This is a genomic window from Pseudomonas sp. S30, assembly GCF_016518545.1.
Classification (GTDB): domain Bacteria; phylum Pseudomonadota; class Gammaproteobacteria; order Pseudomonadales; family Pseudomonadaceae; genus Aquipseudomonas.
On sequence record NZ_JACVTO010000002.1, the window covers coordinates 114818 to 170555 of the forward strand.

Here is a 55738-nt window from a genome sequence, read left to right on the forward strand (position 1 = left end):
TCTCCTGGGTGATCGCAGCCTGACGCGCCTTGTTGTAGATCAGCTGGAGTTCGCTGATCAGGTCACCGGCGTTGTCTGTGGCGTTCTTCATGGCGATCATCCGGGCCGCTTGCTCAGCAGCGTTGTTCTCGACCACCGCCTGGTACACCTGCGACTCCACGTAACGCACCATCAAGCCGTCGAGCAGCTCTTTTGCGTCGGGTTCGTACAGGTAGTCCCAGTGGTGCTTGAGTTCCTGATCCGGGGTTGCCACCAACGGTACCAATTGCTCGACCGTCGGTTTCTGGGTCATGGTGTTGATGAACTTGTTCGAAACCACCGAAAGGCGATCGATGCGGCCGTCGAGGTAGGCGTCCAGCATCACCTTGACGGAGCCGATCAGATCGTTGATCGATGGCTCTTCGCCCAGGTGGCTGATCGCGGCTACGACGTTGCCGCCAAAGATGCGGAAGAAGGTCGCACCCTTGCTGCCGATCACGCACAGGTCGATTTCCACGCCCTGTTCGCGGTTTTCGTTCATGTCCTTGACCAGGGCCTTGAACAGGTTGGTGTTCAAGCCACCGCACAGACCACGGTCACTGCTCACCACGATATAACCGGCGCGCTTCACAGGGCGCTCGATCATGAACGGGTGGCGGTACTCGGGGTTGGCGTTGGCCAGATGACCGATCACCTGGCGGATACGCTCCGCGTAAGGACGGCTAGCAGCCATGCGCAGTTGTGCCTTGCGCATCTTGCTGACCGCCACTTTCTCCATGGCGCTGGTAATTTTTTGCGTGCTTTTGATGCTCGCAATCTTACTGCGAATCTCTTTTGCGCCTGCCATGTATCACCTATCAGGTTAGCAAGCGGGGGCATCGAGCCCCCGCTGCGGCTTACCAGGTCTGGGTGGCCTTGAACTTCTCGATGCCGGCTTTCATGCCCGCGTCGATTTCGTCGTTGAAGTCACCTTTCACGTTGATCTTGGCCAACAGCTCGGCGTGATCGCGGTGGAAGTAGGCGATCAGCGCTTGCTCGAAGCTGCCCACCTTGGAGACTTCTACGTCGGTCAGGAAACCACGCTCAGCGGCGTACAGCGACAGGGCCATGTCGGCGATCGACATCGGCGCGTACTGCTTCTGCTTCATCAGCTCGGTAACGCGCTGACCATGCTCCAGCTGCTTGCGGGTCGCCTCGTCCAGATCCGAAGCGAACTGGGCGAATGCCGCCAGTTCACGGTACTGAGCCAGTGCGGTACGGATACCACCGGACAGTTTCTTGATGATCTTGGTCTGAGCGGCACCACCGACACGGGATACCGAAACACCGGCGTTCACCGCTGGGCGGATGCCCGAGTTGAACATGGCCGATTCCAGGAAGATCTGACCGTCGGTGATGGAAATCACGTTGGTCGGAACGAACGCGGAAACGTCGCCCGCCTGGGTTTCGATGATCGGCAGAGCGGTCAGCGAGCCGGTCTTGCCGGTGACTGCACCATTGGTGAACTTCTCGACGTACTCTTCCGAAACGCGCGAAGCACGCTCCAGCAGACGGGAGTGGAGATAGAACACGTCGCCTGGATACGCTTCACGTCCTGGTGGACGGCGCAGCAGCAGGGAGATCTGACGGTAGGCAACGGCCTGCTTGGACAGGTCATCGTAGACGATCAGCGCGTCTTCACCGCGGTCGCGGAAGAATTCGCCCATGGTGCAGCCGGCGTAAGGCGCCAGGAACTGCAGTGCGGCCGATTCCGAGGCACTGGCGGCAACCACGATGGTGTTGGCCAGGGCACCGGCTTCCTCGAGCTTGCGCACGACGTTGGCGATGGTCGACTGCTTCTGGCCGACGGCCACGTAGACGCAGAAGATGCCGCTGTTTTTCTGGTTGATGATCGCGTCGACCGCCATGGCGGTCTTGCCGATCTGACGGTCACCGATGATCAGCTCGCGCTGGCCACGGCCAACCGGGATCATGGCATCGACCGACTTGTAGCCAGTCTGCACGGGCTGGTCGACCGACTTACGCCAGATCACGCCTGGAGCAACTTTCTCGACCGCGTCGGTCTCGGTGTTGTTCAGCGGACCCTTGCCATCGATCGGGTTGCCCAGGGCGTCGACGACGCGGCCCAGCAGTTCCTTACCGACAGGAACTTCCAGGATGCGGCCGGTGCACTTGGCGGACATGCCTTCGGCGAGCGAGGTGTAAGCGCCCAGTACCACCGCACCCACGGAGTCTTGCTCCAGGTTCAGTGCCATACCGTAGACGCCGCCCGGGAACTCGATCATTTCGCCGTACATGACGTCGGCCAGACCGTGAATACGCACGATACCGTCGGAAACGCTGACGACGGTACCTTCGTTGCGGGCTTGGGAGCCGACATCGAGCTTCTCGATGCGACCCTTGATGATTTCACTAATTTCGGAAGGATTGAGTTGCTGCATTGCTCTGCTGCCCCTTCAAACTCAAGATTTCAATGCTTCGGCCAGTTTCGCGATCTTGCCGCGAACAGAGCCATCGATTACCAGGTCGCCGGCGCGGATGACGACGCCGCCGATCAGGCTGGCATCCTCCGACGCGTGCAGGCGCACTTCCCGGCTGAGCCGTGCACTGAGAACCTTGGCGAGTTTGTCTTGCTGTTCTTGGTTCAACGCAAAAGCACTGGTGACTTCCACGTCCACGGATTTTTCCTGCTCGGCCTTGTACAGATCGAACAGCTCGGCAATCTCCGGCAGAAGCAGGAGACGGTCGTTTTCCGCGGCGACATGAATGAAATTCTGTGCCTGTGCATCGAACTTGTCACCGCACACTTCGATGAATGCGGCGGCCTTGTCTGCGCTAGTCAGTTGCGGGGCCTTGAGCAGGCGCTGCATGGTGCCGTCCTGCGACACCGCAGCAGCCAGGCCGAGCATGGCTGACCAATTGGCCAGTTGCTGCTGGGCCTGGGCGTGCTCGAAAGCTGCCTTAGCGTAAGGTCGGGCCAACGTGGTCAGTTCTGCCATGATCGCCCTCGCTTAAATTTCAGCGGCCAGTTTGTTAACCAGCTCCGCATGCGCGTTTTGATCGATTGTGGCGCCAAGGATCTTTTCAGCACCGCCAACGGCCAGGGCACCCACTTGGGCACGCAGGGCGTCTTTGACGCTGTTCAGTTCCTGTTCGATCTCGGCCTGAGCCTGAGCTTTCACACGGTCAGCTTCGACGCGGGCCTGATCACGGGCTTCCTCGACAAGCTGAGCAGCGCGCTTCTTGCTTTGCTCAATGATTTCGGCTGCCTGTGCTTTCGCTTCACGCAGTTGCTGACCCGCTTTCTCTTGGGCCAGCTCCAGGTCGCGAGCTGCGCGGTTGGCAGCGTCCAAGCCGTCTGCAATCTTCTTCTGGCGATCGTGCAGAGCAGTGATGACCGGAGGCCATACGTACTTCATGCAGAACAGCACAAAAATCAGAAAAGCAACGGATTGGCCAATCAGGGTTGCATTAATGTTCACGCCAACACCTCGCTCGGTCTTTGTCCATCACACCAATCAACTCGTGGGTACGAGTGATCAGCCGGCGATCTGACCAACGAAGGGGTTCGCGAAGGTGAAGAACAGAGCGATACCAACACCGATCATGGTGACGGCGTCGAGCAGACCGGCAACGATGAACATCTTGACCTGCAGCATCGGAACCATTTCAGGCTGACGCGCAGCGCCTTCCAGGAATTTGCCGCCCAGCAGGCCGAAACCAATGGCGGTACCCAGAGCACCCAGGCCGATCAGCAGAGCAACAGCGATAGCGGTCAGACCAACTACAGTTTCCATCTTTCCTCCCGACTTTTACGTCGTATTGGTTAGGTTTTTTAGATTGAAGCGGTAAAACAAATCGTTGAAACAACGGCCCTTGCGGACTTTTTCAGCCCTGCCCCGCAACCGGCGGGCAAGGCTATCAGACACGCCAGGCGGTCTTAATGGTTATCTTCGTGAGCCATCGACAGGTAGACGATGGTGAGCATCATGAAGATGAACGCTTGCAGGGTGATGATCAGGATGTGGAACACGGCCCACGCCCACTGCAGCACGATACCCAGGCCGCTGAGCCAGAGGATGCCGGCGCCGAACATCACGGCGATCAGGATGAACACCAGCTCGCCGGCGTACATGTTGCCGAACAGACGCAGTGCCAGTGAGATCGGTTTGGCGATCAGGGTGACGAATTCGAGCAGGAAGTTCACCGGGATCAGCAGGATCTGCAGGAAGATGTTCTTGCTGCCGAACGGGTGCAGGGTCAGCTCGCCGATGAAACCGCCGAAGCCCTTGATCTTGATGCTGTAGAAGATGATCAGCGCGAACACGCAGAAGGCCATGGCCAGGGTCGCGTTCGGGTCGGTGGTCGAGACGGCGCGGAACGGAATGTGCGGATCACCCGAGATCCAGACGGCCAATCGCGGAATCCAGTCGACCGGTACCAGGTCGATGGCGTTCATCAGGAACACCCAGACGAAGATGGTCAGCGCCAGCGGCGCGATCACCGCGCTGCGGCCGTGGAAGGAGTCCTTCACGCTGCCGTGGACGAAGTCCACCAGCACTTCGACGAAGTTCTGCAGCGCGCCCGGCTGACCGGAGGTCGCCTTCTTGGCCGCCATGCGGAAAATGAACAGGAAGATCAGACCCAGGGCCACGGACCAACCCAGCGTGTCCAGGTGGAACGCCCAGAAGCCCATCGCCTTGGCTTCTGCAGCCGAATGGGCGAAGCCCCAGCTGCCGTCTGGTAGTTGACCGTAGGTCAGGTTCTGCAAGTGGTGCTGGATATAGCCCGAAGCGGTTTCTGCTGCCATGGTTGCCTCAAACGCCCTAAGGTCTCGAAAGTCTTGTATTCATCAGCAGTGGCGCAAACCAGCTGACCATCAAGGTCAGCAGGAAGACGCCGAATACTGCTAACGGCGCCAGTGGCTTCACTCCTGCAAAGGTCAGTGCGAACAGCACTGCCGTCAAAATCAATTTGCCTGCCTCGCCTGCGTAGAACGACTTGACGATGGCCGGCGCCGCTCGGGCTCCGCTGAAGCGAAAAGCCTTCCAGGCGAAATACACGTTGGGCAGCCAGCCGATCAGGCCTCCACACAAGCCTGAATAACCGCTGACCTTGCCCTGCCATTGCCACAACACCAGGGTTGCCAGCAATACCACCCCAAATTGAGCCAGCAATACCGGGAAAACTGCCCAGCGATGGAAAGGCAGGCGGTTTGGCGTGCGGATTTCCATCGTTACTGCTCCTCGAAAGTCGACCGCCGCGTCAGCTGCGACTTGGCATAATTTGTGCCGACAAAATGCGCGCAGAGTATAGGGGTGGATGCCCCCCTATTCAACTATCGGGTAGTGATTTCCGACTGCGCGCTACAACGGGAATTGTTTCAGCGGATGTGGGCAAGTACGCCCTGAAGCTCGTCGAGCGAGTTGTAGCGGATGACCAACTGGCCCTTGCCCTTGTTGCCATGGCGGATCTGCACCGCAGAGCCCAGACGCTCGGCCAGGCGCTGCTCCAGGCGGGCGATGTCCGGATCAGATTTATCTGATTGTACCGGCTCAGGTTTACCGCTCAGCCACTGACGAACGAGTGCCTCGGTTTGGCGCACGGTGAGGCCTCGTGCGACAACATGTCGCGCCCCTTCTTCCTGACGATCGTCCGGCAGACCGAGCAGTGCACGGGCATGGCCCATTTCCAGATCGCCATGGGCGAGCATGGTCTTGATCGCTTCGGGCAGGGTGATCAGGCGCAGCAGGTTGGCCACGGTGACCCGCGATTTGCCCACGGCATCGGCCACCTGTTGCTGGGTCAGCTCGAATTCCTGTTGCAGCCGCTGAAGTGCCAGGGCTTCCTCCAACGGATTGAGGTCCTCGCGCTGGATGTTCTCGATCAGCGCCATGGCGATGGCCGCTTCGTCGGGCACTTCGCGCACCATGGCCGGGATGCTGTCCAGGCCGGCCTGCTGGGTCGCGCGCCAGCGCCGCTCACCGGCGATGATCTCGTAGCGCCCTTCACCGATAGGTCGCACCACGATCGGCTGCATGACGCCATGGCTGCGGATCGAGTGCGCCAGTTCCTCCAGCGCCTCGGGGTCCATGTCACGGCGCGGCTGGTACTTGCCGCGCTGGATCAGCTCGACCGGCAGGCGCTGCAGCTCGTTCTGGTCGATCTTGACCGCCTGCTCTTCGAGCGCGCTGACGGATGGACCACTGAGCAGTGCATCCAACCCACGTCCGAGACCGCGTTTCTTGATGGCCATGCGGATTCCTTAAGTTGTCTGTGCAGTGCGGGTTTGACGGCGCTGACGGCGCACCAGCTCGCCGGCCAGGGCCAGATAGGCGAGCGCGCCACGCGACTGCTTGTCGTAGGCCAGGGCGGGCATGCCGAAGCTCGGCGCCTCGGCCAGGCGGATGTTGCGCGGAATGACGGTATCGTACAACTGGTCGCCGAAGTGCTCCTTGAGCTGCGCCGAGACATCGTTGTTCAGGCTCAGTCGCGGGTCGTACATGGTGCGCAGCAGGCCCTCGATCTTCAGCTGAGGATTCAGGCGCGCGGCGATCCGTTTGATGTTATCCACAAGGTCGCTCAGACCTTCCAGTGCGTAGTACTCGCACTGCATGGGGATGATCACCCCGTCGGAGGCCACCAGTGCGTTGAGCGTCAGCATCGACAGCGACGGTGGGCAGTCGATGAGGATGAAATCGTAGTTGTCGCGAATCGGCGCCAGCGCGTTGCGCAGGCGACTTTCCTTCATCTGCATTTCCAGCAGCACCACTTCGGCCGCCGTCAGGTCACGGTTGGCCGGCAGCAGCTGGTAAGCCCCATGCTCGGAGTACTGCATGGCCTGGGCCAGATCGCATTCACCGATCAGCAGGTCGTACACCGAATGCTCGAGCTCGTGCTTGTCCACACCGCTGCCCATGGTGGCGTTGCCCTGTGGATCGAGGTCGATCAGCAGCACACGGCGCTTGGTCGCGGCCAATGAGGCGGCGAGATTGATGCAGGTGGTGGTCTTGCCGACACCACCCTTCTGGTTCGCGATCGCGAATACCTTAGCCATTGTTGCGTGTGTTCCCAGTCAAGCCTTGCGGCGCAGTATCAGCAGATGGCGCTGGCCCTGGCAACCTGGAACGGTCAGGGCCTGCTCGCTTTCCACTGTGAAGTCTGCCGGCAATGCTACCAGTTCATCCGCAGGATGCAGCCCTTTCATTGCAAGCCATTGAGTCTGGGTGTCGCCAAGGTGGCGAGTCCAGTTGGTGAAATTCTCCATACTGCTGAAGGCTCGGGAGATGATTCCGCAGAACGGGCGCTCAGGCTGCACCTCCTCCACGCGGCTGTGGATAACGTTCAGGTTATCCAGCTTGAGCTCCATCTTCACCTGGGTCAGGAAGCGGGTTTTCTTGCCGTTGCTGTCCAGCACGGTCACCTGCTTGTGCGGGTTCAGGATCGCCAGCGGAATGCCGGGCATGCCGCCGCCACTGCCGACATCCAGCCAGCGGGACCGGTCGCTGTGGATAAACGGCATGACGCTGAGGCTGTCGAGCAGATGCCTGGAAACCATCTCATCCGGGTCACGGACGGCGGTCAGGTTGTAGGCCTTGTTCCACTTGATCAGCAAAGCCAGGTAGGCCAGCAGTTGCTCCTGATGCCGGGCAGACAGCTTCACGCCTAGCTGGCGTGCGCCTGTGGACAACTCTTCGGCGTGTTGCGGGGTGACCAGTGAACTCAAGCGCTTTGCTCCAATTCGCGGCCGGCGCCGCGCTTTTTCAGGTGAATCAACAGCAGGGAAATCGCAGCCGGTGTGACACCAGGGATGCGTGAGGCCTGGCCCAAGGTTTCAGGTCGGGTCTGTCCAAGCTTGCCCTGGATCTCCTTGGAAAGCCCGGAAATTCCGGTGTAGTCGATATCCACAGGCAAGCGCGTGTCTTCGCTGGCGCGCAGGCGAGCGATCTCGTCCTGCTGACGGTCGATGTAACCGGCGTACTTGGTCTTGATCTCCACTTGCTCGGCCACCTGTGGATCGATGTCCTGGCCACCGGTGGCTTCGATCAGGCCGGCGTAGTCGATCTCCGGGCGTGCCAGCAGATTGAGCAGGCTGTACTCGTGCGCAAGCGGTGTGCCGAACTTGTCCACAACCGCTTGACCCTGGGGCGTACCGGGACGCACCCAGGTGCTCTTCAGACGTTGCTCCTCACGCTCGATGCCTTCGCGCTTGGCGCTGAACGCAGCCCAGCGCGCATCGTCGATCAGACCCAGCTCCCGCCCCTTTTCGGTGAGGCGAAGGTCGGCGTTGTCTTCGCGCAGGATCAGGCGGTACTCGGCGCGCGAGGTGAACATGCGGTACGGCTCCTGGGTACCCAGGGTGATCAGGTCGTCGACCAGCACGCCGATGTAGGCTTCATCACGTCGCGGGCACCAGCTGTCGCGACCCTGGGCACGCAAGGCGGCATTGGTGCCGGCCAGCAGGCCTTGGGCGCCGGCCTCCTCGTAACCGGTGGTGCCGTTGATCTGGCCCGCGAAGAACAGTCCGCCGATCACCTTGGTTTCCAGGCTGTACTTCAGGTCGCGCGGATCGAAGTAGTCGTACTCGATGGCGTAGCCCGGACGCACGATGTGCGCGTTCTCCATGCCGCGGATCGAGCGGACCAGCTCGAGCTGGACGTCGAACGGCAGCGAAGTGGAAATACCGTTGGGGTAAAGCTCGTGGGTATTCAGGCCTTCCGGCTCGATGAACACCTGGTGGCTTTCCTTGTCGGCGAACCGATGAATCTTGTCTTCGATGGACGGACAGTACCGCGGACCGACGCCTTCGATCACTCCGGAGTACATGGGCGAGCGATCCAGGTTCGAGGCGATGATGTCATGGGTGCGCGCATTGGTGTGGGTGATCCAGCAGCTCACCTGACGCGGGTGCATCTGAGCATTGCCCATGAACGACATGACAGGAATCGGCGTATCGCCGGGCTGCTCGGTCATGACCGAGAAGTCCACGGAACGCCCGTCGATGCGCGGCGGAGTTCCCGTTTTCAAGCGACCCACGCGCAAAGGCAGTTCTCGCATGCGATGGGCCAGGGCGATGGAGGGTGGATCACCGGCACGCCCACCGGAATGATTCTGCAGACCGATGTGGATAAGTCCGCCAAGGAAGGTGCCGGTGGTGAGTACCACCGCATCGGCGAAGAAACGCAGGCCCATTTGCGTGACCACGCCTTTGACCTGGTCCTGCTCTACGATCAGGTCGTCGCAGGACTGCTGGAATATCCACAGGTTGGGCTGGTTTTCCAGGATCTCGCGCACCACTGCCTTGTAGATGGCGCGATCCGCTTGCGCTCGGGTCGCACGAACGGCCGGGCCCTTGCGGTTGTTCAGGATGCGGAACTGGATACCGCTCTGGTCGGTGGCCAGCGCCATGGCGCCGCCCAGGGCGTCGATTTCCTTGACCAGATGGCTCTTGCCGATACCGCCGATGGCAGGGTTGCAGCTCATGTGGCCAAGGGTTTCCACGTTGTGGGTCAGCAGCAGGGTTTTCGCACCCATGCGTGCCGACGCGAGCGCAGCCTCGGTACCGGCATGGCCGCCGCCGATGACGATCACTTCAAAACGGGAAGGGAAATCCACCACGCACCTCGTGCCTGTTTTTGCGAATAGAGAAGGTAAGCAGACAAGTATAGGGGTTCAAGCCTGCCTAATGAAACCGGTTGAGCAAATTTTGACCAGTCTGTGGATGAGTGGCAGATAACAGAAATAGAAGAGGAAGAAATTAAAGAAGCTTTGTTTTTATGTTTATTCTTATGCAGGCCTCAGCCTGTGCATAAGATGATGTATCCCTTTGATGGCAAGGCTTTAGCCAATCTTGAACCCTGTAGAGAATGGCCCATGAGGGTTCTGGATAACGCCATTGGACCTGTGGATGAAATGTCTATTTATCCACATCGGCTATTTTGCACGTCAAAATCATGCTGTTATCAACGGGGCTCATGAAGGGTTTTCCACAGGGCTCCGATCTTCCACAGCCGGGTTTTGGGGAGCGCCATGGACAGCAACCGATTTTCCGCAGGCGAAAAAAAACCGCTCTGAAGTGAGCGGCTGGATAACCTGCGGACTCGTTACTTGCCGATGCAGAAGCTCGAGAAGATTCGCCCCAGCAGATCATCGGAGCTGAACGCACCGGTGATTTCACCCAAGGCCTGCTGTGCCTGTCGCAGATCCTCGGCCAGCAGCTCTCCGGCCCCTGCCAGGGTGAGCTGTGCATGGCCGTGAGCCAGATGCTCACTGGCATGCCGCAGGGCATCCAGGTGCCTGCGACGCGCGCTGAAGCTGCTCTCTGCGGTCTGTTCGTAACCCATGCAGGCCTTGAGGTGGTCGCGCAGCAACTCAAGGCCGTGCGCATCGCCCTTGGCGCTGAGTGTCAGGGTGACATGCCCGTCTTCGCTGGCCACCAGTGCTACCGGCTCACCACTGAGGTCCGCCTTGTTGCGGATGAGCGTGACTTTCGATGGGTCGGGGCGGTGATCGAGAAATTCCGGCCACAAGGCGAAAGGATCGCTGGCCTCGGGCGACGTGGAATCCACCACGAGCAGCACACGGTCGGCCTCGGCAATGGCCTTGAGTGCCCGCTCAACGCCAATCTTTTCCACATGGTCGTCGGTGTCGCGCAACCCTGCGGTATCCACCACGTGCAGCGGCATGCCGTCGATGTGGATATGTTCGCGCAGAATGTCCCGGGTGGTACCGGCGATATCGGTGACGATCGCGGCCTCACGACCCGCCAGCTGGTTGAGCAGGCTCGATTTGCCGGCGTTGGGGCGACCGGCGATCACCACGGTCATGCCGTCGCGCAGCAAGGCACCCTGCCCGGCCTCTCGCTGCACTGTGGATAACGTGCCCTGTACCGCTTCGAGCATCTTCAGCACATGGCCATCGGCGAGAAAGTCGATTTCTTCCTCGGGAAAATCGATGGCGGCCTCGACGTAGATGCGCAAGGCGATCAGCGCCTCGGTAAGGCTGTGCACACGCTCGGAAAAGGCCCCCTGCAATGATCGCAGCGCATTGCGCGCCGCCTGTGCGGAACTGGCCTCGATCAGATCGGCGATGGCTTCGGCCTGGGCCAGATCGAGCTTGTCGTTGAGAAACGCACGTTCGCTGAATTCTCCAGGACGCGCCAGACGACAGCCCAGCTCGATACAGCGCTGCAGCAACATGTCCATCACCACGGGCCCGCCATGACCTTGCAGCTCGAGCACATCTTCGCCGGTGAAGGAATTCGGACCCGGGAAGAACAGCGCGATGCCTTCGTCCAGCACCAGGCCGTCCTGATCGCGGAACGGGCCGTAATGGGCATGCCGGGCAGTCAGGCTACGGCCAGTGATGGCAGCCCCAGCCTGTCTGGCGATCGGTCCGGACAGGCGGACGATGCCGACGCCGCCACGACCTTGGGCGGTAGCGATGGCCGCGATGGTTTCACGCACTGGGTTCATGCTCGGCACCTCTGCAACGAATTCGTCGGATAGCAAAACGCCCCACGAGGGGGCGTTTTATTCACAGGCAAATGGCTTTGCCCGTCAAGCGGCAGCCTTGTTGGCGGCTGCCTGGATGCTGCGGGTGATGTACCACTGCTGTGCGATCGACAGGCAGTTGTTCACAACCCAGTACAGCACCAGGCCCGCAGGGAACCAGAGGAAGAAGAAGGTGAAGATGATCGGCATCATTTTCATCACCTTCGCCTGCATCGGATCTGGCGGAGTCGGGTTCAGACGCTGCTGGATGAACATGGTCGCGCCCATGATGATCGGCAGGATGAAGAACGGATCCTTGATCGACAGGTCGGTGATCCACAGCATCCAGGGGGCCTGGCGCATCTCGACGCTTTCCAGCAGCACCCAGTACAGGGCCAGGAACACCGGCATCTGCACCAGGATCGGCAAGCAGCCGCCCAGTGGATTGATCTTCTCTTTCTTGTACAGCTCCATCATCGCCTGGGACATCTTCTGGCGATCGTCGCCGAAGCGTTCCTTCAACTGGGCCAGCTTGGGCGAAACGGCGCGCATACGTGCCATGGAACGGTAGCTGGCGGCCGACAGCGGGAAGAACAGGCCCTTGATGAGCATGGTCAGCACGATGATCGACCAGCCCCAGTTGCCCAGCAGGCTGTGGATATGTTGCAGCAGCCAGAAGATCGGCTGGGCGATGAACCACAGGAAGCCGTAGTCGACGGTCAGTTCCAGGCCTGGGGACAACTCCTTGAGCTTGGACTGGATCTTCGGACCAGCATAAAGCATCGCGCTGGTCTCGGCCTTGCCGCCGGCCGGTACGTTCAGCGCCGGGCCGGTGTAGCCGATGATGTAATTGCCCTGGCTGTCCTTGCGGGTCTGGACGACGTTGTTGTCCGATTTGGCCGGAATCCACGCCGTCACGAAGTAGTGCTGCAGCCAGGCGACCCAACCGCCAGACACCGTTTCCTTCAAGCTGCCCTTGTCGATGTCCTTCATCGACACCTTCTTGTAGGGCTCCGAACTTGTCCACAGGGCAGCGCCCAAGTAGGTCGCAGTACCCGTGGCGGTGCTGGAAGACGGATCGGAACTGGCATCGCGCTTGAGCTGGGCGAACATGTTGCCAGTCCAGGGCGTGGCGCTCTGGTTGTCGATCAGGTAGCTGACGTTCAGGTCGTACTCACCGCGCTTGAAGCTGAAGCGCTTGATGTAGTTGACGCCGTTGTCGCTGAACTTCAGGTCGACCACCAGCTGATCCTGGCCATCGGTCAACTGATAGCTCTTCTGCTCGGCTGCATACAGGGGCCGGCCGCTGGAGCGTGCGTCCGGACCATTGGTGCCGGTCAGGCCGCTTTGTGCCAGGTAGGTGCGCTCGCCGCCGTTGTCGAACAGCTGGAAGGCGATGTCCGGATGATCCTGACGACGGGGGTATTTAGGCAGAGTCAGCTGGACGATATCGCCGCCGACCGGGTCGATAGCCAGGTCCAGGACATCGGTCTTGACCCGGATCAGGTCCTTGCTGACCGCGACTGGCGCAGGTTCAGCGGGGCTGGCGTCGGCATTGGCGCTCGGCACATCGGCGCTGGCGCCGGTGCTGCTGTTGGAGGCAACGGTGTCCGGCAGCGCCGGTGCAGCGTTGTTCGCAGCAGTGTGCTGAGTCGGCAAGGCTGCCTGACCGTAGTCCTGGTTCCACTTGAGGACCAGCACGTAGGACACGATTGCCAGGGCGACGATCAGGATCTTGCGTTTAATATCCATGATTACTCGGCTATCGAAGAAGTTCGGGGGGAAGACGCAGGCGGGACGGGATCGAAACCGCCGTCGTTCCATGGATGACAGCGACCCAGGCGACGAACGGCAAGCCACCCACCACGCAGAAGGCCATGGGTTTCAATGGCTTCATAGGCGTAACAGGAGCAACTGGGATAGAAACGGCAGTGACTGGCCATCAGAGGACTAATGGCGTAACGGTAGAACTGGATCGGAACGAGGGCCAGTTTACGCATCGTGTCTGTCTATCCGTTCGGCATCGGCAGGTACCGCTGGAGAGGGCCGACCGCGAGCCAGGCGCTTCCAGAGCTTGCCGAAATGTTGGTGCAATTCCGGGTTTTCCACATCGCCCAGGCCCTTGCGCGCGACGATCACGATATCCAGCCCGGCCAGACTGCTCTGGTTCAGACGGAACGAGTCGCGCATCAAGCGTTTGAGGCGATTGCGCTGAACGGCGAGTTTGACGCTCTTCTTGCCGATCACCAAGCCGAGGCGTGGGTGATCCAGGCCGTTCTCGCGGGCAAGGATAAGCAGGTTTTTCCCTGGGACCTTGCCGGTCGGAGAGTCGAAGACTGCTTTGAAGTGCCGGGGTGTAAGCAGTCGCTTTTCCCGACTGAAGTCCTGACTCACCACCTGTGCCGGAAAATCAGATTGCCAGACGCTTACGGCCTTTGGCACGACGACGCGACAGGACGGCGCGGCCGTTCTTGGTGGCCATACGGGCACGGAAACCGTGGGTGCGCGCGCGCTTGATGGTGCTTGGTTGGAAAGTACGTTTCATGGCGTGTTACCTGGGTTGTCGACGACGGGCCGGGATGGCCCCCTTTTTAAGAGACCGGCGATTCTAGAGAAAGCAAGGCAATAGGTCAATTTCCAACCAGCATTCCTTATAGCGCGTTCGTCGTGCCGGCTACTCATCAGGTCGATGCCTGTCAGCCATTGGGACGAGTCGAGCGAGATGGGCAGGCATTATGAAAAATAGGAAAGGCATATATAAAGCTTTTCTGAAGAACTTATAGATCTTATGTGGACAGCTTTCTGTGGATAACCATCTGTAGCCCTCTATCCATGGGCTGTACAGAAAACTGAAAGTCTGTCTGAAAGACGTGCTGCGGCTGTGCTGAAGCCGCGCACAGGCTGTGGATATAATGGTTGTTTACCCACAGCTGAAATATCCACAGGCTTAGAGGAGGGGTTGTGCATAGCCCTCATGCGAGGTTATCCACAGGGCTCAATTGATTGAATTGAAGGCGTTTCAGCCGTGAATTGTCCGTAACGACCTGCGCCAAACCGCTTCTACATGTGGATAACTGCGGCCCTGACCGGTACAATGGCGGTTTGTTTTTGCCTCATCCGGCTTTCAACTCAGGGGATATCCGTGTCAGTGGAACTTTGGCAGCAGTGCGTGGAGCTTCTGCGCGATGAGCTGCCTGCCCAGCAATTCAACACCTGGATCCGTCCGCTACAGGTCGAAGCCGAAGGCGACGAGTTGCGCGTCTATGCGCCTAACCGATTCGTTCTCGACTGGGTCAATGAAAAGTACCTGGGGCGGCTGCTCGAATTGTTGGGCGAGCAAGGCAGTGGTCTGGCGCCTGCGCTTTCTCTGTTGATCGGCAGCCGTCGCAGCTCGGCACCCCGTGCGGCTCCCAACGCGCCGGTCAGTGCAGCGGTGGCCGCGTCCCTGGCCAAGCATCAGTCCCAACCTGTGCCGCCAGCGCCGGTTCCCTCGGTGCCCGCTGTCACCGAGCCAGAACCGACTCCTGAAATCGAGTTGCCCGCTGCTCAAAGCGCCTATGCCGAACCGGCCGAAGCAGTGGCCACGCCAGCGCCTCCGGCTCGTACCGAACAACGCACCGTTCAGGTGGAAGGTGCACTCAAGCACACCAGCTACCTCAACCGTACCTTCACGTTCGAGACGTTCGTCGAGGGCAAGTCGAACCAGTTGGCGCGCGCCGCCGCCTGGCAGGTCGCCGACAACCCCAAGCATGGCTACAACCCGCTCTTCCTTTATGGGGGCGTGGGCCTGGGTAAAACGCACTTGATGCATGCTGTGGGTAACCACCTGCTCAAGAAGAACCCGAACGCCAAGGTGGTGTACCTGCACTCCGAGCGTTTCGTCGCCGACATGGTCAAGGCGCTGCAGTTGAATGCAATCAACGAGTTCAAGCGCTTCTACCGTTCGGTGGATGCTCTGCTGATCGACGACATCCAGTTCTTCGCGCGCAAGGAACGCTCCCAAGAAGAGTTTTTCCACACCTTCAACGCACTTCTGGAAGGAGGTCAACAGGTCATTCTCACCAGCGACCGCTATCCGAAGGAGATCGAAGGCCTAGAAGAGCGTCTGAAGTCACGTTTCGGTTGGGGCCTCACGGTGGCGGTCGAGCCGCCCGAGCTGGAGACGCGGGTCGCGATCCTGATGAAGAAGGCCGATCAGGCCAAGGTCGAACTGCCCCATGACGCCGCGTTCTTCATCGCCCAGCGCATCCGCTCCAACGTTCGAGAACTCGAAGGCGCGCTCAAGCGTGTGATCGCCCACTCCCACTTCATGGGGCGCGACATCACCATCGAGCTGATCCGTGAATCGCTGAAGGACCTGCTCGCTTTGCAGGACAAGCTGGTCAGTGTGGATAACATTCAGCGCACCGTAGCCGAATACTACAAGATCAAGATCTCCGATCTGCTGTCCAAGCGCCGCTCGCGCTCGGTAGCCCGTCCACGCCAGGTCGCGATGGCGCTCTCCAAAGAGCTGACCAACCATAGCCTGCCGGAAATCGGCGATATGTTCGGCGGACGTGACCACACCACCGTGCTGCACGCTTGCCGCAAGATCAACGAACTCAAGGAATCCGATGCGGACATCCGCGAGGACTACAAGAACCTGCTGCGCACGCTGACCACCTGATGGGTGCCGGCGCAGCTTATTGAAGGCAAGGGATCAGACCATGCATTTCACCATTCAACGCGAAGCCCTGTTGAAACCCCTGCAACTGGTCGCAGGCGTCGTCGAGCGCCGCCAGACCTTGCCGGTACTCTCCAATGTCCTGCTGGTGGTTCAAGGCCAGCAGTTGTCGTTGACCGGCACCGACCTGGAAGTCGAACTGGTTGGCCGCGTGCAACTGGAAGAACCCGCTGAACCCGGCGAGATCACCGTACCTGCGCGCAAGCTGATGGACATCTGCAAAAGCCTGCCCGGCGATGTGCTGATCGATATCAAGCTGGATGAACAGAAGTTGCTGGTCAAGGCCGGTCGCAGCCGTTTCACGTTGTCGACCCTGCCCGCCAATGACTTCCCCACGGTCGAAGAAGGTCCAGGCTCACTCACCTGCAACCTGGAGCAAAGCAAACTGCGTCGCTTGATCGAGCGTACCAGCTTCGCCATGGCCCAGCAGGACGTACGCTACTACCTGAACGGCATGCTGCTGGAAGTCTCCACCGACACTCTGCGAGCCGTGGCCACCGATGGCCACCGTCTGGCGTTGTGCGCCATGCAGGCGTCCATCGGTCAGGCAGATCGGCACCAGGTGATCGTGCCGCGCAAAGGTATCCTTGAACTCGCACGTCTGCTCACCGATCCAGAGGGTATGGTCAGCATCGTACTGGGCCAGCATCACATTCGCGCCACGACTGGCGAGTTCACCTTCACCTCGAAACTGGTGGATGGCAAGTTCCCCGACTACGAGCGTGTATTGCCCAAAGGCGGCGACAAGCTGGTCATCGGCGATCGCCAGGCCTTGCGTGAGGCGTTCAGCCGTACCGCCATTCTTTCGAACGAAAAGTACCGGGGCATTCGCCTGCAACTGGCTTCTGGCCAACTCAAGATTCAGGCGAACAACCCTGAGCAGGAAGAGGCTGAAGAGGAAATCAGCGTCGACTACGAAGGTGGGTCCCTGGAGATTGGCTTCAACGTCAGCTATCTGCTCGACGTGCTGGGCGTGATGACCACCGAGCAGGTCCGCCTGATTTTGGCCGATTCCAATAGCAGTGCCTTGCTTCAGGAAGCCGGCAATGACGACTCGTCTTATGTTGTCATGCCGATGCGTCTGTAACCGTAGCAGGTAAAATGTCCCTTCGACGCCTATCGGTCACTGCGGTGCGCAACCTGCACCCAGTGACCCTCTTACCCTCCCCCCGCATCAACATCCTCTACGGCGACAACGGCAGCGGCAAGACCAGCGTGCTCGAGGCCGTTCACCTGCTGGGCTTGGCTCGCTCGTTTCGTAGCGTGCGCCTGGGCCCGGTCATTCAATATGAACAGCCCACCTGCACGGTGTTTGGACAGGTCGAAGTGACTAATGGGGGCACGAGCAACCTCGGCGTGTCCAGGGAGCGGCAAGGCGAGTTCACCATTCGTATAGACGGGCAAAATGCTCGAAGTGCTGCCCAGCTCGCTGAGATGTTGCCGCTCCAGCTGATCAACCCCGACAGCTTCCGATTACTGGAAGGGGCGCCGAAAGTCCGCAGACAGTTTCTAGATTGGGGCGTGTTCCACGTGGAACCTCGCTTCATGGCCACCTGGCAACGCCTGCAGAAGGCCCTGCGACAGCGGAACTCGTGGCTGCGGCGTGGTACACTTGATGCTGCTTCGCAAGCCGCATGGGATCGGGAATTATGTCTCGCCAGCGCAGATATAGATGAATACAGACGTGACTACATCAAGGCGCTGAAACCAGTCTTCGAACGCACGTTGAGCGAGCTCGTCGAGTTGGAAGGGTTGACCCTCAGCTATTACCGAGGCTGGGACAAGGACCGGGATCTCGGCGATGTGCTCGCCAATTCGCTGCACCGTGACCAGCAAATGGGCCATACCCAGGCCGGACCGCAACGTGCCGATCTGCGTCTCAGGCTCGGCGCCAACAACGCCGCTGACATCCTTTCCCGAGGACAACAGAAACTCGTTGTCTGTGCCCTGCGCATTGCCCAGGGACATCTGGTGAGTCAGGCGCGCCGTGGTCAGTGTATTTATCTGGTGGATGACTTGCCGTCCGAGCTGGATGAGCAGCATCGTCGCGCGCTATGTCGCTTGCTTGAAGAATTACGCTGCCAGGTTTTCATCACCTGCGTAGATCAAGAATTACTGAGGGAAGGCTGGCAAACGGATACGCCGGTTGCTTTGTTCCACGTGGAACAGGGCCGTATCACCCAGACCCACGACCATCGGGAGTGAAGGCATGAGCGAAAATCAAACGTACGATTCCTCCAGCATCAAGGTGCTGAAAGGGCTGGATGCCGTGCGCAAGCGTCCTGGCATGTACATTGGCGACACCGATGATGGTAGCGGCCTGCACCACATGGTCTTCGAGGTGGTGGACAACTCGATCGACGAAGCGCTCGCCGGTCACTGCGATGACATCACTGTCATCATCCACCCAGACGAATCCATCAGTGTGCGCGACAACGGTCGAGGCATCCCTGTCGATGTGCACAAGGAAGAAGGCGTGTCGGCCGCGGAGGTCATCATGACCGTCCTGCACGCAGGTGGTAAATTCGACGACAACTCCTATAAGGTTTCGGGCGGCCTGCACGGTGTCGGCGTCTCGGTCGTCAATGCGCTCTCGGAGCAGCTGGTGCTGACCGTTCGCCGCAGCGGCAAGATCTGGGAGCAGACCTACGTCCATGGCGTCCCCCAGGCCCCGATGGCGGTGGTGGGTGAAAGCGAGACCACGGGTACTCACATTCACTTCAAGCCCTCGGCTGAGACGTTCAAGAATATCCACTTCAGCTGGGATATCCTGGCCAAACGTATTCGCGAGCTGTCATTCCTCAACTCCGGTGTCGGTATCCTTTTGAAGGATGAGCGCTCGGGCAAGGAAGAGTTTTTCAAGTACGAAGGCGGGCTCCGTGCATTCGTCGAATACTTGAACACCAACAAGACGCCGGTGAACGCTCAAGTGTTTCACTTCAACATCCAACGTGATGATGGCGTGGGTGTGGAAGTGGCTTTGCAGTGGAACGACAGCTTCAACGAGAATCTGTTGTGCTTCACCAACAACATTCCTCAGCGTGACGGCGGCACCCACCTGGTGGGCTTCCGCTCGTCCCTGACTCGGAGCCTGAACGCCTACATCGAGCAGGAAGGTCTGGCGAAGAAGAACAAGGTATCGACTACGGGTGACGATGCCCGTGAAGGCCTTACCGCGATCATTTCGGTCAAGGTACCGGATCCCAAGTTCAGCTCTCAGACCAAGGACAAGCTGGTTTCTTCGGAGGTGAAGACCGCCGTAGAGCAGGAGATGAACAAGTACTTCGCCGACTTCCTGTTGGAAAATCCCAACGAGGCCAAGGCAGTCGTCGGCAAGATGATCGATGCTGCACGCGCCCGTGAGGCGGCTCGCAAAGCGCGTGAGATGACGCGTCGCAAAGGTGCGCTGGACATTGCCGGCCTGCCGGGCAAGCTGGCTGACTGCCAGGAAAAAGACCCTGCCCTTTCCGAACTCTACCTGGTGGAGGGTGACTCTGCCGGCGGTTCTGCAAAGCAAGGCCGCAACCGTCGCACCCAGGCGATCCTGCCGCTGAAGGGCAAGATTCTCAACGTCGAGAAAGCCCGTTTCGACAAGATGATCTCGTCCCAGGAAGTGGGTACGTTGATCACCGCTCTGGGCTGCGGTATCGGGCGCGACGAGTACAACATCGACAAGCTGCGTTATCACAACATCATCATCATGACCGATGCTGACGTCGACGGTTCGCACATCCGTACCCTGCTATTGACCTTCTTCTTCCGTCAGTTGCCAGAGCTGGTGGAGCGCGGCTACATCTACATCGCGCAGCCTCCACTGTACAAGGTCAAGCGCGGCAAGCAGGAGCAGTACATCAAGGATGACGAGGCCATGGAGGAATACATGACCCAGTCGGCCCTGGAAGATGCCAGTCTTCACCTGGACGAGTCGGCGCCTCCAGTATCGGGCGTTCAGCTCGAAGCCTTGGTGAATGACTTCCGCACCGTGATGAAGACGCTCAACCGCCTGTCGCGTCTGTACCCTGAAGAGCTCACCGAGCACTTCATCTACCTGCCGGAAATCACCCAGGCGCACCTGGGCGAGCATGCCACCATGCAGGCCTGGCTGCCCAAATTCCAGGAGCGCCTGAACCACAACCAGCGCTCGGGCCTCAGCTACAGTGCCAGCCTGCGCGAGGACAAGGAGCGCAATATCTGGCTGCCGGAAGTGGAAGTCACTTCCCATGGGCAGGCGAGCTACGTCACCTTCAACCGTGACTTCTTCGGCAGCAACGACTATCGCTCGGTGGTAGGACTGGGCGCCAAACTGGCGACTCTGCTCGGTGAGGGGGCTTATGTACAACGCGGCGAACGTCGCAAGGCCGTCACCGAGTTTAAGGAAGCCCTGGCCTGGTTGATGAACGAGAGCACCAAGCGTCATACCATCCAGCGCTATAAAGGGTTGGGCGAGATGAACCCGGATCAATTGTGGGAAACCACCATGGATCCGACCGTGCGCCGTATGCTCAAGGTCACCATCGAGGATGCCATCGCTGCTGACCAGCTGTTCAACACGCTGATGGGGGATGCGGTGGAACCACGCCGCGACTTCATCGAGAGCAATGCGTTGTCGGTGTCCAACCTGGACTTCTGATCGCTGTTTGCAGCTTCGAGGAATAGCTGCACGCTTCATGGCTAGACGAATGATCCGTTCTATCGCCTCAGAGTCGACGCTGACAAAAGAGCCCGCTTTCGCGGGCTCTTTTGTTTGCGAACTCGCTGGCGCTTGCAGGGCTCTCTCACCTTCCAGCACACCTGCACGGCGCTTGCCGGTGGCTGTCTCGAACTGAATCAATCGCAGGCTGGCACTTGCTTTTTGGTTACCAAGTTTAGCGAGATATCTCGGCTGCCCGTGCGCAAGCCTGGCGCTGGCGGCGCTCCAGGCGGGTGTAGACGACGCCGGTGAGCAGCAAGCCGAACAGCATCACCACAGCCAGCAGGTACAGGCCTGACGACAGCTGCCCGGTGTGCTCCTTGAGCGCGCCGATGCCGAATGGGCCCAGATAGCCACCGAGGTTACCGATCGAGTTGATCAGGGCGATGCCCGCTGCAGCGCTGGCTCCGGAGAGAAACCGCCCTGGCAGGGTCCAGAAAATCGCGGTGCAGGAGAACAGCGCGAACGCCACCAGACACAAGGCTGCCAGTTGCATCGCTGGGACTGTGAGCCAGGCGCTGAGAAACAGACCGATAGCGCCGAGGGCATACAGCAGGCCGAGATGGCCGTAGCGGTCATTGAGACGGTCGGAGCTGCGCGGCACGATCAGCAGGCCGATGATGCCGAACAGGTAAGGCACCGCCGAGACGAAGCCGGTGACCAGGTCACTGCCACCGAACTGGTGGATCAGCGTGGGTAGCCACAAGCCCAGACCATAGATGCTCAGCGTCACAGGCAGGTAGAACAGCGCCAGCAACAGTACCCGGGCGTCCTTGAGAGCATGCAGGGGGTTGCCATGACGGGTCTGGCCGAACGCCCGCAGGTCATTGGCCAGTTGTTCCTGCAACCAGGTGCGTTGTTCGTCGCTGAGCCAGCGTACCTTGGCCGGGCCATCGGGCAAAAACCGCAGGGTTGGCCAGGCCAGCAGCACTGCCGGGGTGCCGATGCAGATGAACAGCCACTGCCAGCCATGCAGGCCGTAGCTGCCATCGAGTCCCAGCAGCGCACCCGACAGTGGTCCGGTGACCAGCATCGCCAACGGCTGCGAAAGGATGAAGAAGCCTAGGATCTTCCCGCGATGGCGCACCGGGTACCACCGGGTGATGTAGTACAAGACGCCCGGGAAGAACCCGGCCTCGGCCGCCCCCAGCAGGAAGCGCATGACATAGAAACCGTTGGGGCCGGTCACGAACGCCATACCGATGGTGATCGCGCCCCAGGTCAGCAGGATGCGGGCGAACCAGCGACGTGCGCCGAAGCGGTCCAGCAACAGGTTGCTCGGCACTTCGAAGAGAAAGTAGCCGATGAAGAACAGCCCGGCACCGAGGCCATAGGCGACGTCACCCAGGCCGATATCGGCGCCCATGTGTAGCTTGGCGAAACCTACGGCCGATCGATCGACATAGGCCACCAGGTACAGCAGGACCAGGAATGGCATGAGTTTAAGCGTGACCAGGCGGACGAGCCGCTGCTCCTGAATCATGGCGATGTCTCCAATTGTTCTTGTAATGAGCACAGCACCTGGTCGGGGCTTTCTGGCAGTCCTCTGACCTGGTCGGACGATCTTATAGTATTACTATTTAAAACGACAAGCCTTCACATGAGCTGTCAAAGGCGTTAAATTCACCTTCATAACGATAAATAGTAATACTAATTAGGTGGCTCCATGTCTGATACCAAACGCCCGTTGCGCTCCGCCCAATGGTTCGGCACTGCCGACAAGAACGGCTTCATGTACCGCAGCTGGATGAAGAACCAAGGCATTCCCGATCACGAATTCCAGGGCAAGCCGATCATCGGCATCTGCAACACCTGGTCTGAGCTCACCCCGTGCAATGCCCACTTCCGCAAGATCGCCGAACACGTGAAGAAGGGTGTGCTGGAGGCCGGTGGCTTTCCGGTGGAGTTTCCGGTGTTCTCCAGCGGTGAATCCAACCTGCGACCAACAGCCATGCTCACCCGCAATCTGGCGAGCATGGATGTGGAAGAAGCCATTCGCGGTAACCCGGTAGACGCCGTGGTCCTGCTGACCGGCTGCGACAAGACCACCCCGGCCCTGCTGATGGGAGCCGCCAGCTGCGATGTGCCGGCCATCGTGGTCACGGGTGGGCCGATGCTCAACGGCAAGCACAAGGGCAAGGACATCGGTGCCGGAACCATCGTCTGGCAGATGCATGAAGCCTATAAGGCTGGCCAGATCGACCTGAACGAATTTCTCTCTGCCGAAGCCGGCATGTCACGTTCGGCAGGTACCTGCAACACCATGGGCACCGCGTCGACCATGGCATGCATGGCCGAGGCGCTGGGTACCTCGCTGCCGCACAATGCTGCCATCCCCGCCGTGGACGCACGCCGCTACGTGCTCGCTCATCTCTCCGGCATGCGCATCGTCGATATGCTCCGCGAGGACCTGCGTCTGTCGAAGATCCTCACCCGCGAAGCCTTCGAAAACGCTATCCGGGTAAACGCCGCCATCGGGGGTTCGACCAATGCGGTGATTCACCTCAAGGCGATCGCCGGGCGCATCGGTATCGACCTGCAGCTCGAAGACTGGACCCGCGTCGGCCGCGGCACGCCGACCCTTGTCGACCTGCAACCCTCGGGGCGCTTCCTGATGGAAGAGTTCTACTACGCCGGCGGCCTTCCCGCGGTGATCCGCCGGCTGGGCGAACATGGCCTGCTGCCCAACCCGAGCGCCCTGACTGCCAATGGCAAGAGCCTGTGGGAGAACTGCCAGGCCGCGCCGCTTTACGACGAAGAGGTCATCCGCTCGCTCGACAGACCGCTGGTGGCCGAGGGTGGCATCTGCATTCTGCGCGGTAACCTCGCGCCCAAAGGTGCGGTGCTCAAGCCCTCGGCGGCGACTCCGGCGTTGATGCAGCACCGTGGCCGGGCCGTGGTGTTCGAGAACTTCGAGGACTACAAGGCGCGCATCAACGACCCAGAACTGGATGTGGATGCCAACTCGATCCTGGTGATGAAGTACTGCGGGCCAAAGGGCTATCCCGGCATGGCCGAGGTGGGCAACATGGGCCTGCCGACCAAGCTGTTGGCTCAGGGCGTCACCGATATGGTGCGTATTTCCGATGCCCGCATGAGCGGCACCGCCTACGGCACCGTGGTTCTGCACGTGGCCCCGGAAGCCGCCGCCGGAGGCCCGTTGGCGGCAGTGCGCGAAGGCGACTGGATCGAATTGGACTGCGAGAAAGGTCGACTGAACCTGGAGGTGTCCGACGAGGAACTGGCAGGCCGCCTGGCCGACCTGCAAGCGCCGCCGCAGCTGATCAGTGGCGGCTATGCGAAATTGTACCTGGATCACGTGATGCAGGCCGACGAAGGCTGTGACTTCGACTTTCTGGTGGGCTGTCGCGGTTCGGCGGTGCCCAAGCATTCGCATTGAGTCACGCAACATCACCTGCTTTCCTGGGGCCGCTGTGCGGCCCTTTCGCGACACAAGGCGATTCCCACACGCTATGATGCGTAGCTCCAGCCGAAGGATCGCCCTCGCCACACATGAACTACCGCCAGCCCACCACGCGCAAGAGCATGCACGCCACCCTGGTCCAGGACCTTGGCCTGCAGATCGTCTCCGGGCAACTCGCGCCTGGGCAGAAACTGCCCTCCGAGGCCAGCCTGTGCGAAACCTATGCGATCAGCCGGCCGGTGTTTCGTGAAGCCATGCGCGCCCTCACTGCGAAAGGCTTGGTGGAGGCCCGTCCACGGGTCGGTACCCAGGTGCGACCGCGCCATGATTGGCACATGCTCGACCCCGACGTACTGCACTGGCTGATGCAGGCCACGCCACAACAGGAGTTCTTCAACACCCTGTCCAGCGTTCGCCTGATCATCGAACCCGCCGCCGCCGCACTGGCGGCCACCAACGCCACGGCCGAGGACGTCGACTCGATCGGCGAGGCCTACCGGCGAATGGAGAATGCGCGCAATCACGAAGAGCGTCTGCAGCCAGACCTGGACTTCCATTCCCGCATTGCCGATGCGACCCACAACGACCTGCTGGCGCACCTTTGCAACATGCTGTCCATGGCGCTGCGGGAGTCGGTTCGGTTTTCCAACCAGCGCGCGAACTTCGATGAGCTCGCTCTACCTCGGCACAAGGCGATCTACACCGCGATCCAGAACCGCGATGCCCTCGGGGCCAGGCACGCATCACTCGTCCAGCTCGAAGATGCTCGTGTGGCCTTGAGCAAAATGCTTGGGAAAGATCCGGCTATTCGAGGTGAGCTCAATTGAGTACGCCGGTTTTTGCGCCTTGATCAGAGCTTGAGCGATCGGATAGTCGTTGAGTGTTCGCAAACTCAACGTTAGACAAGACCCACGATCACCCTCCTCTTTCTCCCGCTCGGCGCACTGGACGAAACCGGCCGTGAATCGTAGTGTACGGTCACCTGACCGCTCTTCGACTGGGAGACCTGTATGAGTACGACATCGAGCCGGCTGGTGGTCTTGGCCGCAGTGAGCGTCTTGAGTGCCTGTGCGGCAAACCATTCAGCGCCATTCGCTCCCAGCCCCATGACCGCGATGGAAATGGATCGGCAACTGGTCGCTCAAGGCTCCTTGCCTGCTGCTGTGTTGGAAATCGATGCCGAGCTGGAAAAGACGCCTCCAGGCAGCGCGAAAGCGCTTGAGCTACAGAAGCAGAAGTTTGCGTTGACTCAGGCGCAGGTGAAGATGCTCGATGAGCAAATGGACCAGAACAGTGCGGCGACCCAGGAACGCGGACGGGTCATTCGTGAACTCATGGAAAAGGAGCAGGCCGAACGCGCCAGGGCGGCCGCGGCAGCCTACCAGCAGCCACAGGAAGAGCAGCGCATGTGCTCGGTGAATAACGGGTCCGTCACTTATCTAAGGCCCTGCTGACTGCCCAGAATGGCGACCACTACCACGGTGGCGTATGCCTGTGCACCGGCACCGAGCGGGAGGTGGTGGCGCTCCGGCATTTTCCTGGAGATGTAGGTTTCTGCCTCACTCGCCGGTGTTGTAGTAGTTGTCTACACGTACGGTGGTGGCGACACCCTTGAAGGCGGGCATCGGCTCGATGGTCGATATCTCTGCAATGTAATGTCCGTTGCGCCTGGCGTGAAAACCGCAGACCGAAAGGTTCGATTCTTCATCGATCGCCGCGTAGAGATGGAGACGACATACCGTGGGATCCGCGCGAGGGCTGGGCTTGCCAGAGTTGCGAGCGATGATCGTATCGGTGTCTTCGGTTTCGATTGGCACCTGCACTCCCCCTTCGTCGTATACGACACGCACACGCAAAAGCCGAACGTGCAGCCGCACGTCGTCGACTGCCGGGAAGTCCCCTGCGTGGGGTACGTCCACGCCGATCATCAGATACCGCCTGGCATCCACCACGCGATCAGTGACCTCGAACGGTATGGCGATACTGCTGCCTGCGGCATCGAGCGCGAACGGGGCTGATACGGGGAGCTGTGGCGCTGCGGACGTATCGCCAGGGGTGGCTTGCCCGCTGCTCGATGCGAGCATGAGGCAAATTGCGAGCAACAAGCTGTTGCCGTGGTTACCCCACGCCCGCCGGAGCGAATCAACAGGGTCTAGTTGGGGCCCCATACCCTGCTCCTGGGTGAGTCGGGCTGGCGTTGCGAGCCAGCGTCTGGAGTGATGCTTTGGCCAACCATCACCGACCCGCAAGCAAGGTACAGGTCCAGAGCAGCCCTGCGCGACGAAGAGCGCGCATGGATAGGCTCACGTGACATGGACTGCACACCCGACCCAAAAGGCGGTACCGCAGCAATGCTCGCGCCAACCAGTGCCGGTTGAACAAGACAGCGCAGCGGGCAGTGGAGCTTGGAAAGCGTTTGCCCAGATAACACGAACATACTCGACGTTCTGTCGGGGCGCATTGACTCACTGAGACGTCTTGCGCGCATCCAGTGTGATGGAGAAGGTAGCATTAGCTTCGTCCTCATACTGATCACGATTCGGCTCGCCCACATCGACACGATCCATGTGCCTCGTAGCGTAGGAGCGATTGGAGTAGTAACGCGTTACCGGATGGTTCTGGAATATATCGTCGTGAAACAGGGGCGCACTGAAATTCACGTTTTCGATCCACAGATTCGCGCTCACTGCCACGATTGACCACTGGCACACGCCCCTGTCGAAATAATCCTGGTCCTGAATCCGGTCAGTGAAGAACTCGAATGTATAACGGTTATTCCCAGAGCGCAGCAGGGTGAGCGGTACACGCTTTTCCGGCGGGACGGTTGCGCCCGTCAACGGCGTCAGGGCGATGCAGTCTTCGTTCTTCACCCGGTAATCTGCTATCGCTTCGATCCGGTCGAACGGCCCGGGCGAGCCGTCCACCTTTACGCTGACCTCATATTTCATTCGTGGATGAGGGTTGATCGTGACGTCCGGTCGAGTCGCGGGTTCGCCATGAGCGAACGTATGAGTCGCCAGGAGAGCGATGGGTAACATGCACGGTATGTGTTTCATGGCAGGCTCGTATTCTGATCAGGTCAGCGGCGAATGGGTTGTCGGGATGGGCACACCGCTGAGCGCCCGACAGTATCAAGGCAGCGTCACTGCGGGTAAGCGCTCCGGATCGAAATCGCTGAAAGAGATCTCGCCCAGGTCCTTGGCAGTGAGCTCGATCTGCTTCTGGTCCGTTGACTCCATGTCACCCACTTTGCGTACCACTCTGGAGAGCACCCATTTCAGCTTGTCGGGGACATAACTGAAGCTGAATTCATCCGTCCATCGCTCACGGCTGCCACCGGCTAAAACGATGGTGATACGCCCTTTTTCAATTCGCGAATAGGCATAGGGATCACCCGCAGCCCCTGCGCAGGTAGAGCAAGGCACCAGGTTCGAGTTGATAGCTGCTTTTCGCAAATCACCTGCGCTGTCACGCACGAGAAGCAAGACGCTGCGCTTCAGGTGTTCGCTGGCCTCGGATCTCTCGTCCAGCGGCGGATCGAGAATCAGAAGAACATCGGAGTGGCCGGCGCCCGTCAGGTCTCCCTTGACCGACTCGAGCACCCTGAAACCACCCGTCGCAAATCTACCGAGATCATCAGGATCTTTGTTTTCAGTGACGACTCCAGAGACAGGACGCGCATATGGATTGGTGCCTTGAGCCCCGGCGGTAGTCATGACACCCGCACAGGCGGCCAGCAAAACGGCGAGTCGCAGGCACCCTCTCATGAATGATGTTCCTCCGCGGCTCGAGCTACCGCTTGATGTCAAAGGCGCTAAAAGGCGAATGAAGTCCAAGACTCAAAGTTATTGACGGTTTCGACAGGGGCAAAAGAAAATCGTCGAACGCCTTGCCCGCCACCTGCCAGAGTATCGATATCATGAGTTCGGTCCGTTACGGCGTGGTCAGTTATCTTCTTTACACCCTGGCCTGTTCGCACGCTCAAGCCAGCGCTCATCTGTGGCCGGTGGAGTTGCTGCCAACCCACTACGAAAGCTTCACCCAATGCCTGGCAGTACTTCAGCAACAGGACCAGGATGACCACCAGGGCCTTGCAACGCTCGAAGTGCTGGACAGTGGCGCAACCGTAAAAAAGACACTACAAGGTCCCGGTCTAACGCATTCAGGCAAGGACACTGCCAGCTATCAGGCCACGGTCGGGTGGAAGACCCGACTACGAGTCGATGATCACATGCAAGCCAATTACACATCGGAAACCCGGGACATGCGCTGTGACGGCCCCACTCTCCACAGCAGCCCTTCAGGTGAAGCATTTCCCGCCATGCCCGAGTCCGAATGAACCGCGCTATCCGTCATGGTGCAATCAGCGCATCGCCCGGAAACTTCGGATCGGTCAGGCAACTGCGTAGCCACTTCTGGGACGCTTCCTCCGGCATCTCCGGATCCGATGCAGACAACGCGACAGCGCCGAGTCGGTCGTAGAGGTGCACCGTGTCCGCCGGAAAGTGGCTTGCGCTGTCATGCCAGCCTGATGCTTCTGCATTGTTCTCGTCTTCCGGGGAGCATCTGCTCTCGCCAGCCTTGCAGGTCGCCTGCAGTGTCGGCTTGGCGTCAATCACATTGGCCACTGCCAGAATTTCGCTGACGCTACCACTGGCCCAGTCTATCGATACGCTACAGATCCTGTCGTCGTGCTGATAAAAATGCGTGCCGAAGCATCCATAGGCGTATTTGCCTGACTGGGGCAGAAAATCACATGAGACCGACGTACCCGCGAAGGGGCCACCGGAAAACTGGCTGGCGAAGGCACGTTGATCCAGAACGGCCTGAATCATACGTGGATATCGAGCGTCGCCAGGCAAACGTTCGCCAAGTTGTCGCGTACGCTGCTGCATGACACTCAGCAAGATTTCGCGCTGGTCATCCTTGGTGTAGGACTCCCCTGTCTGTTGATCGGTGAGTGTGTCGAGGTCACCGAATGCGTCGTCTCGGGCCTTGATCCAACGACGCTGACTACTGACAAGCAGGGCACGAACGGCGGGGTCGGGCGCACTTTTCAGCAGCGCGGAATACGCTTTGCCCATTGCCGCATCGGCACTGACAAGGCGTTGGTCAGAACAGACAAGGTGATCGAGGCTGGTCGCTGCTTTTTTACAGTCCATCGAGTAAGCCGAGGCTGGCAGCACACCCAAGCCCATGACGATGCCCACGGCAACCAGGTGCTTCACATACCCTGCTCTTTTCTGCCCGTGATCACGGCCGCCGTAGGGCTGGCCGTTTCTCAAGGTTGTAACGTCATGCATGGCGTGCTCTCCACTCTCGTTCACTACATCTGGCTGGAGTCGGCGAATGTCGAATTACTTGCGCTGCGCTTTTTCTGGTGCACTACCGAACACCTGTCGCGAGGATGGCACCTCAGGCCCCGGTGTCTTCAGGCTTGAGCCCCATCGAATATTCCTCGATATCGTTACCGTCCACCCAACCGGATGCGCAATCACCCGTGTAGTGACCATCCGGTTCGAGGGTGCAGAGGATGCCGGTGGTCGGGCGCTTCCATTCAATCGTCGAGTCGGCGTCCTTGCACAGTTCGTTATCCTTGCAGAGCTTCACGGTGCGGGTTGGAATCGCCATGACCAAGGCACGAACCAGAACCCCACCCTTGCGTTGGGCCGCACGCAGACACAGCAACTGGTTTACCCCGAGGTGTGCGACGGGTTTGCCTGCGGAGGGTTTGAAGTTGTCCTCGAGCGTGACGCCCTGATCCGCAGTCACGGCGCCGAATACCATGTTCGAGGTGCAGTCGTCGCCCGCATCGATCTGCGTGCCATCGAGGGTGCAGAGGGTGTTGCCCTGCGGATCGAGCGTGCAGGTCGCGGCAGAGCCTGGTGATGACGCCTGCAACATCGCCTGCACGGCGTGCGTATCGCCTGGTGCGGCGCAGGCCACCGTGGCGGTCAGGAGTACGGCCAGGCTCAGCGCCTGTGCACACGCGTCACTGCCCCGCTGCCTGCTCAGAAAACGCCTGGCGTGGTCTTTGGCGCAGCCGACGATGACGCTGGGGCTGATGCTGATGAACGTGGTTTTCACGGAGCGCTCCTGAGCGACCTTTTGCCTGCTGGAATACATCTGAAGGGTTAAATCGAGCGGTGTCACCGACATGTCATTCTCCGTCAGATGGCAACCCATGAGGCGCACCTATCTTCACCCGCTCTGCTTTTACCCAACCGGTGTAGTCCTCGCCGTTCTTGGCGACGAAGTTGACCTCCAACCAGGACTCGTCTTGCAGAATCGAATACACGATGAGGGAATCACCGGGGACCACGAAAATTTTCTGGTTAGCGCAGGCTTCATCTGGTGCTGTGTAAAAGTGCACCCGTCCCGTACCGATCACCTCGCCTCCCCGGACGGGATGAAACTCAGGCACTGTGCTCGAGATTTTTTCTGCCAGCGCAGAACAGTTGACCGCAGCGTGGCCTAGGCTGCTGAACACACACAGGCAAAACAGGCTAGAACGCAGATGCATGGGCTCGGATTCCGTATCGAGGGTATTGGACGACCGAAGTCGATCATCTACGAGGAGACTGTGCGATCAGGGCACCTGTAGTCCGTTTTTCTCGATCGCTGGATCACTCTTCCACTTGAGCGTCGCGTCGATGAGTGCATCATCTTCCGTGTCGGTGAACTTGCCCGCCTGGCAGGTGAGGTGCTTCAGCGGTTTCGTCTGGCCTTCCTGGGCGACCGTCAAGCCACCCTCGTGAAAGTTGTTGGCCCCTGACATCGAGTAGAGGGTGTATTTCAAACCCCCACGGGTGAACGCGTAAGCATATCCGCCGCTGCCACCGCCGAGCATGAGGTGAGTACGCGTGAAGGTGGCTTGTTCATCGCTGGCCGGATATGTCAGTTCAGGCGGGGGCCCCACCCGTCCATAGCCGTAGTAGAAATGGCCCGCGCCATGGGCGACATCACCCGACGCACAGAGGGATACCGTTTTGGCTGTTCCATTGAGAGGACAGGAGAAAATGGGCTGATCGCCCATGGCGCACAGGGTCGGGGCCTGCGAGGCGATATCGGCGTGGGCCGCCAATGGCGCCAGGAGAGTGAACAGCAACAGATCTCGAGAGCACGGTTTCATGGATCAATCCGAGGGGGCGATTTCAGAAATGCGATAAGCGCAGACTGTGGGTTTGTTTCAGTCACTCGATGTTCGGTTTCCCGCAATACGCGAGTGTAATACCGGTATTGATCTGATGGCTTGAAAAAGCCACGGGTTTCACTTTTCGCCGACCCAAGCCAAGGCTATGGCAGTCCTGGCGAGTTCATCTGGATAGCGTGTTACAGCGTCCGCTAGTCGAGACCATGGATCAGCAATGAGCGGTCAATGGCCTTGACTACGCTTTCGCGAACCTTCGCGGCCAGGAACTCACTAGGGATTCTTCCCAGCGGACCATGAAGGCCGCGTGCCGGTCGGTGAGTAGCACTAACATAATCGCGAATCTGCAGGGCATGATCGCGGTCCCACGCCCAGAGCAGCCGGCCCCGAATAGGCCATTGCCACCACGCTTCATCCGGCCAACGCAGGTCGTGGACGAAGCGGGCGTGGCAGACCAGGCATTCAACCACGCCACGGCGCAGCACTGAATAACCTCCGTTTCCTACACCGCCGAACACCAGATACTGCTGGCCACTGCCCTTGGGAGCGCTCCAGGGCATCAGGTCAGGGAAGCGTTCCTCCACGAACCACCCTCCCCACCTCTGGAGCCGTTGCCCCGCAGGTGCAACGTTACTGAAGCGATAGGGCTCCATGAACAGGACTCGGCCGGTGCATCGTGTGCATTTTATCTCTGCGCTCTCTCGTCCAGCCATCACTGCACCCAGCGATCATTGGCGTTTGGATCAATCACATCCGCCGCCCCCGTCGCCTCCCCCTCCACTGTCGCCGCCCCCGCTGTCACCACCCGAAAAACCATCGTTGCTGCCATGGCCGTCACCCCCGCTTGCAGCGTCACCACGATGGGCGTGGCAGCTGTCGCGCTGATCGAGGTTGGCGGTCTGGAGAACCGCACTGGTGATCACCACAGGGATAACGGTACTGGTGGCAGGCGTGGGCATGAGGGTGCCAGTGTCGCTGGATGCTGAGTGAGGAGACTGTGTGGGGTGACGCTTGAACAGGCGTCTGTATAGGTAACGAATCATGTGTTGGCTTTCTGTTGCTCGACCAGGACTCAACGGTGCGGGCGCGACCACTGCCTGTCAACCGTCAGCCATGCATCTTGAGCCATACGCCACAGTGAGACACTTTGGATGCGAATGTTCCACGTGAAACATCGAGTGTAGGCCGACTCATAATTCCAGATCCTTGAGTCGTCGGTATAGCGTTCGCTCGCTCATGCCCAGCTCCCTGGCCAGCGCTTTTCGCGACCCCTTGAAGTTGTTCAAGGCGTGAGCGAGTGCGCCGAGCTCAGGCGCGGTTCGCTCGTGCGAGGGCCGGTTACTAATGACATCTATGGGATCCAGCACATGTTCAGCGCGAATGATGCCATCATCGGCGAACAGCCAGGCACGCTCGAGCACATTACGCAACTCACGGATGTTTCCAGGAAATGGATGGAGGCTAAGGCGTTCGATTGCTTGTGGATCGATCTGCGCCTGGCCTTTGCCAGCAATGCGTTGCAGAAGACTGTCGATCAACAGCGGCAGATCTTCGACACGGTCCCTCAGCGAAGGCAGCCGGATGGGAAAACCGCTGATGCGGTAGTACAGATCTTCGCGAAAGCTGCCGTCGGCCACCATGGACTTGAGCGGCTTGTGAGTGGCGCAGATCAAGCGAAAGTCCGAATGGACGGTGCGCAGACTGCCAACCGGACGAAAGCTTCCGGTTTCGATCAGACGCAGCAGCTTGACTTGCATCGCCAGCGGCACTTCGCCGATCTCATCGAGAAACAGCGTGCCGCCATGGGCCGCTTCGGCTAGACCGATCTTGCGCTGGGTGGCGCCGGTAAAAGCCCCTTTCTCGTAACCGAACAGTTCGCTCTCGAACAGCGACTCGGTGAGTCCGGTGCAGTCCACCACGACCAAAGGCCCACTGCTGCGCGGGCTTCCCAGATGCACTGCACGGGCGAACAGCTCTTTGCCCGTTCCCGACTCGCCTTGCAGCAATACCGGAATCTGCGCCGGCGCGGCCCGCTGCAGACTCGCCAGTGCCGTCTTGAATGCCGCCGATTGGCCGACCAGGCCTTGTTGCTGGGGCTGTGCCGAGGCCAGGGTAACGGTGGTCAGACGCTCGACGAACGCTACCACCCTGCCCCGCTCGTCGAGGATCGGTCGCAGTTCCACATCCACATGCTCCGGGCCACGCGGGGTATGGTGAATGTGCAGCACTCGCTCGGGCGCCTTGCTGTCCCAGGCTTTACGCAGTGGGCAATGTTCGCCGGCCTGGTCGCAGGGCACCGCATAGTGGTGAGAAACCCGATGGCACTTCTCTCCCAATGGCGCCCGATTTTCGGCAGCGAACTGGCGTCGGTAGGCGGCATTGGCGGCAAGAATGTTGTAGTCGGTGTCCAGCACGATGCAGGGCAGCGGGTCGTGCTCCAGGTAGGAGATCAGCGCCAGGATGGCGGGATGATTTGCAGCAGCGAGTTCTGACATGGGCTTACCGAGTAGGACTGTCAGCGAGGTTAGCAAGGACTGCCAAACACCGCCACAGACTGCCAACCTTCTGCCAGTTCGACTGCCAAACAGTCGGCGGTACTCCGCCAAGCGCGCGGGAGCCTCGGTAATTCGGGGTTCGATTGGCTGGCATGCATCTTGAAACAGGGTCAGTCCCTGCCTGTGGCGCTGCCCGGCTAGGCAGCGCTTTGGAGACTGCAATGATCATCGGCAACAACCTTCATGTGGACGCCCTGTTCGACCCGGCGACCTCCACCTTGAGCTATCTGGTGATGGACAGGGAAACGCGCCAGTGCGCCCTGATCGACAGCGTACTGGACTACGACCCCAAGTCCGGTCGTACCGATCGCAATTCGGCCGACCGGCTGCTCGAGCGGGTCGAGGCGCTGGATGCCCAGGTGCAGTGGATCCTGGAGACCCATGTACATGCGGATCATCTCTCCGCGGCGGCCTATCTCAAGCAGCAGGTGGGTGGCAAGGTCGCCATCGGTGCGCATATCACCCAGGTGCAGAAGACCTTCGGCGCCCTGTTCAATGCAGATCCGGGCTTCGCCCGTGACGGCAGTCAGTTCGATGTCCTGTTCCACGACAACGACCTGTTTCGCATCGGCAACCTTCATGCGCGTGCGTTGCACACCCCTGGGCATACACCGGCCTGCATGAGCTACCAGGTCGAGGACGGCGATGAGCGGGCGGTGTTCGTCGGCGACACCTTGTTCATGCCGGACTACGGCACCGCCCGTTGCGATTTTCCGGGCGCCAGCGCGCGTACCTTGTACCGCTCGATCCAGCGCCTGCTCGCCCTGCCCGACAGCACCCGCCTGTTCATGTGCCATGACTACCTGCCTGGCGGTCGCCAGATGCGCTACGTCACCACGGTGGCCGAGCAACGTGAGCACAACGTGCACGTTCATTCAGGCGTCAGCGAGGACTGCTTCGTGGCGATGCGCGAGGCGCGTGATGCCACGCTGGAGATGCCGGTACTGATCTTGCCTTCGGTGCAGGTGAACATGCGCAGCGGCCAGTTACCGGAGCCTGAAGACAACGGCGTGCGCTACCTGAAGATCCCGCTGAACCTGCTGTGAGCCTCGGCCCTTTTCATTATCAGAATCAAAGGACACCCCATGTCTGCCCTGCATGCTTCTCCCGTCCATCATCAAGTGCTGATCGTGGGGGCCGGAGCCGCTGGTATCGCCACCGCCTCCAGCCTCATCAGGCGTGATCCCACGCTGGACATCGCCCTCATCGATCCGTCCGCCGTGCATTACTACCAGCCTGGCTGGACGATGGTCGGTGCCGGCGTCTTCGAGGCCTCTTCCACGGCGCGCGACACGGCGGATCTGCTGCCCACCGGAGTGCATTGGATACAGGCGCGAGTGGTCGGCTTCGCGCCCGAGCAACGGCAGGTGACGCTGGAGGACGGTCGCACGCTGACGTACGAGCAACTGGTGGTCTGCCCCGGCCTCAAGCTCGACTGGAGCGCCATCGAAGGGCTCGAAGACACGTTGGGACGCAATGGCGTGACCTCCAACTACCGCTACGACCTGGCCCCCTACACCTGGCAGCTGGTGCAGTCACTGCAACAAGGGCGCGCGCTGTTCAGCCAGCCGCCCATGCCGATCAAATGCGCAGGCGCTCCACAGAAGGCGTTGTACCTGTCCTGTGACCACTGGCTGCGCACCGGACGCCTGGGCGCGATCAGACCTGCCTTCTTCAACGCCGGCGGTGTCCTGTTCGGCGTGGCCGACTACGTACCGGCGTTGATGCGCTACATCGACAAGTACGCGGTGGACCTCAACTTCAGCGAGCGGCTGGTGGCCGTGGATGGCCCGAACCGGCTTGCCACCTTTGAGCGAACCTTGGCCGATGGCAGCAGCACAACCCACAGCGAAGCCTTCGACATGCTGCACGTGGTGCCGCCGCAGGTCGCGCCGGACTTCATCCGGCACAGCCCGCTGGCCGATGGCTCGGGCTGGGTGGAGGTGGACCCGCACAGCCTGCGCCATCGTCGGTTCGCCAACGTGCACGGTCTGGGCGACGTGATCAATACCAGCAATGCCAAGACCGCAGCGGCTGCACGCAAGCAGGCGCCGGTGGTCGCGAACAACGTTCTGCTGGCCTTGGGCCGACCCGGCACACTGGCGGCCTACGATGGCTATGGGTCGTGCCCGCTCACCGTCGAGCGCGGCAAGATCGTGCTGGCCGAATTCACCTATGGTGGCAAGCTGGCCCCGAGCTTTCCACGCTGGCTGCTCGATGGGCGCGAGCCGACTCGGCTGGCCTGGTGGCTGAAGGCGCGGGTGCTGCCGCCGCTGTACTGGAAGGCCATGCTCAAGGGCCGCGAGTGGCTGGCGCGTCCCCAGCCGATGGCGGTCGAGTCGTCCAAGTGATCGAACATCAGCTGCTGGGTGGCATCCTCGGTGCGCTGATCGGTGCGGTGCTGGCGCTCACCGGCGCCGGGGGCGGGATCCTCGCGGTACCGTTGCTGGTCTTCGGCCTGGGCCTGTCGATGGTCGAGGCGGCCCCGATCGGGCTCCTGGCCGTGGGGCTGGCAGCGGCCGTTGGGGCGGTGCTGGGGCTGCGGCAGGGCCGGGTGCGCTACAGAGCTGCACTGCTGATCGCGCTCGTGGGGATCGCCTTCGCACCGCTGGGGCTATGGCTTGCCCATCGGGTGCCGAATGCGCCGCTGGCAGTGGTCTTTTCGCTGGTGCTGATCTATGCCAGCGCGCGCATCTGGCGCAAGGCGGTACTCGAACTGCGTGGTCAATCGCCGTGCGCCGCACGCCAGATCATGCCCTGCGTGCTCAACCCGTTGCAGGGTCGCCTGCGCTGGACGCTGCCGTGTGCACGTGCGCTGGCAGTCACCGGTGCAGTCTCGGGGCTGCTGTCCGGGCTGCTGGGTGTGGGCGGTGGCTTCGTCATCATCCCGGCGCTGAACCGCTACACCAACCTGGACATGAAAAGCGTCGTCGCCACTTCTCTGGCCGTCATCGCCCTGGTGTCGCTGGGTAGCGTGGTGAGTGCCAGCCTGGGCGGCGTACTGTACTGGCAGGTGGGCGCGCCGTTCGCCTGCGGGGCGGTCGTGGGCCTGCTGGCAGCAAGGCCCCTGGCCGCCAGACTGGCCGGCCCGCGTCTACAGCAGTTGTTCGCGCTGGCCGGCTGGGGCGCAGCCGCCTCCCTGCTTGCCAAGGCGCTACTGGGCTAGCAGTTGGTGCTGCTGTTCGGCGCAGAGCTTGAGCAGATAGTCCCAGACGACTCTCAGGCGCACCGACCTGTGCAGCTCGCGCCGGGTGCAGATCCAGTAGCTGCGCTGGATGGTCTCGCCGGGTAGCACCCTGACCAGCTCGGGGTCGTGACGCGCCATGTAGTTGGGCAGCACCGCGATGCCCAGGCCGGCACGAGCGGCCTGCTGCTGGGCGATCACGCTGGTGCTGCGAAACACCACGTTGGGCGTGCGGCAGAAGCTGTTGAGGAACAGCAGCTCCTGGCTGAAGATCAAGTCGTCGACGTAGCCGATCCAGGTGTGGCGCGCTAGGTCCTCACGGTGTCGAAGCGGTGCTGCGCGCTCCAGATACGCGGGGCTGGCGTAGAGCGCCAGGCGGTAATCGGTGAGCTTGCGAGTGATCAGCAGGTCTGCATTGGGCCGTTCCAGATGAATGCTGATTTCCGCCTCCCGGTTCAGGATGCTGACGAAGCGCGGGACGGCCACCAGTTCGACTTCCAGGCCAGGGTAGCTTTCGAACAGCGCCCCGAGGCGCGGTGTGAAGAACTGGATACCGATTCCTTCCGTCACGCCCAGGCGGACCTTGCCAAGTGGCGTCATGGCCTGGGTGATTTCCTCCTGCGCCAACAGTGCCACGTTCTCCATGGCTTCGGCATGCTTGAGCAGCGCAAGCCCCGAAGGCGTCAACTCGTAACCCTGGGCATGTTGAACGAACAGCGCCGTACCCAGGTGCCGCTCGATGCGCTCGATGTGCCGCGCCACCGTGCTGTGGGTGGTGTTGAGGCGCCTGGCCGCGGTCAGCAGGCGGCCGCTGCGGTGCAGTTCGAGGAAAAACCGCAGATCGTTCCAGTCGAACATGCATGAGCTCCCAGCGGGTTTAGAAAGGCCCTTCGGCGCCGGCGGCACATGCCGCATGCCAGGGCTGTGCTAAAACGCACAACGGGTGCGCGAAATCACGTGTTTCCACCACGAAATTACGCACTAAGCTCTATTGGAACAAGAACAAAAACAGGCCCGAGGCTACCCATGTCATCGACCGATTCCCTCTACGACTACGTGGTGGTCGGCGCCGGACCCGCCGGCTGCCTGCTGGCCAATCGTCTGTCCGCCGATCCGTCCTGCCGGGTGCTGCTGCTCGAAGCCGGGGGACGTGACAACTATCCCTGGATTCACGTGCCGGTCGGCTACCTGTACTGCATCGGCAATCCACGTACCGACTGGTGCTTCAAGACTCAAGCCCAGCCAGGGCTGGACAACCGCGCCCTGGGCTACCCCCGCGGCAAGGTGCTGGGCGGCTGTTCCTCCATCAACGGCATGATCTACATGCGCGGCCAGGCCGCGGACTACGACGGCTGGGCCGAACTGGGCAATGCCGGTTGGAGCTGGAAGGAGGTGCTGCCGGTGTTCAAGGCCAGCGAACAGCACTTCGCTGGCGCCAACGACCACCATGGCGGGGCGGGCGAGTGGCGAGTCGAACAGCAACGCTACAGCTGGCCGATTCTGCATGCGTTTCGCGACGCCGCCGAGCAGGTGGGTATCGAGAAGGTCGAGGACTTCAACACCGGCGACAACGCGGGCTGTGGTTATTTTCAGGTCAACCAGCGCAGTGGCGTACGCTGGAATGCAGCCAAGGCATTCCTTCGCCCGGTTCGCTCCAGGCCCAACCTGACCGTGCTCACCGAGGTACAGGTCGACCAGGTTCTGCTCGATCAGACTCGCGCCACGGCGGTCAAGGCGCGCTGGCAAGGCGCCTGGCACGAATTCCGTGCGCGCCGCGAGATCATCCTCTGTGCCGGTGCGATCGGCTCGCCGGGTATCCTGCAGCGCTCAGGTCTCGGACCACGCCGCCTGCTGCATGACCTGGGGATAGCGCTTCGGCATGAACTACCCGGTGTCGGCGGCAACCTGCAGGATCACCTGCAGTTGCGCTTGATCTACCGCATTCGCAATACCCACACGCTCAACCAGATGGCCAACAGCCTGTGGGGCAAGCTGGGCATGGGCCTGCGCTATCTTTACGACCGCAGCGGTCCGCTGGCCATGGCGCCGAGCCAGCTTGGCGCCTTCGCGCGCTCCGGCCCCGAGCAGACCCGTGCCAACGTCCAGTATCACGTGCAGCCGCTGTCACTCGAACGCTTCGGCGAGCCACTGCATCATTTTCCGGCCTTCACCGCTTCGGTGTGCAATCTGCGCCCGGCCAGCCGAGGGCGCGTCGACATCCGCTCGGCAGATGTGAATGAGCCACCGCTGATCGACCCCAACTACTTGAGCGATGCCCAGGACCTGAAGGTCGCCGCCGACAGCATCCGCCTCACCCGACGCATCGTCCAGGCCCCTGCCCTGGCGCAGTTCGATCCCGAGGAATACCTGCCCGGTGCGGCGCTGCAGACCGAGGAACAGCTGTACGAAGCCGCTGGCAAGATCGGCACCACGATCTTCCATCCGGTCGGGACCTGCCGGATGGGCAACGGGGCGTTGGACGTCGTGGACCACCAGCTGCGGGTTCACGGCGTCCCCGGCCTGCGCGTGGTCGATGCGTCGATCATGCCGCAGATCGTGTCGGGCAATACCTGTTCACCGACCCTGATGATCGCCGAGAAAGCCGCGCAGCTGATCCTCCAGGGCATCCCCAGCCAGCTCGATCTCAGCGACCGCAACACCGTATCCACCCCCTGACCGGGTGAATGCGAAACCGGCAGCCTGTAGTCGTGGCTGCCGACAGTGGAACAAGAACAATAATCACTGTGGCCTTCGGGCCGAGGACAGCGACATGTCGGACTACATCCAGCAACAGGGCGCGACCGCCACCCACAGCCGGCGCGAGGAGCGCAAGATCATCTTCGCCTCCTCCCTGGGCACCGTGTTCGAATGGTATGACTTCTTTCTCTACGGTGCGCTGGCAGCGGTGATCAGCAAGCAGTTCTTCGCTGGGGTCAACGACACCACGGCTTTCATCTTCGCGCTCATGGCCTTCGCCGCAGGCTTCCTGGTGCGGCCCTTCGGCGCCTTGGTGTTCGGTCGCCTGGGAGACATGATCGGACGCAAGTACACCTTCCTCATCACCATCGTGCTGATGGGGCTGTCGACCTTCGCGGTCGGCCTGCTGCCCACCTACGCCAGCATCGGCATCGCGGCGCCCATCATCCTGGTGGTGTTGCGCATGCTGCAAGGCCTTGCTTTGGGTGGGGAATACGGCGGCGCGGCCACCTATGTCGCCGAGCATGCGCCGCCTGGCAAGCGCGGGTTCCACACCGGGTTCATCCAGTCCACCGCTACCTTGGGGCTGCTGCTGTCCCTGATCGTGGTGCTGGGCAGCCGCTATGTGAGCGGCGATCAGTTCGAGACCTGGGGCTGGCGCCTGCCATTTCTGCTGTCCATCGTGCTACTGGGCATCTCCACCTGGATCCGCATGAGCATGCACGAGTCGCCGGCCTTCGTGAAAATGAAGGCACAGGGCAAGGTCAGCAAGTCGCCGATCCGCGAGTCGTTCACCTCCTGGCCGAACCTCAAGGTGGTGCTCACTGCCCTGTTCAGCATCAACGCCGGTCAAGCGGTGACCTTCTACACCGCGCAGTTCTACGTGCTGTTCTTCATGACCCAGATGCTCAAGATGGACCCGGCACAGGCCAATACCCTGTTGATCATCAGCGTGGTGATCGGAGCGCCGTTCTTCGTGTTCTTCGGCTGGCTGTCCGATCGCATCGGCCGCAAGCCGATCCTGATGCTCGGTCTGTTGTTGGCCACGCTGTGTTACTTCCCGATGTTCAAGGCCCTGAGCTACTACGCCAATCCGCAGATCGACGCAGCGAGCCGGCAGTCGCCGATCGTGGTGAGCGCCGATCCGCAGGGCTGCACCTTCCAGTTCGATCCGGTGGGCAAGGCGCGTTTCGACAGCCCCTGCGACAAGGTCAAGACGTTCCTGGTCAAGCAGGGTCTGCCCTACAGTTCGGTGGCGGCGACCGGCAGCGATGTCTCGGTGAGCATCGGCGAGCGGACCATCAGCGGCTTCGATGAAGCGGCCATGCGCTCGGCCATCGAGCAAGCCGGCTATCCGGCCAAGGCCGATCCGGCGCAGGTCAACCAGGCGATGGTGGTGCTGTTGATCGTGGCGATGATTCTGATCGCGACCATGACCTACGGCCCGCTGGCGGCCGTGATGGTCGAACTCTTCCCCACGCGTATTCGCTACACCTCGATGTCGCTGCCCTACCATATCGGCAATGGCTGGTTCGGCGGTTTCCTGCCGACGGTGTCCTTCGCATTGGTGGTGTATACCGGGGATATCTTCTATGGGTTGTGGTACCCGGTGCTGATCACGGGGGTGAGCCTGGTGGTGGGCATTTTCTGCCTCAAGGAGACCAAGGATGTGGATATCGACAAGGTCTGATGGTCGCTGAAACGCAGTCAGGGAACACAAAAAAACCGGCTATGGAAAGCCGGTTTTTTATCGCTCGAAAAAACTTATGCACGATTTCAGGAAAAATCCTTGAAACTAAAATAAGTAGCAAATACAGCCGCTTAAGCGGAATTATGGACAGGTAATCCCGAATTTGTTCACACCTTATCCACAGATATCAGGCAACCGGCTCCACGGGTGTCTGCGCCACCGGCGGCAGTGAACCCATGTTCCGTTGCGTGGCTTCGTTCCACGCCTGGGCGCGGTCGTTGAGTTCGGCAATGGCGCGAGGCCCTGTACCGTTGGCGTACATCGGCTCGCCGATGACCACCTCGATGGTCCCCGAACGCTTGCCCCAGCCGGTCTTGGGCCAGAACTTGCCGGCGTTGTGCGCGATCGGCAGGATCGGCAGACCGGCGTTGACCGCCAATGCCGTACCCCCGCGTGAGAACTTGCCCACCTGGCCGTACGGCACCCGAGTGCCTTCGGGGAAGATCAGTACCCAGATGCCCTGCTTGAGCAGTTCGTCGCCCTTGCTGGCGACATGACGCAGCGCTTCTTTCGGATTGTCGCGGTCGATGGCGATCGGCCGCAGCATGGCCATGGCCCAGCCGAAGAACGGTACGTACAGCAATTCACGCTTGAGCACCTGGCTCAGCGGCGAGAAATAGGCCGACAGGAAGAAGGTTTCCCAGGTGCTCTGGTGATTGGACAGGATCACGCACGGCTGCTCTGGCACGTGCTCGGCGCCGGTGATCTTGTAGTCGATGCCCAGGATCGAGCGCGTGAGGAACAACGCGCAGCGGCACCAGTACACGTTGATGAATCGGTAGCGTCTGGGAAACGACAGGAACGGCGCGATGAAGAAGCTCAGCGAGCACCATAGCAGCGAGCTGGTGCCCAGCAGCAGGTAAAAAAGAAAGATTCTGATCGCCTGCAGGATCGACATAGTGGCATGTACCGTTGCGGGACCTGCCCGCCTGATGAAGCGCGCCCGAGGGCGCACTCTTTAAATGAGTGCTCTGGCGATGGCCGCCAGATCGTCGTAAATCAAGGTGTCCTGGCCAACGCCCTTTTCCAGGGTGCGCAGGCCCTTGCCGGTTTTCACCAGCACCGGCTGTGCTGCGACGGCCGCGGCGGCTTGCAGGTCACCCGGGCTGTCACCCACGAACCATACACCGGCCAGCGGCGTGCGGTAATGCTCGGCGATGGTGCGCAGCATCCCCGGTTGGGGCTTGCGGCAATCGCAGCCGTCGTCCGGTCCGTGGGGACAATGAACGATCAGTCCGACCTCGCCGCCCTGCTCGGCGACCAGCTCGCGCAGGCGCGCGTGCATGGCCTCGAGCGTGGCCAGCGAATAATAACCGCGGGCGATGCCGGACTGGTTGGTGGCCACGGCCACCGTCCAGCCCGCCTGGCTCAACTGCGCGATGGCCTCGATCGAGCCGGGAATGGGGATCCATTCCTCCAGCGACTTGATGTAGGCGTCGGAGTCGTGGTTGATCACGCCGTCGCGATCGAGAATCAGCAGTTTCAAGGCTTACCCCAGCAGCGAGATGTCGGCCACGCCCAGGAACAGCCCGCGCAGGCGGCTGAGCAGGGCATAGCGGTTGGCGCGGACCTTGGCGTCTTCGGCATTGACCATCACTGCCTCGAAGAAGGCGTCGACCGGATCGCGCAGTGCCGCCAGCCGCGCCAGCGACTCACGGTACTGGCGCGCCGCAGCCATCGGCTGCACGGCCTGGTCGGCCTGCTGGATGGCCGAATACAGGGAGAACTCGTTGGCGTTGTCGAAGTACTTCGGCTCCACCTGTTCGGCGATGGCGCCTTCGGCCTTGCTCAGCAGGTTCGACACGCGCTTGTTCACCGCTGCCAGCGCATCGGCCTCGGGCAGCTTGCGGAAGGCCTGCACGGCCTGCACGCGCTGGTCGAAGTCCAGTGCCGAAGACGGCTTCAGGGCGCGCACCGACAGGTAGGTGGCGACGTCCACGCCTTCGTCTTCGTAGCGCGCCCGCAGGCGATCGAAGATGAACTCCAGCGCCTGCTCGGCCAGGCCCGCAGCCTTGACCTTGCTGCCGTACTGCTTGACCGCGAACTCGACCGCAGCGGTCAGGTCCAGGTCCAACTGCTTCTCGATGAGGATGCGCAGCACGCCCAGTGCGGCGCGGCGCAAGGCGTAGGGGTCCTTGCTGCCGGTGGGCAGCATGCCGATGCCGAAGATACCGACCAGGGTGTCGAGCTTGTCGGCGATGGCCACCGCCGCCCCGGTGAGGGTTTCGGGCAGCTCGGCGCCAGCACCGCGCGGCATGTACTGCTCGTTCAGGGCCAGCGCGACGTCCTGGGCTTCACCGTCGTTGACGGCGTAGTAGTAACCGGCGATGCCCTGCATTTCCGGGAACTCGCCGACCATCTCGGTGGCCAGGTCGCACTTGGACAGCAGGCCGGCACGACCGGCGTTGACCGCACTGCCGCCGATGAACGGGGCAATGTAGGCCGCCAGCCTGGAAACCCGCTCGGCCTTGTCGAAGACCGTGCCCAACTGCGCCTGGAACACCACGTTCTTCAGGCGCTCGTTGAAGGTCTCGAGCTTCTGCTTCTTGTCCTGCTTGAAGAAGAACTCGGCGTCGGTGAGGCGCGGACGCACCACCTTCTCGTTGCCCTGGACGATCTGCTGCGGATCGCGGCTCTCGACGTTGGCCACGGTGATGAAGCGCGGCAACAGCTTGCCGTCGCTGTCGAGCAGGCAGAAGTATTTCTGGTTGTCCTGCATGGTGGTGATCAGGGCTTCCTGGGGCACGTCGAGGAAGCGCTCCTCGAACGAGCACACCAGCGGCACCGGCCACTCCACCAGCGCGGTCACTTCATCCAGCAGCGCAGGCGGCACGATGGCGGTGCCTTCCTGCTGGCGAGCCAGTTCCTCGGTGCGCTTGGCGATCAGCGCCCGGCGCTCGGAGAAGTCAGCCAGCACGTAGGCCTTGCGCAGGTCCTCGACGTAATTGGCCGGCGCGCTGATGGTGACGTTTTCCGGGTGGTGGAAACGGTGACCCCGCGAGTCGCGGCCGGCCTTCTGCGACAGCAGCGTGCAGTCCACCACCTGGTCGCCCAGCAGCATCACCAGCCACTGGGTGGGACGCACGAATTCCTCACGGCTGGCCGCCCAGCGCATGCGCTTGGGAATCGGCAGGTCGTTGAGCGAATCTTCGACGATGGTCGGCAGCAGGCTGGCAGTGGCCTTGCCCGGAATGTGCTGGGAGAAGCGCAGCTTGGCGCCGCTCTGGTCGATGTCCGCCAGCTCCACGCCGCATTTCTTGGCGAAGCCCAGGGCGGCCTGGGTCGGGTTGCCGTCGGCATCGAAGGCCGCTTGGCGGGGCGGACCATCGATGTTGATGCTGCGGTCGGGCTGTTGCACGTCGAGCTGGCGGATGAGCACGGCCAGACGGCGCGGTGCGGCGTACACCGACTTGCCGGAGTAGTTCAGGCCGGCGGCCTGCAGGCCTTTCTCGATGCCGGCCAGGAAGGCGTCGCCGAGGCTGGCGAGGGCTTTGGGTGGCAGCTCTTCGGTGCCCAGTTCAACCAGGAAATCTTGCGCACTCATTGTGCAGCCTCCAGCTTGGCCAGTACTTCGTCACGCAGTTCGGGGGTGGCCATCGGGAAGCCCAGGCGTGCGCGGGCTTGCAGATAGCTTTGCGCCACGTCGCGGGCCAGGGTGCGCACGCGCAGGATGTAGCGCTGGCGCTCGGTCACCGAGATGGCGCGGCGGGCGTCGAGCAGGTTGAAGGTGTGCGACGCCTTCAGGACCATTTCGTAGGTCGGCAGCGGCAGCTCCAGCTTGATCAGGCGGTTGGCTTCGCTTTCGTAGAAGTCGAACAGCTCGAACAGCTTCTCGACGTTGGCGTGCTCGAAGTTGTAGGTCGACTGCTCCACTTCGTTCTGGTGGAACACGTCGCCGTAGCTGACCTTGCCGAACGGGCCGTCGGCCCACACCAGGTCGTACACCGAATCCACACCCTGAATGTACATGGCCAGGCGTTCCAGGCCGTAGGTGATTTCACCGGTGACCGGATAGCACTCGATGCCGCCGACCTGCTGGAAGTAGGTGAACTGGGTGACTTCCATGCCGTTGAGCCAGATTTCCCAACCCAGGCCCCAGGCACCGAGGGTCGGCGATTCCCAGTTGTCTTCGACGAAACGGATGTCGTGGACCAGCGGATCCAGGCCGATCGCCTTCAGCGAGCCCAGGTACAGCTCCTGGAAGTTGGCCGGGTTCGGCTTGAGCACCACCTGGAACTGATAGTAGTGCTGCAGGCGGTTGGGGTTCTCGCCGTACCGTCCGTCGGCAGGGCGACGGCTGGGCTGCACGTAGGCGGCGTTCCAGGTCTCCGGGCCCACGGCGCGCAGGAAGGTGGCGGTGTGGAAAGTGCCGGCGCCTACTTCCATATCGTAGGGCTGAAGTACCACACAACCTTGCTCGGCCCAGTAGTTCTGCAGGGCGAGGATCAGGTCTTGGAAGGTACGCACGGCTGGCGTAGGCTGGCTCACGAAATTCACCTGTATCTGGGGATGCGGATGTAAAGAGCGGGAGTATAACCCGATTCGCCTCGCCCTCTACGTAATTGGAGCCTTATGCCGCGCTGCTTCTGGTGTACCGACGATCCCTTGTATCAGGCCTACCATGACCAGGAATGGGGAACCCCGCAGCGCGACCCGGCGTTGCTCTTCGAGATGCTTTTGCTCGAAGGGTTCCAGGCCGGGCTGTCGTGGATCACGGTACTGAAGAAGCGCGAGCGTTATCGCCAGGTGCTGGACGGCTTCGACCCACATCGTCTGGCAGAGATGAGCGACGAACGCATCGAGGCGTTGATGCTCGACCCTGGCATCATTCGCAATCGCCTCAAGCTCAATGCCGTGCGGCGCAACGCCCGGGCCTGGCTGGCGCTGGATGATCCCGGGCAATGGCTGTGGTCGTTCGTCGGCGGCGAGCCGAAGATCAATCACCGGCAGGGTCGCGGCGACGTTCCCAGCGTCAGCGAAGAAGCCACGGCCATGAGCAAGGCGTTGCAGAAAAAGGGCTTCACCTTCGTCGGCCCGACCATCTGCTATGCCTTCATGCAGGCCACCGGCATGGTCATGGATCACACCACCGACTGCGATCGCTACCCCGCGCTGGCGCAACGAGACGCTACAATGCCCGCCTTGCAGAAATAAGGAATCGGCCTGTGGAAAAGTTCAAGGGTGCCCTGATGGTCGGGGTGCTTCGCCTGTTCGCCAAATTGCCCTGGAGCGCGGTGCAGCGCGTGGGGGCCGGTATCGGCTGGCTGATGTGGAAGCTGCCCAACGGCTCGCGCAACGTGGTGCGCGTCAACCTCGCCAAGTGCTTCCCCGAGATGCAGGCCAGTGAGCGTGAGCAACTGGTGGGGCGTGCGTTGAAGGACATCGGCAAGTCGTTCGTGGAAAGTGCCTGGGCCTGGATCCGCCCGCCGCAGCAGTCGCTGGCGCTGGTCAAGGAAGTGCATGGGCTGCAGGTGCTGGAGCAGGCGCTGGCCACCGGCAAGGGCGTGGTGGGCATCACCAGCCACCTGGGCAACTGGGAGGTGCTGAACCACTTCTACTGCAACCAGTGCAAGCCGATCATCTTCTACCGCCCGCCCAAGCTCAAGGCGGTGGACGACCTGCTGCGCGAGCAGCGGGTGCAGATGGGCAACCGGGTCGCGCCGTCCACCAAGGAGGGCATCCTCAGCGTGATCAAGGAGGTGCGCCGGGGCGGTCAGGTGGGTATCCCCGCCGACCCGGAGCCGGCCGAATCGGCCGGGGTGTTCGTGCCTTTTCTCGGCACCCAGGCGTTGACCAGCAAGTTCGTGCCCAACATGCTCGCTGGCGGCAAGGCGGTGGGCGTGTTCCTGCATGCCGTGCGGCTGCCGGACGGCTCGGGTTTCAAGGTATTCCTGGAGGCGGCGCCCGAGGCGATGTACAGCACCGACGTGACCGAGGCGGCCACGGCCATGAGCCAGGTGGTGGAGCGTTACGTGCGCGACTACCCCAGCCAGTACATGTGGAGCATGAAGCGCTTCAAGAAGCGCCCGGCGGGCGAAGCGCGCTGGTATTGAGGCCAGCGCGGGCAGGCGCGGCGCCTGATCCAGGCCCGCGTCAGCCGTTGAGCTTGTCGAGCTTCCTGAGGAACACCGTCATCTCCTTCTCGGCCTGCTTGTCGCCGTGGGCCTGCGCCGCGGCCAGGCCGTCCTGCCACGCCTGCCGGGCAGCGGCGAAATCGCCCTTAAGCTGATGGGCCTTGCCCAGGAGCTTCCACGCGGCCGAATACTTAGGGTCCTGTTCGACGCAACGGGCCAAGTGCAGCGCCGCCTGGCCGCCGTCACCTTCATCCAGCCAGGCCTTGCCCAGGCCGAAACGCAGCAAAGGGTTATCCACACCCTTGGCCAGCATCTTTTCCAGCGATTCGCGCATGGCATGCCTCCTAGGCTTTGTTTGAAAAGTCTTGAGACGAAGGTCAGGCAAGGCGAAAACAGCCGGGGGCGCCTAGCCGAGGAAGCGGAGTTTACAGGTTGTAAATGAGCATTCCGACGGGGGCGCCCAGCCCGGGCTGGCGTTCCAGGCTGTTTTCAACGCAGCATCACCGAGTATCAAGGCTTTTCAGACAGAGCCTAGAAGAAACTCAGGCCGACGTGGAATAGCTTCTCCACGTCGCGAATATGCTTTTTATCCACGACGAACAGGATCACGTGGTCGCCGGACTCGATCATCCGGTTGTCATGGGCGATCAGGACCTGGTCGAAACGGATGATCGCGCCGATGGTGGTCCCAGGCGGCAGGCTGATCTCGGCGATGGTCTTGCCGACCACCTTGCTCGACTTGGCGTCACCATGTGCCACCGCTTCGATGGCCTCGGCGGCGCCGCGACGCAAGGAGTGCACGCTGACGATATCGCCGCGGCGCACATGGGTCAGCAGGGTGCCGATGGTGGCCAGTTGCGGGCTGATGGCGATGTCGATCTCGCCGCCCTGGACCAGATCGACATAGGCCGGGTTGTTGATCAGGGTCATCACCTTGCGCGCGCCCAGGCGCTTGGCCAGCAGCGACGACATGATATTGGCCTCGTCGTCGTTGGTCAGTGCCAGGAAGATGTCGGTTTCGGCGATGTTCTCCTCGAGCATCAGGTCCTTGTCCGAGGCACTGCCCTGCAACACCACGGTGCTGTCCAGGGTGTCGGACAGGTGTCGACAGCGCGTCGGGTTCATCTCGATGATCTTCACCTGGTAGCGGCTCTCGATGGCCTCGGCCAGGCGCTCGCCGATCTGCCCGCCGCCGGCGATGACCACGCGCTTGTTGGTTTCGTCGAGCCGCCGCAACTCGCCCATCACCGCGCGGATGTCCTTTTTCGCGGCGATGAAGAACACCTCGTCGTCCGCCTCGATCACCGTGTCACCCTGGGGCTTGATCGAGCGATCGCGACGGAAGATCGCCGCCACGCGGGTCTCCACATTGGGCATGTGGGCGCGGATCTGGCGCAGTTGCTGGCCGACTAACGGTCCGCCGTAGTACGCCTTGGCCGCCACCAGTTGGGCCTTGCCGTCGGCGAAGTCGATGACCTGCAAGGCGCCGGGGTATTCGATCAGGCGCTTGATGTAGTTGGTGACCACTTGTTCGGGACTGATGAGCACGTCCACTGGAATGTGCTCGTTGTCGAACAATTCTTCACGCGACAGGTAGGACGATTCGCGTACCCGGGCGATCTTGGTCGGCGTGTGGAACAGCGAATAGGCGACCTGGCAGGCGACCATGTTGGTCTCGTCGCTGTTGGTCACCGCCACCAGCATGTCGGCATCGTCGGCGCCGGCCTGACGCAGCACCGTCGGCAACGACGCGCGGCCTTGCACGGTGCGGATGTCCAGGCGGTCGCCGAGGTCGCGCAGGCGCTCGGCATCGGTATCGACCACGGTGATGTCATTGGCTTCGCTGGCCAGGTGCTCGGCCAGGGTGCCGCCTACCTGCCCTGCGCCGAGGATGATGATCTTCATCCGCTACTCCTTACTTCAGATACTCATCCGCGCGAAGCGGCGATCTTGATCAGCTTGGCATAGTAGAAACCGTCGTGACCGTCTTCCTGGGCCAGTAACTGGCGGCCATGGGGTTGGCGCAGGCCGGCCTCGGTCGCCAGGTCCAGCTCGCGGGCACCGGGGGTGCGCGCGAGGAAGGCGTCGATCACCTCGGTGTTCTCGGTCGGCAGGCTCGAACAGGTGGCGTACAGCAGCATGCCGCCGACTTCCAGCGTGGGCCACAGCGCATCGAGCAGCTCGCCTTGCAGCGCGGCCAGGGCCGGTATGTCGTCGGCCTGACGGGTCAGCTTGATGTCCGGATGACGACGGATCACGCCGGTGGCCGAGCAAGGCGCGTCGAGCAGGATGCGCTGGAAGGGCTTGCCGTCCCACCAGGTGGCGGTTTCGCGGGCATCGCAGGCGATCAGCTCGGCGTCGAGCTTGAGACGGTCGAGGTTTTCGCGCACGCGGGTCAGGCGCTTGGCCTCCAGGTCGATGGCCACCAGATGTTGCAGACCGGGCTCGGCTTCGAGCAGGTGGCAGGTCTTGCCACCGGGCGCGCAGCAGGCGTCGAGCACGCGCTGGCCGGGCGCCAGTTCCAGCAGGTCGGCGGACAATTGTGCCGCTTCGTCCTGAACGCTGATCCAGCCCTCGGCGAAGCCTGGCAGGCCGCGCACGTCGCAGGCCTGGGCCAGAACGATGCCGTCGCGGCTGTAGCGGCAGGGGCTGGCGTCGATGCCGGCGCCCGCCAGCAGCGCCAGGTAGGCCTCACGGCTGTGGTGACGGCGGTTGACCCGCAGGATCATGGGCGGATGGGCGTTGTTGGCGGCGCAGATGGCCTCCCACTGCTCGGGCCAGAAGGCCTTGAGTGCCTTCTGCAGCCAGCGCGGATGGGCGGTACGCACCACCGGATCGCGCTCCATCTCGGCCAGCAGCGCCTCGCCTTCGCGCTGCGCGCGGCGCAGCACGGCATTGAGCAGGCCCTTGGCCCACGGCTTTTTCAGTTTGTCGGCGCAGCCTACCGTTTCGCCGATGGCCGCGTGGGCCGGGATGCGGGTGTAGAACAGTTGATACAGGCCCACCAGCAGCAGCGCCTGCACATCGCTGTCGGCCGCCTTGAAGGGCTTTTGCAGCAACTGCGCGGCCAGCAGTTCCAGCCGCGGCTGCCAGCGGGCGGTGCCGAAAGCCAGGTCCTGGGTGAGGCCGCGGTCGCGTTCCTCGACCTTGTCCAGTTGCGCGGGCAGCGAGCTGTTCAGCGAGGCCTTGCCGCTGAGCACGGCGGCCAGGGCACGGGCGGCGGCCAGGCGTGGATTCATTGGCCGAGCACCTTGCCGCTGGCGAACTTCTCGCGGCGGCTGTTGAACAGGTCACTGAAGGCCAGTGCCTTGCCGCCGGGCAGTTGCAGGCGAGTGAGGCTCAGCGCGCCCTCGGCGCAGGCGACGACCAGGCCGTCCCTGCTGGCGCCGAGGATCTCGCCGGGCTTGCCGTGCCCTGTGGACAACGTCGCCGCGAGGACCTTCACCGTCTCACCGTCCAGCGTGCTGTGGCACACCGGCCAGGGATTGAAGGCGCGAATCAGGCGCTCCAGCTCCGGCGCGGGACGGTCGAAGTCCAGGCGCGCTTCGTCCTTGTTGAGCTTGTGGGCGTAGGTGGCCAGGGCGTCGTCCTGGACTTCGCCTTGCAGGCTGCCGTCGGCAAGGCCCGCGATGGCCTGCAGCACGGCGCCGGGGCCCATCTGCGCCAGACGATCGTGCAGGGTGCCGCCGGTGTCCTCGGCGCTGATCGCAGTGGTGACCTTGAGCAGCATGGGACCGGTATCCAGGCCCGCCTCCATACGCATCACGGTTACGCCGCTTTCGCCATCGCCGGCCTCGACGGCCCGCTGGATCGGCGCCGCGCCGCGCCAGCGTGGCAGCAACGAGGCATGGCTGTTGATGCAGCCCAGGCGAGGGATATCGAGCACCGCCTGGGGCAGGATCAGGCCATAGGCGACCACCACCATCAGGTCCGGCGCCAGCGCGGCGAGCTTGGCCTGTGCCTCGGCGTTGCGCAGGCTCGGCGGTTGCAGCACGGGAATGTCGTGGGCCACGGCCAACTGCTTGACCGGGCTGGGCATGAGCTTCTGACCACGGCCGGCAGGACGGTCCGGCTGGGTGTAGACGGCCACGATCTGGTGCGGGCTGTCGAGCAGGGCCTTGAGGTGTTCGGCGGCAAACTCGGGAGTGCCTGCGAAGACGATACGCATGGAGTTCTCGCTTCAGAAAAGAAGAAGGCTTGCCGGAGCAAGCCTTCTGCAAGATGAGGATCAGGCTTGCTGACGATGCTGTTTTTCCAGCTTCTTCTTGATCCGGTCGCGCTTGAGCTGGGACAGGTAGTCGACGAACAGCTTGCCGTTGAGGTGATCGAACTCGTGTTGCACGCACACGGCCAGCAGGCCTTCGGCCTGGAGCTCGAATGGCTTGCCGTCGCGGTCCTGGGCGGTGACCCGCACGCGCAGCGGGCGGTCGACGTTCTCGTAGAAGCCGGGCACCGACAGGCAGCCTTCCTGGTACTGGCCCATGTCGTCGGTCAGTTCTTCGACGCTGGGGTTGATGAACACCCGAGGCTCGCTGCGATCTTCCGACAGGTCCATCACCACCACTTGCTGATGCACGTTGACCTGCGTGGCGGCCAGGCCGATGCCCGGCGCTTCGTACATGGTTTCGAACATGTCGTCGATCAGCTGGCGCAGGGCGTCGTCGAACACGGTCACCGGTTTGGCGACGGTGCGCAGGCGCGGGTCTGGAAATTCGAGGATGTTCAAGATGGCCATAGGGTCAGGCAGTCACTGTGGGTTTGGTTGAAAACTGAGCACACATAATAAAGGGTATTGGCGCATTCGGCACCTGGCAAAGCTCGGCTAGGGTTCAAGGCGTGCGCCGCGTGGTGCGCCGATGCACTGTCGGGCGTAATCGATCGACAGCTTTTCAAAGTATTATCAACAAAGTTATCCACAGGTTGTGCGCCGTGGATCACGGCTTTTCGATCAAGGACGATCCGCCATGAATGCTTGCGATTCATCTAGCTGCTCCCCTGCCGAGCTGGAGGCGCGGCTGCGCTTGCACCAGCTTCCCGAGATTGGCCCACGCCGTTTTCGTACCTTGATCCAGGCCTTCGGCAGTGCCTGTTCGGCCCTGAGTGCACCGGCGCGGGCCTGGGCCGCGCTGGGGCTGCCGCCGGCCTGCGCCGAGGCCCGACGCAGCGCCGAGGTGCGCACCGGCGCGAGCGCCACGATGGCCTGGCTAGAGCGTCCGGGCCAGTGTTTACTGATGTGGGACGACCCTGGCTACCCGGCACTGCTGGCTGAAACCGACGACGCGCCGCCGCTGTTGTTCGTGGCAGGCGAGGCCGCGTTGCTGGAGCGACCGCAGTTGGCGGTGATCGGCAGCCGGCGCGCGACACCCCCTGCGCTGGACACCGCCAGGGCGTTTTCGCGCCATCTGGCAGCGGGCGGTTTCACCATCACCAGCGGCCTGGCACTGGGCATCGACGGCGCGGCACACCGGGGTGCGCTGCAAGCGACTGGCGCCACCATCGCCGTGCTGGGCTCCGGCTTGCAAAAACTTTATCCACAGCGCCACGCTGCGCTCGCCGAGGCCATCGTGGAGGGAGGCGGGGCACTGGTTTCTGAGTTCGCCCTGGATGCCGTTCCCCAACCGGGTAACTTTCCCCGGCGTAACCGCATCATCAGTGGCTTGTCGCTGGGCGTGCTGGTGGTCGAGGCGAGCCTGGCCAGTGGCTCGCTGATCACGGCGCGTCTGGCGGCCGAGCAGGGTCGTGAGGTGTACGCGATTCCCGGCTCCATCCATCATCCGGGGGCCAAGGGCTGTCACCAGCTGATTCGCGACGGCGCGCTGCTGGTGGAGAGTGTCGAACAGATCGTCGACAGCCTGCGCGGCTGGCAGAATCTACCACCCGCACCTGTGGACACGCCGGACCATCCCCTGTTGGCGCTGCTGATCGCTGCGCCGCAGACCACCGAGGCGCTGGCACAGAATAGTGGCTTGCCGCTGGCCCAGGTACTGGCCAGCCTCACCGAACTGGAACTTGCCGGCCAGGTGAGCAACGAAGCCGGACGTTGGTTTGCCCGTTGCGGCTCAGTACACTGCGCTTCGGGCTAAGAGCGGAGAGACAGCGATGGTGAGCAGTTGGCGTGTGCAGCAAGCCGCACGTGAGATACGGGCGGGCGCGGTCATCGCCTATCCGACGGAAGCGGTCTGGGGCCTGGGCTGCGATCCGTGGAACGAGGACGCGGTGTACCGCCTGCTGGCGCTCAAGGCGCGGCCTGTGGATAAAGGGCTGATCCTGGTGGCGGACAACATCCGTCAGTTCGACTTCCTGTTCGAGGATTTTCCCGAAGACTGGATCGACCGCATGGCCAGCACCTGGCCCGGGCCGAACACCTGGTTGGTGCCGCACCAGGACCTGCTGCCCGAATGGGTGACTGGCGAGCACGACACCGTGGCGCTGCGGGTCAGCGATCACCCGCAGGTGCGTGAGCTGTGCGCACTGGTCGGGCCACTGATTTCCACGTCTGCCAATCCGGCCGGGCGACCTGCGGCCAAGAGCCGTTTGCGCGTGGAGCAGTATTTCCACAAGGAACTGGACCTGGTGCTCGGCGGCGCGCTGGGCGGGCGCAGGAACCCGAGCGTGATTCGTGATCTGGTCACGGGCGAGGTGGTGCGCGCGGGGTGACGGTGTGGACGCGTGATGCAGGCACGGTACGATTTTTCTGATTCGGATGAGTAGGCGACACATTTCTGATTTAGGGAAATATCCTACGCAGCGTGTCGGCCGCCATTACCTTCACAGTGGAAACGTCCCCCTCTAGGATCCTGATCGTCGCCGAACATGTTGGCGATCGGGTGTGGTAACCCGGATGTTTCAGGTGGCTCACAGCCATGGCGGCTGTGCGCGGGAGGCCGTGTGCCTGCCGGGAATAAGCCTCCTGCCCGGTTTACCACCCCGCGTACAGCTGCCACCCAATCCGTGTGGTAACGGGCAGGTGACAGCTCCACTTTCAGGAGCGCCTCATGAAGAAAATCGTACCTGACCCGCCGCTACCTGCAACGGCTCACCACCCCTTCGGCCGCTGCGACGCCGGACACCCACCCCTCTTCACCGTGAATCCCGACATCGATCCCCATGATGCCCTCGTCCATGTGGCCCTCTACCTACGCTGCGCCTACGACGCCGGCCTGAAGGCAATGGACCACCTGCGCGAAGACGGCAAGGGCCTGTTCTGGTCGAACCTGCATGCAGTGGAAATGGCCGAAGGGTTAGTCGATGCGATGCTCGATGGCATCGAGTCTCCGGCGAAACAGGCGGCCTTGTCATCCGACTGAAAGGCCGGCTCAGCCCTCTCATCCTGAAAGGATTGGCTCATGCACGTAATCACGTTTAGCCAAGCTCGGGCCGATCTGAAGCAGACGATAGATGATGTATGTCGTGATCACGAACCCACAGTCATCATCCGTGAGCGTGGTCAGCCTTTAGTGATGCTGTCTCTGCAAGACTACAACGGGATGCATGAGACACTCTATCTGCTCAGTTCCTCTGCGAACCGATCACGACTGAGAAAAGCCCCCGTTGTGCGAGCCGAGCTCAGCGGCCACGACTCGCACCCAGGTGAAGCTACGGCAACAACACCGTCGACCCCACCGTCCTGCGCGCCGCCAACGCCTCCTGCGCCTTGGCCGCTTCGCTGAGCGGATAGCGCTGCTGAATGTCCACCACCAGCTTGCCGCTGGCGATCATGGCGAACAGGTCGTCGGCCATGGCCTGGGTGTTTTCGGCGGTGTTGGCGTAGGTGGCCAGGGTCGGACGCGTGACGTACAGCGAGCCTTTCTGCGACAGGATTCCCAGGTTCACCCCGGTCACCGCGCCGGAGGCGTTGCCGAAGCTCACCATCAGGCCGCGCGGGCGCAGGCAGTCCAGCGACGTGAGCCAGGTGTCGGCGCCGACGCCGTCGTACACCACCGGGCACTTGTGCCCATCGGTCAGCTCCAGCACGCGCTGGGCCACGTCTTCGTGGCTGTAGTCGATGGTCGCCCAGGCC

The 55738-nt window shown here is 61.7% G+C and carries 57 protein-coding genes (2 of these 57 cut by a window edge); 20 read left to right on the top strand and 37 right to left on the bottom strand.

The window, feature by feature from the left end; genetic code table 11:
* From atpG to rpmH, 16 genes are all read right to left on the bottom strand, one after another.
* Positions 1 to 826, bottom strand: partial view of a F0F1 ATP synthase subunit gamma gene (gene atpG, locus IAE34_RS03345; RefSeq protein ID WP_051096516.1) — the 5' portion only. It extends 35 nt beyond the left edge of the window; only the first 826 of its 861 coding nucleotides appear in the window; its start codon is at positions 824 to 826; its stop codon lies off the left edge, out of view.
* A gap of 49 nt (positions 827 to 875) precedes the next feature.
* Positions 876 to 2420 carry a F0F1 ATP synthase subunit alpha gene (gene atpA, locus IAE34_RS03350; RefSeq protein ID WP_200137437.1) on the bottom strand — a complete coding sequence of 515 codons (1545 nt, stop codon included), beginning with the start codon at positions 2418 to 2420 and terminating at the stop codon, positions 876 to 878.
* Positions 2421 to 2441: 21 nt separating this feature from the next.
* Positions 2442 to 2978 (bottom strand): F0F1 ATP synthase subunit delta, encoded by a 537-nt coding sequence (locus tag IAE34_RS03355; protein WP_200137438.1) that lies wholly within the window; start codon positions 2976 to 2978, stop codon positions 2442 to 2444.
* A gap of 12 nt (positions 2979 to 2990) precedes the next feature.
* A complete protein-coding gene (locus IAE34_RS03360) occupies positions 2991 to 3461 on the bottom strand; it encodes a F0F1 ATP synthase subunit B (RefSeq protein WP_200137439.1) in 471 nt (156 codons plus the stop codon).
* Positions 3462 to 3518: 57 nt separating this feature from the next.
* Complete coding sequence (atpE, locus tag IAE34_RS03365; RefSeq protein WP_003097235.1) at positions 3519 to 3776, bottom strand: F0F1 ATP synthase subunit C; 258 nt, start codon at positions 3774 to 3776, stop codon at positions 3519 to 3521.
* Positions 3777 to 3919: 143 nt separating this feature from the next.
* Positions 3920 to 4789 carry a F0F1 ATP synthase subunit A gene (atpB, locus tag IAE34_RS03370; RefSeq protein ID WP_200137440.1) on the bottom strand — a complete coding sequence of 290 codons (870 nt, stop codon included), beginning with the start codon at positions 4787 to 4789 and terminating at the stop codon, positions 3920 to 3922.
* Between the two features lie 16 nt (positions 4790 to 4805).
* The gene (locus tag IAE34_RS03375; protein WP_200137441.1) at positions 4806 to 5213 is read right to left on the bottom strand and encodes a F0F1 ATP synthase subunit I; all 408 of its coding nucleotides are present in this window, start codon (positions 5211 to 5213) and stop codon (positions 4806 to 4808) included.
* Between the two features lie 149 nt (positions 5214 to 5362).
* Positions 5363 to 6235: a ParB/RepB/Spo0J family partition protein gene (locus IAE34_RS03380; protein WP_200137442.1), complete on the bottom strand. Its 873-nt coding sequence runs from the start codon at positions 6233 to 6235 to the stop codon at positions 5363 to 5365.
* 9 nt (positions 6236 to 6244) lie between these two features.
* Positions 6245 to 7036, bottom strand: coding sequence for a ParA family protein (locus tag IAE34_RS03385; RefSeq protein WP_200137443.1), 792 nt, complete (start codon positions 7034 to 7036; stop codon positions 6245 to 6247).
* Positions 7037 to 7054: 18 nt separating this feature from the next.
* Positions 7055 to 7705 carry a 16S rRNA (guanine(527)-N(7))-methyltransferase RsmG gene (gene rsmG / locus IAE34_RS03390; protein ID WP_200137444.1) on the bottom strand — a complete coding sequence of 217 codons (651 nt, stop codon included), beginning with the start codon at positions 7703 to 7705 and terminating at the stop codon, positions 7055 to 7057.
* The gene (gene mnmG / locus IAE34_RS03395; RefSeq protein ID WP_200137445.1) at positions 7702 to 9594 is read right to left on the bottom strand and encodes a tRNA uridine-5-carboxymethylaminomethyl(34) synthesis enzyme MnmG; all 1893 of its coding nucleotides are present in this window, start codon (positions 9592 to 9594) and stop codon (positions 7702 to 7704) included. Before mnmG ends, rsmG begins: the two co-directional genes overlap by 4 nt.
* 488 nt (positions 9595 to 10082) lie before the next feature.
* A complete protein-coding gene (mnmE, locus tag IAE34_RS03400) occupies positions 10083 to 11453 on the bottom strand; it encodes a tRNA uridine-5-carboxymethylaminomethyl(34) synthesis GTPase MnmE (RefSeq protein WP_200137446.1) in 1371 nt (456 codons plus the stop codon).
* Between the two features lie 84 nt (positions 11454 to 11537).
* Positions 11538 to 13223 (bottom strand): membrane protein insertase YidC, encoded by a 1686-nt coding sequence (yidC, locus tag IAE34_RS03405; RefSeq protein ID WP_200137447.1) that lies wholly within the window; start codon positions 13221 to 13223, stop codon positions 11538 to 11540.
* A 2-nt stretch (positions 13224 to 13225) separates the two neighbouring features.
* Positions 13226 to 13471 carry a membrane protein insertion efficiency factor YidD gene (yidD, locus tag IAE34_RS03410; RefSeq protein ID WP_200137448.1) on the bottom strand — a complete coding sequence of 82 codons (246 nt, stop codon included), beginning with the start codon at positions 13469 to 13471 and terminating at the stop codon, positions 13226 to 13228.
* Complete coding sequence (gene rnpA / locus IAE34_RS03415) at positions 13464 to 13868, bottom strand: ribonuclease P protein component (protein ID WP_200137663.1); 405 nt, start codon at positions 13866 to 13868, stop codon at positions 13464 to 13466. Before rnpA ends, yidD begins: the two co-directional genes overlap by 8 nt.
* 13 nt (positions 13869 to 13881) lie before the next feature.
* On the bottom strand, positions 13882 to 14016 hold the full coding sequence (gene rpmH / locus IAE34_RS03420) for a 50S ribosomal protein L34 (protein ID WP_003253163.1): 135 nt from the start codon (positions 14014 to 14016) through the stop codon (positions 13882 to 13884).
* A gap of 597 nt (positions 14017 to 14613) precedes the next feature.
* On the opposite strand from rpmH, the gene dnaA reads away from it, so the two are divergent.
* From dnaA to gyrB, 4 genes are read left to right on the top strand one after another with little or no spacing between them, the layout of a single operon-like run.
* Positions 14614 to 16137 (top strand): chromosomal replication initiator protein DnaA, encoded by a 1524-nt coding sequence (gene dnaA, locus IAE34_RS03425; protein ID WP_200137449.1) that lies wholly within the window; start codon positions 14614 to 14616, stop codon positions 16135 to 16137.
* 40 nt (positions 16138 to 16177) lie between these two features.
* The gene (dnaN, locus tag IAE34_RS03430; protein WP_200137450.1) at positions 16178 to 17281 is read left to right on the top strand and encodes a DNA polymerase III subunit beta; all 1104 of its coding nucleotides are present in this window, start codon (positions 16178 to 16180) and stop codon (positions 17279 to 17281) included.
* Between the two features lie 14 nt (positions 17282 to 17295).
* Positions 17296 to 18399, top strand: coding sequence for a DNA replication/repair protein RecF (gene recF / locus IAE34_RS03435; RefSeq protein WP_200137451.1), 1104 nt, complete (start codon positions 17296 to 17298; stop codon positions 18397 to 18399).
* A gap of 4 nt (positions 18400 to 18403) precedes the next feature.
* On the top strand, positions 18404 to 20824 hold the full coding sequence (gene gyrB, locus IAE34_RS03440) for a DNA topoisomerase (ATP-hydrolyzing) subunit B (RefSeq protein WP_200137452.1): 2421 nt from the start codon (positions 18404 to 18406) through the stop codon (positions 20822 to 20824).
* 235 nt (positions 20825 to 21059) lie between these two features.
* Here gyrB and IAE34_RS03445 read toward each other — a convergent pair whose 3' ends face one another.
* Complete coding sequence (locus IAE34_RS03445; RefSeq protein WP_200137453.1) at positions 21060 to 22367, bottom strand: MFS transporter; 1308 nt, start codon at positions 22365 to 22367, stop codon at positions 21060 to 21062.
* Positions 22368 to 22550: 183 nt separating this feature from the next.
* Here IAE34_RS03445 and IAE34_RS03450 point away from each other — a divergent pair, with 183 nt between their 5' ends.
* The 3 genes from IAE34_RS03450 to IAE34_RS03460 all read left to right on the top strand — a co-directional run bounded on the left by IAE34_RS03450 (position 22551) and on the right by IAE34_RS03460 (position 25762).
* Positions 22551 to 24284 carry an IlvD/Edd family dehydratase gene (locus tag IAE34_RS03450; protein ID WP_200137454.1) on the top strand — a complete coding sequence of 578 codons (1734 nt, stop codon included), beginning with the start codon at positions 22551 to 22553 and terminating at the stop codon, positions 24282 to 24284.
* 113 nt (positions 24285 to 24397) lie between these two features.
* Positions 24398 to 25135 (top strand): FadR/GntR family transcriptional regulator, encoded by a 738-nt coding sequence (locus IAE34_RS03455; RefSeq protein ID WP_200137455.1) that lies wholly within the window; start codon positions 24398 to 24400, stop codon positions 25133 to 25135.
* 183 nt (positions 25136 to 25318) lie between these two features.
* Positions 25319 to 25762 (top strand): hypothetical protein, encoded by a 444-nt coding sequence (locus IAE34_RS03460; RefSeq protein WP_200137456.1) that lies wholly within the window; start codon positions 25319 to 25321, stop codon positions 25760 to 25762.
* Positions 25763 to 25867: 105 nt separating this feature from the next.
* On the opposite strand, the gene IAE34_RS03465 is transcribed toward IAE34_RS03460, so the two are convergent.
* On the bottom strand, positions 25868 to 26476 hold the full coding sequence (locus tag IAE34_RS03465) for a hypothetical protein (RefSeq protein ID WP_200137457.1): 609 nt from the start codon (positions 26474 to 26476) through the stop codon (positions 25868 to 25870).
* 51 nt (positions 26477 to 26527) lie between these two features.
* Between IAE34_RS03465 and IAE34_RS24645 the strand changes: the two genes are divergently transcribed.
* Complete coding sequence (locus IAE34_RS24645) at positions 26528 to 26686, top strand: lysozyme inhibitor LprI family protein (RefSeq protein ID WP_442793206.1); 159 nt, start codon at positions 26528 to 26530, stop codon at positions 26684 to 26686.
* Positions 26687 to 26773: 87 nt separating this feature from the next.
* Here the strand turns inward: IAE34_RS24645 and IAE34_RS03470 are convergent, their stop codons facing one another.
* Positions 26774 to 27364, bottom strand: coding sequence for a hypothetical protein (locus tag IAE34_RS03470; protein ID WP_200137458.1), 591 nt, complete (start codon positions 27362 to 27364; stop codon positions 26774 to 26776).
* A 75-nt stretch (positions 27365 to 27439) separates the two neighbouring features.
* Positions 27440 to 28075 (bottom strand): hypothetical protein, encoded by a 636-nt coding sequence (locus IAE34_RS03475; protein WP_200137459.1) that lies wholly within the window; start codon positions 28073 to 28075, stop codon positions 27440 to 27442.
* Positions 28076 to 28227: 152 nt separating this feature from the next.
* Between IAE34_RS03475 and IAE34_RS03480 the strand changes: the two genes are divergently transcribed.
* Positions 28228 to 28647 (top strand): hypothetical protein, encoded by a 420-nt coding sequence (locus IAE34_RS03480; RefSeq protein WP_200137460.1) that lies wholly within the window; start codon positions 28228 to 28230, stop codon positions 28645 to 28647.
* A gap of 13 nt (positions 28648 to 28660) precedes the next feature.
* Here the strand turns inward: IAE34_RS03480 and IAE34_RS03485 are convergent, their stop codons facing one another.
* The 6 genes from IAE34_RS03485 to IAE34_RS03510 all read right to left on the bottom strand — a co-directional run bounded on the left by IAE34_RS03485 (position 28661) and on the right by IAE34_RS03510 (position 33953).
* A complete protein-coding gene (locus IAE34_RS03485) occupies positions 28661 to 29611 on the bottom strand; it encodes a lysozyme inhibitor LprI family protein (RefSeq protein WP_233630918.1) in 951 nt (316 codons plus the stop codon).
* 112 nt (positions 29612 to 29723) lie between these two features.
* Positions 29724 to 30395: a hypothetical protein gene (locus IAE34_RS03490; protein ID WP_200137461.1), complete on the bottom strand. Its 672-nt coding sequence runs from the start codon at positions 30393 to 30395 to the stop codon at positions 29724 to 29726.
* 73 nt (positions 30396 to 30468) lie between these two features.
* Positions 30469 to 30831: a hypothetical protein gene (locus tag IAE34_RS03495; protein WP_200137462.1), complete on the bottom strand. Its 363-nt coding sequence runs from the start codon at positions 30829 to 30831 to the stop codon at positions 30469 to 30471.
* Between the two features lie 66 nt (positions 30832 to 30897).
* Positions 30898 to 31416, bottom strand: coding sequence for a hypothetical protein (locus tag IAE34_RS03500; protein ID WP_200137463.1), 519 nt, complete (start codon positions 31414 to 31416; stop codon positions 30898 to 30900).
* 236 nt (positions 31417 to 31652) lie between these two features.
* Positions 31653 to 32042, bottom strand: a complete 390-nt coding sequence (locus IAE34_RS03505) for a hypothetical protein (RefSeq protein ID WP_200137464.1) — start codon at positions 32040 to 32042, stop codon at positions 31653 to 31655.
* Positions 32043 to 32648: 606 nt separating this feature from the next.
* The gene (locus IAE34_RS03510; protein ID WP_200137465.1) at positions 32649 to 33953 is read right to left on the bottom strand and encodes a sigma-54 interaction domain-containing protein; all 1305 of its coding nucleotides are present in this window, start codon (positions 33951 to 33953) and stop codon (positions 32649 to 32651) included.
* Positions 33954 to 34174: 221 nt separating this feature from the next.
* Here IAE34_RS03510 and IAE34_RS03515 point away from each other — a divergent pair, with 221 nt between their 5' ends.
* From IAE34_RS03515 to IAE34_RS03525, 3 genes are read left to right on the top strand one after another with little or no spacing between them, the layout of a single operon-like run.
* Entirely contained in the window at positions 34175 to 35059 is an 885-nt protein-coding gene (locus IAE34_RS03515; protein ID WP_200137466.1) for an MBL fold metallo-hydrolase, read from the top strand.
* Positions 35060 to 35098: 39 nt separating this feature from the next.
* Positions 35099 to 36364, top strand: coding sequence for an NAD(P)/FAD-dependent oxidoreductase (locus IAE34_RS03520; protein ID WP_200137467.1), 1266 nt, complete (start codon positions 35099 to 35101; stop codon positions 36362 to 36364).
* Positions 36361 to 37179, top strand: a complete 819-nt coding sequence (locus tag IAE34_RS03525) for a sulfite exporter TauE/SafE family protein (protein WP_200137468.1) — start codon at positions 36361 to 36363, stop codon at positions 37177 to 37179. Before IAE34_RS03520 ends, IAE34_RS03525 begins: the two co-directional genes overlap by 4 nt.
* Here the strand turns inward: IAE34_RS03525 and IAE34_RS03530 are convergent.
* Positions 37168 to 38055, bottom strand: a complete 888-nt coding sequence (locus tag IAE34_RS03530; RefSeq protein WP_200137469.1) for a LysR family transcriptional regulator — start codon at positions 38053 to 38055, stop codon at positions 37168 to 37170. The genes IAE34_RS03525 and IAE34_RS03530 overlap by 12 nt on opposite strands.
* Before the next feature lie 168 nt (positions 38056 to 38223).
* Between IAE34_RS03530 and IAE34_RS03535 the strand changes: the two genes are divergently transcribed.
* Positions 38224 to 39873 (top strand): GMC family oxidoreductase, encoded by a 1650-nt coding sequence (locus IAE34_RS03535; protein WP_200137470.1) that lies wholly within the window; start codon positions 38224 to 38226, stop codon positions 39871 to 39873.
* Between the two features lie 94 nt (positions 39874 to 39967).
* Positions 39968 to 41584 (top strand): MFS transporter, encoded by a 1617-nt coding sequence (locus IAE34_RS03540; RefSeq protein ID WP_200137471.1) that lies wholly within the window; start codon positions 39968 to 39970, stop codon positions 41582 to 41584.
* 187 nt (positions 41585 to 41771) lie between these two features.
* Here the strand turns inward: IAE34_RS03540 and IAE34_RS03545 are convergent, their stop codons facing one another.
* The 4 genes from IAE34_RS03545 to glyQ are packed head-to-tail and all read right to left on the bottom strand — an operon-like array spanning position 41772 to position 46132.
* Positions 41772 to 42542 (bottom strand): lysophospholipid acyltransferase family protein, encoded by a 771-nt coding sequence (locus IAE34_RS03545; protein WP_200137472.1) that lies wholly within the window; start codon positions 42540 to 42542, stop codon positions 41772 to 41774.
* A gap of 60 nt (positions 42543 to 42602) precedes the next feature.
* Complete coding sequence (gene gmhB, locus IAE34_RS03550) at positions 42603 to 43130, bottom strand: D-glycero-beta-D-manno-heptose 1,7-bisphosphate 7-phosphatase (protein ID WP_200137473.1); 528 nt, start codon at positions 43128 to 43130, stop codon at positions 42603 to 42605.
* A gap of 3 nt (positions 43131 to 43133) precedes the next feature.
* Positions 43134 to 45188 (bottom strand): glycine--tRNA ligase subunit beta, encoded by a 2055-nt coding sequence (glyS, locus tag IAE34_RS03555; RefSeq protein WP_200137474.1) that lies wholly within the window; start codon positions 45186 to 45188, stop codon positions 43134 to 43136.
* The gene (gene glyQ, locus IAE34_RS03560; protein ID WP_029615043.1) at positions 45185 to 46132 is read right to left on the bottom strand and encodes a glycine--tRNA ligase subunit alpha; all 948 of its coding nucleotides are present in this window, start codon (positions 46130 to 46132) and stop codon (positions 45185 to 45187) included. The genes glyS and glyQ overlap by 4 nt, the downstream gene beginning before the upstream one ends.
* Positions 46133 to 46216: 84 nt before the next feature.
* Here glyQ and IAE34_RS03565 point away from each other — a divergent pair, with 84 nt between their 5' ends.
* Together IAE34_RS03565 and IAE34_RS03570 are read left to right on the top strand one after the other, a co-directional pair.
* Complete coding sequence (locus IAE34_RS03565; RefSeq protein WP_200137475.1) at positions 46217 to 46798, top strand: DNA-3-methyladenine glycosylase I; 582 nt, start codon at positions 46217 to 46219, stop codon at positions 46796 to 46798.
* 11 nt (positions 46799 to 46809) lie between these two features.
* On the top strand, positions 46810 to 47697 hold the full coding sequence (locus IAE34_RS03570; RefSeq protein ID WP_200137476.1) for a lysophospholipid acyltransferase: 888 nt from the start codon (positions 46810 to 46812) through the stop codon (positions 47695 to 47697).
* A 40-nt stretch (positions 47698 to 47737) separates the two neighbouring features.
* Here IAE34_RS03570 and IAE34_RS03575 read toward each other — a convergent pair whose 3' ends face one another.
* The 5 genes from IAE34_RS03575 to def form a co-directional block, all read right to left on the bottom strand.
* The gene (locus IAE34_RS03575; protein WP_200137477.1) at positions 47738 to 48052 is read right to left on the bottom strand and encodes a tetratricopeptide repeat protein; all 315 of its coding nucleotides are present in this window, start codon (positions 48050 to 48052) and stop codon (positions 47738 to 47740) included.
* 197 nt (positions 48053 to 48249) lie between these two features.
* Positions 48250 to 49623: a Trk system potassium transporter TrkA gene (gene trkA / locus IAE34_RS03580; RefSeq protein ID WP_200137478.1), complete on the bottom strand. Its 1374-nt coding sequence runs from the start codon at positions 49621 to 49623 to the stop codon at positions 48250 to 48252.
* 23 nt (positions 49624 to 49646) lie between these two features.
* The gene (gene rsmB, locus IAE34_RS03585; protein WP_200137479.1) at positions 49647 to 50957 is read right to left on the bottom strand and encodes a 16S rRNA (cytosine(967)-C(5))-methyltransferase RsmB; all 1311 of its coding nucleotides are present in this window, start codon (positions 50955 to 50957) and stop codon (positions 49647 to 49649) included.
* The gene (gene fmt / locus IAE34_RS03590; protein WP_200137480.1) at positions 50954 to 51886 is read right to left on the bottom strand and encodes a methionyl-tRNA formyltransferase; all 933 of its coding nucleotides are present in this window, start codon (positions 51884 to 51886) and stop codon (positions 50954 to 50956) included. Before fmt ends, rsmB begins: the two co-directional genes overlap by 4 nt.
* 60 nt (positions 51887 to 51946) lie before the next feature.
* Positions 51947 to 52453 carry a peptide deformylase gene (def, locus tag IAE34_RS03595; RefSeq protein WP_200137481.1) on the bottom strand — a complete coding sequence of 169 codons (507 nt, stop codon included), beginning with the start codon at positions 52451 to 52453 and terminating at the stop codon, positions 51947 to 51949.
* A gap of 229 nt (positions 52454 to 52682) precedes the next feature.
* Here def and dprA point away from each other — a divergent pair, with 229 nt between their 5' ends.
* From dprA to IAE34_RS03615, 4 genes are all read left to right on the top strand, one after another.
* Positions 52683 to 53801, top strand: a complete 1119-nt coding sequence (gene dprA / locus IAE34_RS03600) for a DNA-processing protein DprA (protein ID WP_200137482.1) — start codon at positions 52683 to 52685, stop codon at positions 53799 to 53801.
* Between the two features lie 16 nt (positions 53802 to 53817).
* Positions 53818 to 54375, top strand: a complete 558-nt coding sequence (locus tag IAE34_RS03605; RefSeq protein WP_200137483.1) for an L-threonylcarbamoyladenylate synthase — start codon at positions 53818 to 53820, stop codon at positions 54373 to 54375.
* Positions 54376 to 54713: 338 nt separating this feature from the next.
* The gene (locus IAE34_RS03610) at positions 54714 to 55025 is read left to right on the top strand and encodes a DUF3077 domain-containing protein (protein ID WP_200137484.1); all 312 of its coding nucleotides are present in this window, start codon (positions 54714 to 54716) and stop codon (positions 55023 to 55025) included.
* A 39-nt stretch (positions 55026 to 55064) separates the two neighbouring features.
* The gene (locus IAE34_RS03615; protein WP_200137485.1) at positions 55065 to 55388 is read left to right on the top strand and encodes a type II toxin-antitoxin system Phd/YefM family antitoxin; all 324 of its coding nucleotides are present in this window, start codon (positions 55065 to 55067) and stop codon (positions 55386 to 55388) included.
* On the opposite strand, the gene IAE34_RS03620 is transcribed toward IAE34_RS03615, so the two are convergent.
* Positions 55315 to 55738 carry the 3' portion of an NADPH:quinone reductase gene (locus tag IAE34_RS03620; RefSeq protein WP_200137486.1) on the bottom strand. It continues 554 nt past the right edge of the window, so the window shows 424 of its 978 coding nt (coding positions 555-978); its start codon lies beyond the right edge, outside the window; its stop codon occupies positions 55315 to 55317. The genes IAE34_RS03615 and IAE34_RS03620 overlap by 74 nt on opposite strands.

What these genes read in the sequence shown, in the direction of transcription:
- atpA (WP_200137437.1), bottom strand. Translation starts at nt 2,420, where the DNA reads ATGCAGCAACTCAATCCTTCCGAAATTAGTGAAATCATCAAGGGTCGC.
- IAE34_RS03355 (WP_200137438.1), bottom strand. Translation starts at nt 2,978, where the DNA reads ATGGCAGAACTGACCACGTTGGCCCGACCTTACGCTAAGGCAGCTTTC.
- atpE (WP_003097235.1), bottom strand. Translation starts at nt 3,776, where the DNA reads ATGGAAACTGTAGTTGGTCTGACCGCTATCGCTGTTGCTCTGCTGATC.
- atpB (WP_200137440.1), bottom strand. Translation starts at nt 4,789, where the DNA reads ATGGCAGCAGAAACCGCTTCGGGCTATATCCAGCACCACTTGCAGAAC.
- IAE34_RS03375 (WP_200137441.1), bottom strand. Translation starts at nt 5,213, where the DNA reads ATGGAAATCCGCACGCCAAACCGCCTGCCTTTCCATCGCTGGGCAGTT.
- IAE34_RS03380 (WP_200137442.1), bottom strand. Translation starts at nt 6,235, where the DNA reads ATGGCCATCAAGAAACGCGGTCTCGGACGTGGGTTGGATGCACTGCTC.
- IAE34_RS03385 (WP_200137443.1), bottom strand. Translation starts at nt 7,036, where the DNA reads ATGGCTAAGGTATTCGCGATCGCGAACCAGAAGGGTGGTGTCGGCAAG.
- mnmE (WP_200137446.1), bottom strand. Translation starts at nt 11,453, where the DNA reads ATGAACCCAGTGCGTGAAACCATCGCGGCCATCGCTACCGCCCAAGGT.
- yidC (WP_200137447.1), bottom strand. Translation starts at nt 13,223, where the DNA reads ATGGATATTAAACGCAAGATCCTGATCGTCGCCCTGGCAATCGTGTCC.
- yidD (WP_200137448.1), bottom strand. Translation starts at nt 13,471, where the DNA reads ATGCGTAAACTGGCCCTCGTTCCGATCCAGTTCTACCGTTACGCCATT.
- rpmH (WP_003253163.1), bottom strand. Translation starts at nt 14,016, where the DNA reads ATGAAACGTACTTTCCAACCAAGCACCATCAAGCGCGCGCGCACCCAC.
- dnaN (WP_200137450.1), top strand. Translation starts at nt 16,178, where the DNA reads ATGCATTTCACCATTCAACGCGAAGCCCTGTTGAAACCCCTGCAACTG.
- recF (WP_200137451.1), top strand. Translation starts at nt 17,296, where the DNA reads ATGTCCCTTCGACGCCTATCGGTCACTGCGGTGCGCAACCTGCACCCA.
- gyrB (WP_200137452.1), top strand. Translation starts at nt 18,404, where the DNA reads ATGAGCGAAAATCAAACGTACGATTCCTCCAGCATCAAGGTGCTGAAA.
- IAE34_RS03445 (WP_200137453.1), bottom strand. Translation starts at nt 22,367, where the DNA reads ATGATTCAGGAGCAGCGGCTCGTCCGCCTGGTCACGCTTAAACTCATG.
- IAE34_RS03450 (WP_200137454.1), top strand. Translation starts at nt 22,551, where the DNA reads ATGTCTGATACCAAACGCCCGTTGCGCTCCGCCCAATGGTTCGGCACT.
- IAE34_RS03455 (WP_200137455.1), top strand. Translation starts at nt 24,398, where the DNA reads ATGAACTACCGCCAGCCCACCACGCGCAAGAGCATGCACGCCACCCTG.
- IAE34_RS03460 (WP_200137456.1), top strand. Translation starts at nt 25,319, where the DNA reads ATGAGTACGACATCGAGCCGGCTGGTGGTCTTGGCCGCAGTGAGCGTC.
- IAE34_RS03465 (WP_200137457.1), bottom strand. Translation starts at nt 26,476, where the DNA reads ATGGGGCCCCAACTAGACCCTGTTGATTCGCTCCGGCGGGCGTGGGGT.
- IAE34_RS24645 (WP_442793206.1), top strand. Translation starts at nt 26,528, where the DNA reads ATGCTTTGGCCAACCATCACCGACCCGCAAGCAAGGTACAGGTCCAGA.
- IAE34_RS03470 (WP_200137458.1), bottom strand. Translation starts at nt 27,364, where the DNA reads ATGAAACACATACCGTGCATGTTACCCATCGCTCTCCTGGCGACTCAT.
- IAE34_RS03475 (WP_200137459.1), bottom strand. Translation starts at nt 28,075, where the DNA reads ATGAGAGGGTGCCTGCGACTCGCCGTTTTGCTGGCCGCCTGTGCGGGT.
- IAE34_RS03480 (WP_200137460.1), top strand. Translation starts at nt 28,228, where the DNA reads ATGAGTTCGGTCCGTTACGGCGTGGTCAGTTATCTTCTTTACACCCTG.
- IAE34_RS03485 (WP_233630918.1), bottom strand. Translation starts at nt 29,611, where the DNA reads ATGCATGACGTTACAACCTTGAGAAACGGCCAGCCCTACGGCGGCCGT.
- IAE34_RS03495 (WP_200137462.1), bottom strand. Translation starts at nt 30,831, where the DNA reads ATGCATCTGCGTTCTAGCCTGTTTTGCCTGTGTGTGTTCAGCAGCCTA.
- IAE34_RS03510 (WP_200137465.1), bottom strand. Translation starts at nt 33,953, where the DNA reads ATGTCAGAACTCGCTGCTGCAAATCATCCCGCCATCCTGGCGCTGATC.
- IAE34_RS03515 (WP_200137466.1), top strand. Translation starts at nt 34,175, where the DNA reads ATGATCATCGGCAACAACCTTCATGTGGACGCCCTGTTCGACCCGGCG.
- IAE34_RS03520 (WP_200137467.1), top strand. Translation starts at nt 35,099, where the DNA reads ATGTCTGCCCTGCATGCTTCTCCCGTCCATCATCAAGTGCTGATCGTG.
- IAE34_RS03530 (WP_200137469.1), bottom strand. Translation starts at nt 38,055, where the DNA reads ATGTTCGACTGGAACGATCTGCGGTTTTTCCTCGAACTGCACCGCAGC.
- IAE34_RS03535 (WP_200137470.1), top strand. Translation starts at nt 38,224, where the DNA reads ATGTCATCGACCGATTCCCTCTACGACTACGTGGTGGTCGGCGCCGGA.
- IAE34_RS03540 (WP_200137471.1), top strand. Translation starts at nt 39,968, where the DNA reads ATGTCGGACTACATCCAGCAACAGGGCGCGACCGCCACCCACAGCCGG.
- IAE34_RS03545 (WP_200137472.1), bottom strand. Translation starts at nt 42,542, where the DNA reads ATGTCGATCCTGCAGGCGATCAGAATCTTTCTTTTTTACCTGCTGCTG.
- glyS (WP_200137474.1), bottom strand. Translation starts at nt 45,188, where the DNA reads ATGAGTGCGCAAGATTTCCTGGTTGAACTGGGCACCGAAGAGCTGCCA.
- IAE34_RS03565 (WP_200137475.1), top strand. Translation starts at nt 46,217, where the DNA reads ATGCCGCGCTGCTTCTGGTGTACCGACGATCCCTTGTATCAGGCCTAC.
- IAE34_RS03575 (WP_200137477.1), bottom strand. Translation starts at nt 48,052, where the DNA reads ATGCGCGAATCGCTGGAAAAGATGCTGGCCAAGGGTGTGGATAACCCT.
- trkA (WP_200137478.1), bottom strand. Translation starts at nt 49,623, where the DNA reads ATGAAGATCATCATCCTCGGCGCAGGGCAGGTAGGCGGCACCCTGGCC.
- rsmB (WP_200137479.1), bottom strand. Translation starts at nt 50,957, where the DNA reads ATGAATCCACGCCTGGCCGCCGCCCGTGCCCTGGCCGCCGTGCTCAGC.
- fmt (WP_200137480.1), bottom strand. Translation starts at nt 51,886, where the DNA reads ATGCGTATCGTCTTCGCAGGCACTCCCGAGTTTGCCGCCGAACACCTC.
- def (WP_200137481.1), bottom strand. Translation starts at nt 52,453, where the DNA reads ATGGCCATCTTGAACATCCTCGAATTTCCAGACCCGCGCCTGCGCACC.
- dprA (WP_200137482.1), top strand. Translation starts at nt 52,683, where the DNA reads ATGAATGCTTGCGATTCATCTAGCTGCTCCCCTGCCGAGCTGGAGGCG.
- IAE34_RS03605 (WP_200137483.1), top strand. Translation starts at nt 53,818, where the DNA reads ATGGTGAGCAGTTGGCGTGTGCAGCAAGCCGCACGTGAGATACGGGCG.
- IAE34_RS03610 (WP_200137484.1), top strand. Translation starts at nt 54,714, where the DNA reads ATGAAGAAAATCGTACCTGACCCGCCGCTACCTGCAACGGCTCACCAC.
- IAE34_RS03615 (WP_200137485.1), top strand. Translation starts at nt 55,065, where the DNA reads ATGCACGTAATCACGTTTAGCCAAGCTCGGGCCGATCTGAAGCAGACG.